The 57,671-nt window shown below is 55.1% G+C and carries 45 protein-coding genes, 2 tRNA genes and 2 pseudogenes (1 of these 49 running past the window's edge); 15 read left to right on the top strand and 34 right to left on the bottom strand.

Features of this window, described 5'->3' with window-relative positions; genetic code table 11:
• From ACTQ1S_RS02160 to ACTQ1S_RS02105, 12 genes are all read right to left on the bottom strand, one after another.
• Positions 1-1,687, bottom strand: the 5' portion of a protein-coding gene (locus ACTQ1S_RS02160) for a TIGR03960 family B12-binding radical SAM protein (RefSeq protein WP_441546963.1). The gene continues 191 nt to the left of window position 1, outside the view; 1,687 of the gene's 1,878 nt are visible here — the first part of the coding sequence; the start codon lies at positions 1,685-1,687; its stop codon lies beyond the left edge, outside the window.
• Between the two features lie 9 nt (positions 1,688-1,696).
• Positions 1,697-2,626, bottom strand: a complete 930-nt coding sequence (locus ACTQ1S_RS02155) for a YcjF family protein (RefSeq protein WP_441546962.1) — start codon at positions 2,624-2,626, stop codon at positions 1,697-1,699.
• Between the two features lie 18 nt (positions 2,627-2,644).
• Positions 2,645-3,871, bottom strand: coding sequence for an FtsW/RodA/SpoVE family cell cycle protein (locus ACTQ1S_RS02150; RefSeq protein WP_154516190.1), 1,227 nt, complete (start codon positions 3,869-3,871; stop codon positions 2,645-2,647).
• Positions 3,872-3,880: 9 nt separating this feature from the next.
• On the bottom strand, positions 3,881-5,950 hold the full coding sequence (gene mrdA, locus ACTQ1S_RS02145; protein WP_154516187.1) for a penicillin-binding protein 2: 2,070 nt from the start codon (positions 5,948-5,950) through the stop codon (positions 3,881-3,883).
• 13 nt (positions 5,951-5,963) lie between these two features.
• Complete coding sequence (locus ACTQ1S_RS02140; RefSeq protein WP_441546961.1) at positions 5,964-6,530, bottom strand: hypothetical protein; 567 nt, start codon at positions 6,528-6,530, stop codon at positions 5,964-5,966.
• A 12-nt stretch (positions 6,531-6,542) separates the two neighbouring features.
• The gene (gene mreC / locus ACTQ1S_RS02135) at positions 6,543-7,484 is read right to left on the bottom strand and encodes a rod shape-determining protein MreC (RefSeq protein WP_427794828.1); all 942 of its coding nucleotides are present in this window, start codon (positions 7,482-7,484) and stop codon (positions 6,543-6,545) included.
• 78 nt (positions 7,485-7,562) lie between these two features.
• Positions 7,563-8,594, bottom strand: coding sequence for a rod shape-determining protein (locus ACTQ1S_RS02130; RefSeq protein WP_006236061.1), 1,032 nt, complete (start codon positions 8,592-8,594; stop codon positions 7,563-7,565).
• A gap of 127 nt (positions 8,595-8,721) precedes the next feature.
• Complete coding sequence (locus ACTQ1S_RS02125; protein WP_427726917.1) at positions 8,722-10,026, bottom strand: tetratricopeptide repeat protein; 1,305 nt, start codon at positions 10,024-10,026, stop codon at positions 8,722-8,724.
• Between the two features lie 12 nt (positions 10,027-10,038).
• Positions 10,039-10,581 carry a peptidylprolyl isomerase gene (locus ACTQ1S_RS02120; protein WP_154516178.1) on the bottom strand — a complete coding sequence of 181 codons (543 nt, stop codon included), beginning with the start codon at positions 10,579-10,581 and terminating at the stop codon, positions 10,039-10,041.
• 105 nt (positions 10,582-10,686) lie between these two features.
• Positions 10,687-11,841 carry a double zinc ribbon domain-containing protein gene (locus ACTQ1S_RS02115; protein ID WP_441546960.1) on the bottom strand — a complete coding sequence of 385 codons (1,155 nt, stop codon included), beginning with the start codon at positions 11,839-11,841 and terminating at the stop codon, positions 10,687-10,689.
• Positions 11,842-12,056: 215 nt separating this feature from the next.
• Positions 12,057-14,774: an HAD-IC family P-type ATPase gene (locus ACTQ1S_RS02110; RefSeq protein WP_441546959.1), complete on the bottom strand. Its 2,718-nt coding sequence runs from the start codon at positions 14,772-14,774 to the stop codon at positions 12,057-12,059.
• A gap of 76 nt (positions 14,775-14,850) precedes the next feature.
• A tRNA-Arg gene (locus ACTQ1S_RS02105) sits at positions 14,851-14,927 on the bottom strand.
• Positions 14,928-15,130: 203 nt separating this feature from the next.
• On the opposite strand from ACTQ1S_RS02105, the gene aroF reads away from it, so the two are divergent.
• The 10 genes from aroF to ACTQ1S_RS02055 all read left to right on the top strand — a co-directional run bounded on the left by aroF (position 15,131) and on the right by ACTQ1S_RS02055 (position 25,298).
• On the top strand, positions 15,131-16,153 hold the full coding sequence (aroF, locus tag ACTQ1S_RS02100) for a 3-deoxy-7-phosphoheptulonate synthase (RefSeq protein WP_154516169.1): 1,023 nt from the start codon (positions 15,131-15,133) through the stop codon (positions 16,151-16,153).
• 3 nt (positions 16,154-16,156) lie between these two features.
• A complete protein-coding gene (locus ACTQ1S_RS02095; protein ID WP_441546958.1) occupies positions 16,157-17,071 on the top strand; it encodes a prephenate dehydrogenase in 915 nt (304 codons plus the stop codon).
• Positions 17,072-17,107: 36 nt separating this feature from the next.
• On the top strand, positions 17,108-18,214 hold the full coding sequence (gene aroB, locus ACTQ1S_RS02090; protein WP_441546957.1) for a 3-dehydroquinate synthase: 1,107 nt from the start codon (positions 17,108-17,110) through the stop codon (positions 18,212-18,214).
• Positions 18,208-19,527, top strand: coding sequence for a 3-phosphoshikimate 1-carboxyvinyltransferase (aroA, locus tag ACTQ1S_RS02085; RefSeq protein ID WP_441546956.1), 1,320 nt, complete (start codon positions 18,208-18,210; stop codon positions 19,525-19,527). Before aroB ends, aroA begins: the two co-directional genes overlap by 7 nt.
• Position 19,528: 1 nt before the next feature.
• Positions 19,529-20,626 carry a chorismate synthase gene (aroC, locus tag ACTQ1S_RS02080; RefSeq protein WP_441546955.1) on the top strand — a complete coding sequence of 366 codons (1,098 nt, stop codon included), beginning with the start codon at positions 19,529-19,531 and terminating at the stop codon, positions 20,624-20,626.
• Positions 20,627-20,795: 169 nt separating this feature from the next.
• Entirely contained in the window at positions 20,796-21,941 is a 1,146-nt protein-coding gene (pheA, locus tag ACTQ1S_RS02075) for a prephenate dehydratase (RefSeq protein ID WP_441546954.1), read from the top strand.
• The gene (locus tag ACTQ1S_RS02070) at positions 21,942-23,180 is read left to right on the top strand and encodes a shikimate kinase (protein WP_441546953.1); all 1,239 of its coding nucleotides are present in this window, start codon (positions 21,942-21,944) and stop codon (positions 23,178-23,180) included.
• A gap of 100 nt (positions 23,181-23,280) precedes the next feature.
• Complete coding sequence (gene aroQ / locus ACTQ1S_RS02065) at positions 23,281-23,718, top strand: type II 3-dehydroquinate dehydratase (protein WP_441546952.1); 438 nt, start codon at positions 23,281-23,283, stop codon at positions 23,716-23,718.
• A gap of 129 nt (positions 23,719-23,847) precedes the next feature.
• Complete coding sequence (locus ACTQ1S_RS02060; RefSeq protein WP_427748113.1) at positions 23,848-24,297, top strand: DUF4869 domain-containing protein; 450 nt, start codon at positions 23,848-23,850, stop codon at positions 24,295-24,297.
• Positions 24,297-25,298, top strand: coding sequence for a hypothetical protein (locus ACTQ1S_RS02055; protein WP_441546951.1), 1,002 nt, complete (start codon positions 24,297-24,299; stop codon positions 25,296-25,298). Before ACTQ1S_RS02060 ends, ACTQ1S_RS02055 begins: the two co-directional genes overlap by 1 nt.
• A 39-nt stretch (positions 25,299-25,337) precedes the next feature.
• Here ACTQ1S_RS02055 and ACTQ1S_RS02050 read toward each other — a convergent pair whose 3' ends face one another.
• The 4 genes from ACTQ1S_RS02050 to ACTQ1S_RS02035 all read right to left on the bottom strand — a co-directional run bounded on the left by ACTQ1S_RS02050 (position 25,338) and on the right by ACTQ1S_RS02035 (position 28,153).
• On the bottom strand, positions 25,338-26,324 hold the full coding sequence (locus tag ACTQ1S_RS02050; RefSeq protein WP_441546950.1) for an acyltransferase family protein: 987 nt from the start codon (positions 26,322-26,324) through the stop codon (positions 25,338-25,340).
• A 75-nt stretch (positions 26,325-26,399) separates the two neighbouring features.
• Positions 26,400-26,476, bottom strand: a tRNA-Arg gene (locus ACTQ1S_RS02045).
• A 52-nt stretch (positions 26,477-26,528) separates the two neighbouring features.
• Positions 26,529-27,296 (bottom strand): ABC transporter ATP-binding protein, encoded by a 768-nt coding sequence (locus ACTQ1S_RS02040; protein WP_006236046.1) that lies wholly within the window; start codon positions 27,294-27,296, stop codon positions 26,529-26,531.
• An 11-nt stretch (positions 27,297-27,307) separates the two neighbouring features.
• Positions 27,308-28,153 carry an ABC transporter permease gene (locus tag ACTQ1S_RS02035; RefSeq protein WP_441546949.1) on the bottom strand — a complete coding sequence of 282 codons (846 nt, stop codon included), beginning with the start codon at positions 28,151-28,153 and terminating at the stop codon, positions 27,308-27,310.
• A 160-nt stretch (positions 28,154-28,313) separates the two neighbouring features.
• Between ACTQ1S_RS02035 and ACTQ1S_RS02030 the strand changes: the two genes are divergently transcribed.
• A complete protein-coding gene (locus ACTQ1S_RS02030) occupies positions 28,314-29,285 on the top strand; it encodes a glycosyltransferase family 2 protein (protein WP_441546948.1) in 972 nt (323 codons plus the stop codon).
• Between the two features lie 102 nt (positions 29,286-29,387).
• Here ACTQ1S_RS02030 and ACTQ1S_RS02025 read toward each other — a convergent pair whose 3' ends face one another.
• The 5 genes from ACTQ1S_RS02025 to rfbA all read right to left on the bottom strand — a co-directional run bounded on the left by ACTQ1S_RS02025 (position 29,388) and on the right by rfbA (position 33,742).
• Positions 29,388-30,842: a sugar nucleotide-binding protein gene (locus ACTQ1S_RS02025; RefSeq protein ID WP_441546947.1), complete on the bottom strand. Its 1,455-nt coding sequence runs from the start codon at positions 30,840-30,842 to the stop codon at positions 29,388-29,390.
• Between the two features lie 123 nt (positions 30,843-30,965).
• Complete coding sequence (rfbB, locus tag ACTQ1S_RS02020) at positions 30,966-31,985, bottom strand: dTDP-glucose 4,6-dehydratase (protein WP_441546946.1); 1,020 nt, start codon at positions 31,983-31,985, stop codon at positions 30,966-30,968.
• Positions 31,986-32,002: 17 nt separating this feature from the next.
• A complete protein-coding gene (locus ACTQ1S_RS02015) occupies positions 32,003-32,599 on the bottom strand; it encodes a hypothetical protein (protein ID WP_441546945.1) in 597 nt (198 codons plus the stop codon).
• A 2-nt stretch (positions 32,600-32,601) separates the two neighbouring features.
• Positions 32,602-32,793: a hypothetical protein gene (locus tag ACTQ1S_RS02010; protein ID WP_441546944.1), complete on the bottom strand. Its 192-nt coding sequence runs from the start codon at positions 32,791-32,793 to the stop codon at positions 32,602-32,604.
• 49 nt (positions 32,794-32,842) lie between these two features.
• Positions 32,843-33,742, bottom strand: coding sequence for a glucose-1-phosphate thymidylyltransferase RfbA (gene rfbA / locus ACTQ1S_RS02005; protein ID WP_441546943.1), 900 nt, complete (start codon positions 33,740-33,742; stop codon positions 32,843-32,845).
• Positions 33,743-33,841: 99 nt separating this feature from the next.
• On the opposite strand from rfbA, the gene ACTQ1S_RS02000 reads away from it, so the two are divergent.
• A complete protein-coding gene (locus ACTQ1S_RS02000) occupies positions 33,842-35,281 on the top strand; it encodes a hypothetical protein (protein ID WP_441535777.1) in 1,440 nt (479 codons plus the stop codon).
• 41 nt (positions 35,282-35,322) lie between these two features.
• On the opposite strand, the gene ACTQ1S_RS01995 is transcribed toward ACTQ1S_RS02000, so the two are convergent.
• The 9 genes from ACTQ1S_RS01995 to ACTQ1S_RS01955 all read right to left on the bottom strand — a co-directional run bounded on the left by ACTQ1S_RS01995 (position 35,323) and on the right by ACTQ1S_RS01955 (position 49,242).
• Positions 35,323-37,707 (bottom strand): glycosyltransferase family 2 protein, encoded by a 2,385-nt coding sequence (locus ACTQ1S_RS01995; RefSeq protein ID WP_441546942.1) that lies wholly within the window; start codon positions 37,705-37,707, stop codon positions 35,323-35,325.
• Positions 37,708-38,348: 641 nt separating this feature from the next.
• On the bottom strand, positions 38,349-39,890 hold the full coding sequence (locus ACTQ1S_RS01990; protein ID WP_441535775.1) for a DUF2142 domain-containing protein: 1,542 nt from the start codon (positions 39,888-39,890) through the stop codon (positions 38,349-38,351).
• Between the two features lie 288 nt (positions 39,891-40,178).
• Positions 40,179-40,520, bottom strand: a complete 342-nt coding sequence (locus tag ACTQ1S_RS01985) for a DUF2304 domain-containing protein (protein ID WP_441535774.1) — start codon at positions 40,518-40,520, stop codon at positions 40,179-40,181.
• Positions 40,521-40,529: 9 nt separating this feature from the next.
• On the bottom strand, positions 40,530-41,225 hold the full coding sequence (locus ACTQ1S_RS01980; protein ID WP_441535773.1) for a glycosyltransferase family 2 protein: 696 nt from the start codon (positions 41,223-41,225) through the stop codon (positions 40,530-40,532).
• A 286-nt stretch (positions 41,226-41,511) separates the two neighbouring features.
• Positions 41,512-42,663, bottom strand: coding sequence for a glycosyltransferase family 4 protein (locus ACTQ1S_RS01975; RefSeq protein ID WP_441546941.1), 1,152 nt, complete (start codon positions 42,661-42,663; stop codon positions 41,512-41,514).
• Between the two features lies 1 nt (position 42,664).
• Positions 42,665-43,522: a LicD family protein gene (locus tag ACTQ1S_RS01970; protein ID WP_441535772.1), complete on the bottom strand. Its 858-nt coding sequence runs from the start codon at positions 43,520-43,522 to the stop codon at positions 42,665-42,667.
• A 19-nt stretch (positions 43,523-43,541) separates the two neighbouring features.
• Entirely contained in the window at positions 43,542-44,780 is a 1,239-nt protein-coding gene (locus tag ACTQ1S_RS01965) for an oligosaccharide flippase family protein (RefSeq protein ID WP_441546940.1), read from the bottom strand.
• Positions 44,781-44,958: 178 nt separating this feature from the next.
• Positions 44,959-47,028, bottom strand: a complete 2,070-nt coding sequence (locus ACTQ1S_RS01960; RefSeq protein ID WP_441535770.1) for a L,D-transpeptidase family protein — start codon at positions 47,026-47,028, stop codon at positions 44,959-44,961.
• Between the two features lie 42 nt (positions 47,029-47,070).
• Positions 47,071-49,242: an NlpC/P60 family protein gene (locus ACTQ1S_RS01955; protein WP_441535769.1), complete on the bottom strand. Its 2,172-nt coding sequence runs from the start codon at positions 49,240-49,242 to the stop codon at positions 47,071-47,073.
• Between the two features lie 165 nt (positions 49,243-49,407).
• On the opposite strand from ACTQ1S_RS01955, the gene ACTQ1S_RS01950 reads away from it, so the two are divergent.
• Positions 49,408-51,180: a phosphotransferase gene (locus ACTQ1S_RS01950; protein WP_441535768.1), complete on the top strand. Its 1,773-nt coding sequence runs from the start codon at positions 49,408-49,410 to the stop codon at positions 51,178-51,180.
• Positions 51,181-51,182: 2 nt separating this feature from the next.
• Positions 51,183-52,124 carry a DMT family transporter gene (locus ACTQ1S_RS01945; RefSeq protein ID WP_441535767.1) on the top strand — a complete coding sequence of 314 codons (942 nt, stop codon included), beginning with the start codon at positions 51,183-51,185 and terminating at the stop codon, positions 52,122-52,124.
• A 63-nt stretch (positions 52,125-52,187) separates the two neighbouring features.
• Here the strand turns inward: ACTQ1S_RS01945 and ACTQ1S_RS01940 are convergent, their stop codons facing one another.
• The 3 genes and pseudogenes from ACTQ1S_RS01940 to ACTQ1S_RS01930 all read right to left on the bottom strand — a co-directional run.
• Positions 52,188-54,263: a C39 family peptidase gene (locus ACTQ1S_RS01940; RefSeq protein ID WP_441546939.1), complete on the bottom strand. Its 2,076-nt coding sequence runs from the start codon at positions 54,261-54,263 to the stop codon at positions 52,188-52,190.
• Between the two features lie 168 nt (positions 54,264-54,431).
• The gene (locus ACTQ1S_RS01935; RefSeq protein ID WP_441547000.1) at positions 54,432-55,385 is read right to left on the bottom strand and encodes a hypothetical protein; all 954 of its coding nucleotides are present in this window, start codon (positions 55,383-55,385) and stop codon (positions 54,432-54,434) included.
• Between the two features lie 27 nt (positions 55,386-55,412).
• A pseudogene (locus ACTQ1S_RS01930) lies at positions 55,413-55,976 on the bottom strand (glycoside hydrolase family 25 protein); the annotation flags it as partial.
• A 386-nt stretch (positions 55,977-56,362) separates the two neighbouring features.
• On the opposite strand from ACTQ1S_RS01930, the gene ACTQ1S_RS01925 reads away from it, so the two are divergent.
• Complete coding sequence (locus ACTQ1S_RS01925; protein WP_441536307.1) at positions 56,363-57,376, top strand: acyltransferase family protein; 1,014 nt, start codon at positions 56,363-56,365, stop codon at positions 57,374-57,376.
• A gap of 89 nt (positions 57,377-57,465) precedes the next feature.
• On the opposite strand, the pseudogene ACTQ1S_RS01920 reads toward ACTQ1S_RS01925, so the two are convergent.
• Positions 57,466-57,671: pseudogene (locus ACTQ1S_RS01920) on the bottom strand (IS256 family transposase); the annotation flags it as partial.

The raw sequence follows: 57,671 nt of genomic DNA, 5'->3' as shown, positions 1-57,671 counted from the left end.
GCAGGTGCACGAGCTCGTTGAGGTCGATGCCGTTTTTGGCCGCGGCCTCCTTCCAGTTATCGAGCGAAAAATGCTCCACCCAGGCGTCAAAACGCGAACCGGCACGCCAGGCATCGATGATGACAGGCGTCATGTCGCGGCCTGCACGAGACAGCGCCGCCTCGATAAGCGAGGTCTCGGCATCGTGGTAGTGCACGCGGACCGCACGGTTGCGAACACTCGTAATGAGGAGCTTCTGGCGGCGTTTGACATCGTCGTAATCGAGCTGCGGGCACCACTGGAAAGGCGTGGCAGCCTTGGGGATAAACACCGACACCGAGATGGACACCGAGATGGAGCCGCGGCGCGCCTTGGGCACCACGGAGCGGCCGAGCTCGAGCACATGGTCGGCCAGGTTGGCGATGGCCACGATATCCTCATCGCGCTCGCCGGGAAGACCCATCATAAAGTAGAGCTTCATGCGGTTCCAGCCGGCCTCGAAGGCCGCCTTGGCCGCGCGGTCCACGTCCTCCTCGGTCACATTCTTGTTGATGATGTCGCGCATACGCTGGCTACCGGCCTCGGGGGCAAACGTCAGGCCACCCTTCTTTTCTCCGGCGACCGACTCGGCCATATCCACGCCAAACGAATCCAGGCGCTGCGAGGGAATGGACACGCGAATGCCCGTATCCTCCAAGCGGCGGTTGAGCCTGCCAAGCACGTCGCGGATGCAGGAGTGGTCGGTGGTCGAAAGCGAGGTAAGCGACACCTCGTCATAGCCGGTCTTCTGCAAACCCTGGATCACCGAGGACACAATCTGGTCTGCCGAACGCTCGCGCACCGGGCGATAGGTCATGCCGGCCTGGCAAAAACGGCAACCGCGAGCGCAGCCGCGCAGGATCTCGATAGACAGGCGATCGTGAACGAGCTGCGCATAGGGCACGCACGACTGCGACAATGGATTGGTAGCGCCAAAGTCCTCGACGACGCGCTTGTAGACCACCGGCGGCACGTCCTTACCCTCACGCGGCACGGTGTAGCCGTGCGGTGAGCAGGGTTCGTCATAGCGCACCTCGTACAGCGACGGCACGTAGGTACCGGAGACGGTCGCGAGCCGCTCGACAATCTGGGCGCGCGGGACGCCCTCGTCACGCAGGCGGCGATGCAACTGGCAGATCTCGAGCAGCGACTCCTCACCCTCGCCAATCAGGATGGCATCGAAGAAGGCCGCATACGGCTCGGGGTTATAAACCGAAGGTCCGCCGGCGACGACGATGGGATCGTCCTCGGTGCGGTCAGCAGCCAGCAGCGGAATGCCGGCGAGGTCGAGCGCCTCGAGAAAGTTTGTCACGGCCATCTCGTGCGGCACATGCATACCGACGATATCAAACGAGGCCACGGGCGCAGCGCCTTCGAGCGACAGCAGCGGGATACCGGCCTCGCGCATGGCATCGCCCATATCGGGCCACGGCACATAACCGCGCTCACAGGAGATGCCCTCGGCCTGGTTAAGGATGTTGTACAGGATGGCGATACCCTGGTTGGGCAGGCCGACCTCGTACACGTCCGGGTAAATCATGCAGCAACGATAGTCGGCATCGGCCTTGGAGAGCGTACCCCACTCGTGGTCGATATAGCGACTCGGCTTTTCGACCTTCGCGAGCAGCGGCTCGATCAAATGAAAACAGTCTTGGTATGGAACGCGCAAAAGAAACCCCTAAGCAGTGAGATCGGATGCATCCTCAAAAGGATTCATGGGACGGGTAGCGCCGGCAACCGTGGTCACCAGGTCGCGGACGCGCGAGAACGTGGCGGCAACCACCTCGTTGGCACGGCTGTAGTCGATATCGCGCTCGTAGAGAGACACGAGCGCACGACCCATGCCATAGGTGCCGAGGGCGGCGGAGAGTGCCTTGACGGCAAAGCCGATATGCGGCGTCTGCTTTACCAGGGCGCGAGTGACGGCGCGCATTACCAAGCCGCCGGCAAGCACGCCCGCGACCTCGTAGCCGCGCTCGGGCTTAATGCCGCGTCCAAAGATGGCCGCAAGCTCAAAGAGCATGCCAACCTGCGCCAGCGCCATAACGGGATAATCGGCCCCCGGCAAAAACACCAGCGCGCCCGTCGCCATATTGGTAAGCGCGCACGAGGTGATGATGCGGTTGGCGGCGGCGATGCGCATAAAGGCAAAGTTCGCCGCAAAGGCCGTCTCCTTTTCCGTACGGTCCAGGATCCAGCGGGCGAGTGTCTCGAGCAGATACGTCTTATCGGTGGCCGCTACCACGCCGAGCATGGGCGTGGACTCCTGGATAAAAGGCACCTCGACAGCGGACTCGGCCAGCACGCACACGGGCGCGCCGGCAATGACGAGCTCCTGTACAGCACTCTCAAGGCGCTCAGATCCGCACGAAAGCACCAGCACCACGTCGGTATCGGTCTTGGGGACGATACGCTCCTCCCCCAGACGCTCAACGCGGACAATACCCGAGGTCGTCTGCGGCACAAAGGCATCGCGCACCGTCTCGACCAAAAAACGCGAGGCGGTCGAATCCAGGTAGACCGAAACGCGCACCGGCGTATCGGAATCCCTCTTGGTGGTCGCGCCCATTTTAAAAGCGCGGGTCAGCTTTTCCACGGGAATCTTCATGGCAAACCCCTCCAGCGGTTACGCGGCGCCCGAACGATGCCGCCATATGGATTGTACGATACCCACCGTCAACAACTGAATCATCATCGACGACGAACCAAAGCTAATGAACGGCAGCGGAATACCGGTAATCGGCATCATGCCAATGCACATGCCGATGTTCTCGAACGTCTGAAATGCCCACATGCCGACAATACCCACGCATGACAAGCGTAGAAACAAAGACTCGCACTTAAAGGCGACGCGGATCGTCGAGAAGATGAGCAGCACGTACAGGCACAGCAACAAAAAGGAACCGCAGAAGCCGAACGTCTCTGACAAAAAGGCGAAGACGAAGTCGGTATGGAACTCGGGCAGGAAGCCGCCGGCCGACTGCGTCGCATGCCCCAGGCCCTTACCAAAGAAACCGCCCGAGCCGACCGCGATCAACGACTGCTGCAGGTTATACGCATCGTCCGAATCGGCGTTGTCGGGGTCGATAAAGACCGTCAGACGATTCATCTGGTACTGCTTAATGAGCACATCGTGGCCGAGCAGCGAATCGAAGACCGAATCGAGCGCCAGGACGAGCGCCACCAAACCCACGAGCAGAGCCAAAGTCGACAGCACCCATTCGCGGCGCGCACCGCTCATGCAGATGACGATGGCGCCCGACACCAGCACGACCAGACCCGAGCCCAAATCGCCCATGGCGACGACGGCCAAAAACGGAACGGACAGCATGCCGCAGAGCTTAATGTAGTCGCGAGCGGTATCGATGCGCCCGTTGTACTGCGAGCCAAGCGTGGCCATAAAGAAGATGGTGATGAGCTTGGCAAGCTCAACGGGCTGGAATGTTAAACCGATACCGGGAATCTTGATCCAACCCGTCATTCCCAAGCCGCCCGTATAGGACAGGCCCGGAATCTTAGGCGAGAAGATCACGATGAGATCGATGACGAGCAGGGCCGTCGAAAAGTTGGAAATGCCGCGCAGGTCGGTGCGCCAGACGAGCACCGCCAGCACCGCGCCAATACCGATACCCAGCAGGTGACGCGAGAACGAGGCATCGGCTTTAAACTGCGAGGCGGACCAGATAATAATGGCGCCATAGGTGACGAGCGCCACAGTCGCCAACAGCACGCCGACGTGCACCTTTTGGCGAAACGTTCCGCGCGATGCGGAAATCTGCTTGTTGACGCGGTCCAGGCTGCTGCGAGAGCCGGTTTTGGTTGAGCGGAACAGGTCCGCCGGCGAAAAGTCCATCGCAACCTCCTATCGAACCGAGGAATCGCCCGTGGCCGTCGACGTGTCGGGCTCGTCATAAATCGCACCGAGGACATCGCGCACAACGTGCAGCGCGGTATCGGAGCCGCCACCGCCCTGTTCCAAGACAGTGGCGATCACGTACTTGGGGTCATCGGCCGGCGCGTAGGCGCAAAACCACGCGTAATCGTCCTCGCCGCTCTTCTCGCCCGTGCCGGACTTGCCGTAGACCGTAGGGGTCAGGGAGTTAAAGTGCGCGGCGGTCGAAGTCGACGCCGAGTAAATCACATCGTGCATGCCGTTGCGGACCAGCGCAAGATCGGCATCGTTGTTAATTTGAGCCTCAAGGCGCTTCTTTTTGCCCTTGCCGTTGTACTTGTAGGCATCGCCGTCGCCATCACGCGAGACAGCAGACAAGAACACATGCGGCACATACTGTTTGCCGCCGTTGGCAATACCCATGTAGGCGCAGGCCATCTGCAGCGGTGTCACCAGAATGTCGCCCTGACCGATGGCGATGTTGGTCATATCGCCGGCATTCCACTTGCGGTCCTCGGCCGAGGCGTCGGTAAAGTACGACTCTTTCCACTCTGCATCGGGAATGCGGCCCGCACCCTCACTCGGCAGGTCGATGCCGCAGGTCTTGCCCAGGCCCCAACGGCGAAAGACCTCTTGCAGGCCTTCGGGATGCTGGTCGTTGTAGAAAAAGGCCTTGCCCATATCGTAGAACACGGGGTCGCAGGAGTTGGCGATACCGGACTGCAGCGTCATCGTGCCGTGGCCGGAGTGCAGCCAGCAGTACTTTCCCCAAGATTTGCCCAAGCCGGTCCAATATCCCGTGCAGTTGGTCGTTTGACTCGAAGTGTACGTGCCAAATTCGAGGCCAGCCAACGCCGAGAGGGGCTTGATGGTCGAGGCGGACATGTACTGGCCGCTAATGGCGCGGTTGAGCAGCGGATGCGAGCCCTCGTCATCGTTAAGCTCGGTCCACACGTCATTGGAAACGCCGCCGATAAAGACAGAAGGATCAAACTTGGGTTCGCTTGCCATGCCCAAGATCTCGCCGTTGTTGGGGTCGAGGCACACCACGGCTCCGTTGCCGGCATTGCTATGGCCCGTAGTCTTGGCAAGCTCAATGGCATTCGCCAGAGCCGTCTCGCAGGCCTGTTGAATCTTAAGATCGAGCGTAAGCTTAATGTCAGAACCGGCCTTGGCGGGAACGGCGCCGGCTTGACCGGTAACGTTACCCGAGGCGTCAACTTTCACGGTCTGCTCACCGCGAATGCCCTGCAGCAGATTTTCGTAGTAAATCTCTACGCCCGCCTGACCCACAATATCGCCCGATTGATACGAGATCTGGCCAGCCGCGCTTTCGTTGCCGTCCGACGACTTCTTGTTCTGCGCCTCGAGCTGCTCGGAGGTAATGGTGCCGGTATAGCCCAAAATATGGCAGGCGGTCTCGCCATACGGGTACTGGCGCTCGGTGCGCTCGGCGATCTTCACGCCGGGAAACTCACCGGCGTGCTCCTGAATGTAGGCGACGGTAGAGCGACGCACGTCAGTCGCGATCGTATGCAGGCTCTGCGCGCCCTCGGAATTGTCCTGGATGTTGCGCAGCACCGCGACATACGGCATGCCGAGCACGTTGGCAAGATGACGCACCAGCACCTTGTCGTCGGCAAGATCGCGATAGGCGACGACGGCGAGCGAGGGGCGGTTTTGCACCAGTGCGACGCCGTTGCGGTCCAAGATGCGGCCACGGACGGCCGGCGTGGTAACGGTACGGGTCTGATTGCTCTTGGCCTGCTTGTCGTAGTAGTCCGACGAGACCATCTGCATGCCCCACAGCTTAACGGCAAGCGCGGCAAACATGGCACCCACGCCCGTGGTGAGGATGGAAAAACGGCCCTTGAAGGCCGTGGCGGCCGTATTGCCCTCGCCCTCGGTGGCGCGCGGGGCCGTTCCGTGCTGTGTGTCGTAGGTAAAGCGGGAGTCGCCGCGGCGCATGATGACCAGCGCGACCACAATGGCCACGACCAGCGCGATACCGGCGACAACAACCGTCAACTGGGAAGACATCTTGAGGCCTCCCCTATTTGAGCTTACGGGTCTTGGGCTTAAAGCGCATGCCCGTCTGACGCCCACCGCGCGCGGAGAACCCATAGCCAGACTGCGGAGCGGCGCCGGACATCAAAAACGGAATGGCAATCAAGCCCGTCAGGATCGAGGACGGCAGAGCGTGCCCAAAGATGGCCACCACAAAGCTCGTCTCCAGACCCATAAACAGCAAGATGATGCTGTAGACCACGTTGATGGCAAGCGCAAAGGCGCCCACGGTAACGCCGCGCGCGCCCGGCGAGCCGCCCGTCTGACCAGCCGCGCTGTGCACCAAAGCAAAACTGCCCACGGTCAGCAGCAGCGACATAACGCCCACCGGCACGGCGGCGGAAAGGTCGTAAAACAGACCGCTGCAAAAGCCGCACACGACGGCACGCGCAGGGTCGCCCGAAAACACAGCCAGGCACACCAAAATAATCATAAAGTTGACGCGGCCGCCCGCGATGGAGATTTGCGGTGCCAGTCCCGCCTGCAGCAGCACGCAGACGATAGCGGCGATTGCAAAGGCGCGGGAGCCAGTCCCCTGCTCGTGTAGATCCATGGACATGCCTCCCTATTCGCTCGATCCAGAATCGGACGCTTCGGCCGTGTCGGAATCATCATCCGATTTCTCGTCCTTAGACTGAGTCGCGGCATCGCGCGACGTGCCCTGCGGGGCACTATTGGCCGAGCTCACGTCATCGTCCGAAGCCGACTGCTCGTCGGTGAGCGAGGTGATGACGAGCACTTCCTCGTTATTTTCGGCCGTGGTCTGCGCACGTACCACAATGGTGTAGTACACGTCGTTTGCGGATTTTTCCACCGAAGACACGGTGCCGAGCGGCAGTCCCTTGGGGAACACGCCACCGATGCCCGAGGTCACGATGATATCGCCAACCTTAACATCGGAGTCGACGCTCACGTACTCAAGACGCAGCGTGCCATCGGGCTGGCCCTGTAGCATGCCTTGTGCGCGCGTGTCCTGCACCATAGCGGACACACCAGAGTTCTCGTCGCCAATCAGGCGCACGGTCGATGTCTTGGCCGAAACCTCGATAATCTGGCCGATGACGCCGGCCGAGCTCGTCACGGGCATGTTGATGGTAAGCCCGTCGGCAGAACCCTTATCGATGGTGACGGTCGACGTCCAGGCGTCACCCGAGGCTCCGACAATACGAGCCGCAGTGGACTTGAGGTTATAGGTCGACTGCAGGCCCACAAGACCCTCAAGGCGCTCAGCGGTCTTTTGGGCCTCGGAAAGCTCCGCGACCTTGGAAGTGAGAACCTCGTTTTGCTTTTTAAGGTCGTCGAGCGACTCCTGCGAAGCGGTGAGGTTGGAGAAAACGTTGCCGATGGCATTGAATGGCGCCGCCACCGCCGAGCCAACAAAACGCACCGGAGAGGTGATTGTCGTGACGCCCGAACGCACGGCATGTATCGGCCCGGCCTCGCCCTCTCGAATGTAAAACGTGAGCAGCAACACAGAAATCAGGCTGAAAACAATCAACGGGCGCATACCCGTTGATTGTCGTTTGGTATTCAGATTTGAAGAGAAACCCGAAGATCGTGCCAAATGGAATCCACCTTTTGGAAATTAAGCATTGGTCTGGACGAAACCGCCGTCAAACGCGTTGGCCTCGAGCACGCGGGCACAACCGTTTACGACGTTGTCGAGCGCCGTGGGGCTCACGTTGACCGAAACGCCTGTCTCATCGCGCAAGCGGACGTCGAGGCCGCGCAGCAGCGCACCGCCGCCGGTCAACAGAATGCCGTAGTACATAAGGTCCGAGGCAAGATCGGGCGGCGTGGCGTCGAGTGCGTCCTTGACGGCCTTGGCCATCTCGTCGAGCGGCTTATTGAGCGCACGACGAATCTCCTCGCTCTCGATGCGCACGGTCTTGGGCAGGCCCGTGATCACGTCGCGGCCATTGACCTCGACGTCGAGCTCGTCCTTGAGCGGCACGGCAGAGCCGACCTTAATCTTAATGTCCTCGGCCGTACGCTCGCCGATGGCCAAATTGTAGGCATCGCGAACATGTGTGAGGATAGCCTGATCGAACTCGTCGCCGGCAATGCGGATGGACTGCGACACGACGATACCGCCCATGGCGATAACGGCAACCTCGGTGGTGCCGCCACCGATATCGATGACCATGGAGCCGGTCGGCTCCTCGACAGGCAAGTCAGCACCGATAGCCGCGGCCATAGGCTCCTCGATCAGATAGGCCTGGCGGGCACCTGCCTGAATCGTAGCCTCGAACACGGCGCGCTTCTCGACCGACGTGACACCGGAGGGAACGCATACGACGACGCGCGGACGAGGGGTCCACGGATAGCGCTTCTCGGAAGCCTTATCGATAAAGTAGCGAAGCATGGCCTCGGTGACATCGAAGTCGGCGATGACGCCATCCTTAAGAGGACGCACGGCCACAATGTTGCCGGGCGTACGGCCAAGCATACGCTTAGCCTCGATACCGACTGCAAGGATGCGCTCGTCGTTTTTGTCGATGGCGACGACGGAAGGCTCGCGAATGACGATGCCCTTGCCGCGCACGGAGACAAGCGTATTGGCGGTGCCGAGGTCGATGGCTAGATCGCCCGCATAGCTACCGAAGAACATGTCCATCAAAGAAAACAACGCAACTCCTGATGTGTTGGATGATTGCTGGAAAACTACTAGCCCATCATACTAGCGCAAGCCCGGCACCTCACTTGCGGTGAAGCACCGGGCAGCGCCAAATCTCATAAGGTCACTACTGGTTGTCAGCGGCCGAGAAATCAATGTCGAGCGAAGATACCGCCCAGCCGATATGGTTATCGGAGCGCACGAATTTGACGGTATATTCCTGCTCGCCGCCCTTGGACAGGGAAGCCTTCACCTTCGCGGTGGTCTCGGTCATGGACTGATCCATGCCCTCGATGGAGACGGTGGCGCCCTGCGGGATCGAGGAGATAATCATCGCCTTGGCGTCCTCGGACAAGCTGGAGGCCAGGCAGGACTCGGCCTTGGCGGTATCACCGTCGCCGGCAGCCTGGAACAGATCGGTGATGACGGACTCCTGCGAGGGGATACCCATGCCGCGCGTGTAGGCAAAGCCCAAACCGCCCGCGGCAAGAACAATCAGCAGAAGCAAAACCAAGAAGACCTTGAGGCCCGTATGGCGATGGCGACGACGGACCTTGGCCTGCTTGCGGTCCTGACGATCCTGCTGGACCATCTCGGACTCGGACAGCGTAAAGAAGCCCGTGTCGGACGGATCGGGCATAAACTGGCCAGTGGCACCCGTGGGATCGAGCGAATCGACAGCAGTCGTATCCATGGCGGGCGCCGGGGCCGTGGCCATGGCGGTCTGGGCCGAAAGCGCGGCAAGTGAATCGTGCACGCGGGCAAGCTCATCGGCCTGCTCGGGTGTGAGCTGATAGATGCCGTCGGCGGTGGCGGCATTAAAGGCATCGAGCGCCTCGGAAGGACGACCCGCGGCAGAAAGCGCCTCGCCCATACCCGCGTTAAGCGCACGCGTGTCATCGCGCGGACCGGCAAAGTCGATGGCCGTGCGATAGGTCTCCACGGCGTCCGCCGGTCGGCCAAGTTTGATGAAGCAGCGGCCGAGTTCGCCAAGGGCGGCCGCGGGGGCTGGATTGGCGCCATCGATGGCGGCCTGGCGGAAGGCAGTGCCTGCATTGGCGAAATCGCCCGACTGGAACAGCGCGTTGCCAAGACCCAGATAGGCCTTAAACGGCGTGGCATAGGAAGCATCCTGCGTTGCGGCGGAGAACGCCTGGGCTGCGGTCACATAGTCACCCACGGCAGCGAGCGCCTTGCCGCGGTTGGTGAGCAGCGCGCCGCGCTTTCCATAGGTGCCGTCGTTGAGAGCAGCCGCGTACGCCTCGGCAGCCTCGGCATACATACCCAGGTGCATCAGAGCGTTGCCACGCAGATGGTCGGCCTCGCCCATGATCTCGCTGGGGGTCTTTGCCGCACCGAGCATCTGAGCGGCTGCAGAAAAGTCGCCCGCACGATAAGCGGCTCGACCCTGTTGAATCAGCTGGCTATTCAAGGAAGTCCCCTTTTACTCGTGAACGATCTCGACATGGACGATCTCGTCGCCGGCACGCAGCTGCGAAATCACGTCGAGGCCCTCGACCGTGGTGCCAAAGACGGTGTAACCGGAATCCAGATTGTGCTGGGCACCCAGACAGAAGTAGAACTGGGAGCCCGCAGAGTCGGGGTCCATGGAACGTGCCATGGCAAGCGCACCGTCCACATGGCTGTTGCGCGGGTTGGTGGCAAACTCTCCCTTGATGCAGTAGCCGGGGCCACCGGTGCCGGGCATACCGTCGGGGCCCTCAAGGCCGGCGGCGACGTCAGCGCCGGACATATCGCGGGTATTGGGGTCGCCGCCCTGGATCACAAAGCCGGGCACATAGCGGTGAAACTTAAGGCCGTCATAAAAGCCCATGGTGGAAAGCTCGCAGAAGTTCGCCACATGGATGGGAGCGCCCTCGCCGTCAAATTTGACCTTGATCGTACCCTTCGACGTCTCGATGATCGCACACTCGTCACCAGCGAGCTGGTACTCGGGCGTATAAAGCTCTTTCTTAAAACCAAACATGCGGTTCCTTCCTCGTGCGTTTAAAGCATATTTGTACGAATTGTAGCAATAAGCACGGGCTTCCATCAATTGCGCACGCAGGTTATGCCGTCGGAGGGCAACAAATTACGAACGCGGCTGCGGCTTCCAGGCGCTCACATTGGCATCGTACTGGTTAAGGGCGCTGTTGCCGCCCTGCGCGATGGGCGCCAAGATCTCACTCTGGTGTGCGCTCAGCGACTCGCCATCGGGAATGGACAGCGAGATATCCCAGCTCTGGCAGATCATGTCGACGCGCTCGTACATCCACTCGGCAAGCTGCTTGAGGTGCTCGATATCCTCCGCGTAGACGGTATCGTCTTGCACCTTAAGGTTGTTGAGCTCGTCTTGGGTATTTTTGATCTGGTCGCGCAGGGCATAAGCGCTCTGCGACAGCTCCTGACGCGTGGAGAGCGGCGTGCGTAGGTACCCGCTGTTAAACGAGTCGACAACCTCGCCGATCTGATCATCGTCGCCATACGACACGATCGTCCGATACAGACCGTCGAGCTTGGTATAGAGCTGGTCGTCGGAAAGGACGGTCTCCTCCTGGACCACCTCGGCGGTATCGTCGGACTTAGTCTCTTCCTCGGTAGCCTCGCCCTTCTGGCGCGAGGGGAACGTCGTCTTGGCGGCCTGGCCAAACTGGTCGTAAAAGCCCGGCATAACGCCCATGGGGTCCGACGTCACAAACCAATAGGCACTGCCGCACACGGCAGCGAGCAACACGATGACGATGAGCGGCTTGGGAATACGGCGCTTGTGCTTGTGGTAGGCATCCTCGTCAGGATGTACCTTGCGCTTGGGTTTTTGATTTTTGGACTGAGCGTCGTCACGAAGGGACACCGGCAGCGGGATATCGACCTTGGGAATGCCAAAATCCTTGTCGAAAGCCGGCAGCACGCAGGTCTCATTGGGATCGGCGGCATCGGAAAGTACCGCGGCGGCAGAGGCCGGCGCATGGGGCACCTCGGTATCGATCTGCTCCTGCGTCAGGCGGGGAAAACCAGCCGTGCGCCCAGCAGCCAGGTCGGATGCTGCCGCATCCTCGGATAGAATGCCCGGGGCAGGGCGCCCGCACTTGGAACAGGTACGGTCATGAGGCGACAGACGGGCACCGCAGCCTTCGCAGAACACAAACTCGGTGTGCTCGGGGCCATCGCCCGGGCCAACATAGGTGTTGCAATAGGGGCAGAACGAGGAGCCGTCCTCTATGGTCTTGAGACAATGCGGGCAAATCACGGCATCCTCTTTTCGGAATCATTCGAACCATCGAGGTTAGAGCATAACATCGCTACGCCCCTAAAGGCACAGAGCACCAATTCAACATCGCAGGGTAGCTAATTTGGGACGGGGCTTTTTTAGCTGCCCTGGCCGCCAATCGGCCAAATAGATCGCGTCATCAGCCGGGTAGCTAAAAAAGCCCCGTCCCAAATTAGCTACCCTGTGAGGTGCGGTTACTTCTTCTTCTTGCTCGGCATCGAAACCTTAATGCCCTGCGCGGACTTGGTCACGCGCGAGCGCTTGGCGCCCGCGCCCTTCATTTTTTTGGGCTGGGTCTTTTCCACGCCCTCGAGCGCGCGGGCTTCGGCCTCACGTGTCGTACGCTCCTCGCGGCGCTGCGCCATGTCGGCGGCGACGCGCTTGGCAAAACGCTCGGCCGTCGAGCCCGTCGAGCTCACCTTGCCGCCACCGCGGCCCAAGCGAACGCGCACGCCGCGGCCAAAGCCAGTGGCGGCATGGCGGCGACGCGGCTTAAGCGAATCCATCATCGAGGCGAGTTTAAAGAACACGCTGCAAGTAAAGACCACAATCACCAGAAGGATAATTGCCTCGCCCATCGACAAGTTGGCGATAGACAGCAGCTCGGGGAATCCGATAACGCCCACCAAGATGCCGACGACGACAAATACAAAGAGCATCACGCGCAAGGGAGTGAGCGGCTGCGAGATACGCCAGATCAGGCTCACGCTTGCCGCGCACGACGTGAGAAGGCACATCGTCGACAGCGTGAGCTGGCTAAAGCCAAACACGCGCGCCACAAAGATGTCGAGCGCCGCGGCCAAAATGACTGCAACCGACGCCGGCAGCGCGCGCTTGAGCACATTGGTCAAGAATGAGCCCTTCACGCGGGCATTGTTGGGCTCAAGGCCCAGCACAAAGCCCGGCGCGCCGATGCAGAAGAAGTTAATGAGCGTCATCTGGATAGGCTCAAAGGGATACGGCGGCAGCGCGATGCACAGCGCCGCCAGGCCCATCGAAAACAGCGTCTTGGTCAGGAACAGCGAGGCCGAACGCTGCAGGTTGTTGATGGATCGACGGCCCTCGGCCACCACGGCGGGCATCGAAGCAAAGTCGTTATCGACCAGCACGATCTCGGCCACGTTGCGTGCGGCGTCGGAACCGGCGGCCATGGCCACGGAGCAGTCCGCCTCCTTGAGCGCCAGCACATCGTTGACGCCGTCGCCCGTCATGGCAACGGTATGGCCGCGACGCTTGAGCGCCTGCACGAGCTCGCGCTTCTGCTGCGGGGTCACGCGGCCAAAGACATGGTAGCGGTCCACCGCCGCATCAATCTTGGACGGCGTATCGAGCGTCGTGGCGTCCACATAAGCGTCCGCCCCCGGCACGCCCACCACGCGCGCGATCGACGACACCGTACGCGGGTCGTCGCCACTGATCACGTTAAGGGTCACGCCCTGCTCGTTAAAGTAGCCGATGGTCTCGGCGGCCGAAGTGCGAATCTCATCGCGAATGGTCACAAAGCCCACGGGCTCGGCCTCGCCCACCATATCGCCATCGGGCGTAAAGCCGTCCACACGGGCCACCACGAGCACGCGGCAGGTGCCGGCAAGCTCGGCCACACGATTTTCGACCTGCGCAAAGATACGCTCCGAAAGCACAAATTGCGCCGCACCCATCACATAGGAGCCCTGCGCAAACGAGGCGCCGCTCCACTTTTTGGAGGACGAAAACGGAATGACCGACAGCGGCTCGGACACCTCGACCGGGCGGTCGGCGTAGTAGTTGAGCAGCGCCTGGCAGGTCTCATTGGCATCAGCCGAGGTCGCGCGCGCGACATTGGCAAGCGCAAAATCGAGCACGGTAGTATCGACAGGGACAGGTGCCTCGTCCGGGGCCAAGCCCACACCCTCAACGGGCAACGGATAAGTGCCCTCGACCTCCATGCGACCCGACGTGATGGTGCCCGTCTTGTCCAGGCACAGCACGTCGACGCGCGCGAGCGTCTCGATGCAATAGAGCTGCTGCGCGAGTACCTTGCGGCGCGCTAGGCGCACCGTGGCGATGGCAAGCACTGACGAGGTCAGCAGCACCAGGCCCTGCGGAATCATGCCCAAAAGAGCGCCCACCGTGGACAGCAGCGCCGACGAAGGCACGCGACCGGCCAGCAGCTCGGAAAAGCACCACGAAAGCGCGCTATCGCCCGGGGTACCGGCGGCGTCCCACAACCCACTTACACTCGAGGCGAACAGAGCCAGACCGAGCGGAATCATGATGACGCTCGCAAAGCGCACGATGGCGTTGAGCGCGTTCATGATCTCGGAATTGACCTTTTTGACGTACTTGGCCTCGTTGTTGATCTTGGCCACATAGTTATCCGCACCAACATGGACCACGCGGGCACGCAACAGGCCCGAGTCGATAAAGCTGCCGCTCATGAGCTCGGAACCAGGTTGCTTCTTAATAAGGTCGCTCTCGCCCGTCAGCAGACTTTCGTTAACGAGCGCCTCGCCCGATACCACCACGGCGTCGGCAGGTATCTGGTCGCCGCGCCCCAGACGAATGATGTCGTCGAGCACGATCTGGTCCAAGTCGAGCTCCACCTCGGCGCCATCGCGCACCGCGATGGCCTTCTTAGAGGTCAGCAGTGTGAGCTTATCGACCATCTTCTTGGAGCGCATGGACTGGATAACGCCAATGGCGGTATTGAGGAACACCACGAACAGGAACGTCAGGTTCTTGAACGATCCGGTCATAATGACCAAAATCGCTAAAATCACGTTGATCAGATTGAACAGCGTGCAGAGATTTTCGATGATAAGCTCACGAACCGATTTGGTCTTGAGCTCCATGTTGCGGTTGATCTTGCCGGCGGCAATGCGCTCCTCGACCTCGGCGGTCGAAAGTCCGCGCTCGATATCCGTCGTTGCCATACCACGTCCTATCACGTCGCGTCGGTATAAGAAAAACCGCCCGGACCATGCGAGGTTCGGACGGTCTTACGTTCGATGGTGCCCCATGTTGGATTCGAACCAACGGCCTTCTGCTCCGGAGGCAGACGCTCTAATCCCCTGAGCTAATAGGGCCAACGGTTAGCATTATACCCAAGTGCGCCACGAGCTAACAACATAATAGAAAAAGCTCTGCAATTACGTGGGAGACGAAGCGCAACGGCTCACTTTAGGACGCAAAAGTGAAATAATTAGTATAAACTCTCATGCACCATATGATACGGCTCGCACTGCGGGCCGTTTTTGCAAGGGTTATCCATCGAGGTGAGAGGCACACCATGATTGCAATTTTAAAGCAGAGCGCCAGCGATGAGGCCATCGGCCACATCGTCAGCTGGATTGAGAAGAAGGGTCTCAAAACCGACGTGTCGCGGGGCGAGAACGAGACCATCATCGGCCTGGTGGGCGATACGACCAAGATCGACCCGTTCCTGCTCGAGTCCATGGACGTCGTCGAGCGTGTGCAGCGCGTCTCCGAGCCGTTCAAGCGTGCCAACCGCAAGTTTCACCCCGAGGACTCTGTCATCGACTGCGGCCACGGCATCAAGATCGGCGGCGACCAGTTCCAGGTCATCGCCGGACCCTGTTCCGTCGAGGGCGAAAACCTCATTCGCATCGCCCGTCGCGTAAAGGCCGCCGGCGCCACCATGCTGCGAGGCGGTGCCTACAAGCCCCGCACCTCCCCTTACGCCTACCAGGGCATGGGCCCCGCCGGCCTGGACCTGCTATGCGAGGCCTCGGCCGAACTCGACATGCCGATCGTCACCGAGATCATGGACCCGCGCGACGTGCAGGTCTTCTTGGATAAGAAGATTGACGTCATGCAGATTGGCGCCCGCAACGCGCAGAACTTCCCCCTGCTCAAGGAGGTCGGCAAGACCAAGACCCCGGTCCTGCTCAAGCGCGGCATGTCCGGCACCGTCGACGAGCTGCTCATGGCTGCCGAGTACATCATGAGCGAGGGCAACGACAACGTTATCCTGTGCGAGCGCGGTATCCGCACCTTCGAGACCCGTACCCGTAACACCTTCGACCTCAACGCCGTGCCGGTGCTGCACCACCTGTCGCACCTGCCCGTCGTGGCCGACCCCAGCCACGCCACCGGCTACACCCGCTACGTTGAACCCATGGCGCTCGCCGCGACCGCCTGCGGCGCCAATGGCCTGGAAATCGAGGTCCACGACGAGCCCAGCCGCGCGTGGTCCGACGGCGCCCAGGCCCTCACCCCCGACCAGTTCGACGACACCATGCGCCGTATCCGCGCCATCCGCGAGGTTGTCTGCCAAGAGACCATGGAGTAGCCCATGGGTACGGTAAGAAACGCACGCGTTAACCAGGGCGGCCCCAAATGCGCCGGCGTTGTGGGCCTGGGTCTGATCGGCGGTAGCTTTGCCCGCGGCTATGCGCAGGCGGGCGTCCGCGTGCTGGCCTGGGACCCCGACGATGACGTCATGACGGCCGCCAGCATGGGCACCGTCGCCGGCGAGCTCAACGACGAGACGCTCGGCGAGTGCGACATCATCGTGCTGGCCTGTTACCCCGAGGCCTGCATCGAATGGCTCGAGGCGCACGCCCAGGCACTCGCCGACGCCACCGATACCGAGGCCATCATGGGGCCCGTGGTGATTGACACCGTGGGCGTGAAGGGCATCGTGTGCGAGCGTGCCTTCGAACTCGCCCGCGAGTACGGGTTTTACTTTGTGGGCGCGCACCCCATGGCGGGCACCCAGTACTCGGGCTACGCTCACTCCCGTGCCGACCTGTTCCAGGGCGCGCCACTCGTGCTCGTGCCGCCTGCAGTGGACGATGCGCTCAAGCTGGAGCTTTTAGGCCAGGTGCGCGAGATGGTGCGCCCCTTGGGATTTGGCAAGTTCAGCGTGACCACCGCCGCCGAACACGACCGCGTGATCGCCTTTACGAGCCAGCTCGCGCACGTCGTCTCAAACGCCTACGTCAAAAGCCCGACTGCCCAGATTCACCACGGTTTTTCGGCCGGTAGCTACCGCGACCTTACCCGCGTGGCGCACCTCAACCCCCAGATGTGGTCCGAGCTCATGATCGACGACGCCGATGCGCTCGCCTTCGAGATCGACCATCTGATCGACTCGCTCGGCGCCTACAGCCGTGCGCTCAAGGACCGCGACCAGCGCTATCTTGAGAATCTCCTTGCCGAGGGCGACCGCATTAAGCGCGCGCTCGACGACGAGGCCACCCACTAGACCACCTACCACGCCAGGTCGAAAGGACCAAAGCTTATGGCGATTACCATCGATATCGACACCGCACGCCCCTACCAGGTGCACGTCGGCACGTTTTTGCTGGAGCAGGCGGGCCCGCTCGTGCGCGCCACCGCCGGCGGATCGCGCGCCGTCATTGTGACAGACACCAACGTGGGTCCGCTCTACCAAATGCCCGTTAAGCAGAGCCTGGAGGCTGCGGGCTATACGGTGAGTGTCTGCACCTTCGAGGCCGGCGAGGCCCACAAGCGCGCCGAGACCTACATCAACATCTTGGAGTTTGTGGCCGAGCACGAGCTTTCGCGCTCCGACGTGATCGTGGCACTCGGCGGCGGCGTCGTAGGCGACGTGGCCGGCTTTGTGGCCGCCACCTACATGCGCGGCTGCAAGTTTGTGCAGATCCCCACGAGCCTGCTCGCTATGGTCGATTCGTCGGTGGGCGGCAAGACGGCCATCGACCTAGCTGCCGGCAAAAACCTGGCCGGCGCCTTTTGGCAGCCGAGTGTTGTTATTGCCGACGTGGGGTGTCTCGCCACCCTCACGCCCGAGCAGTTCGCCGACGGCTGCGGAGAGGTCGTCAAACACGCCGTGATCGCCGACCCCGAGCTTTTCACCGAGTTGGAGAAGACCCCGCTCACGCTGGAGCTCCTCAACCGCGACGTTGCCCGTGTGGCGCTCATCATCGCCCGCAATATCGACATTAAACGCGCCGTGGTTGTCGCCGATGAGCGCGAGACCAACCAGCGCAAGCTGCTCAACTTTGGACACAGCGCTGGACACGCTGTCGAGGCCTGCGAGCACTTTGAGCTGGGACATGGCAACTGCGTGTCGATCGGCATGGGTATCATCACGCGCGCCGCAGCGCTTCATGGCATTTGCGACGCCGAGCTGCCCGGCCGCATCGAGGAGCTCTGCGCACGCCACGGCCTCAAGACCCGCTGCTCGCTTTCCGCCGACGCCGTCTTTGCCGAGGCGCTGCACGACAAAAAACGAGCCGGTGACACCATCGACTTGGTAATTCCGCACGACATTGGCCGCTGCAGCATCGACCGCACGCCGCTTTCCGCCTTTCATGATTTAATTGCCGAGGGCCTCGGCCAGAAGGGAGACGCTTCCGCATGCTAGCCCGCATCACTCCGTCCCCACTCAAGGGCACCGTCCCCGCCATCGCGTCCAAGTCGATGGCGCACCGCCTGATCATCTGCGCCGCCCTTGCCAACGGAGAGACGCATGTGACCTGCAACACCACCTGCGCCGATATCGAGGCCACGGTACGCTGCCTCACGGCACTCGGCGCCCGCATCGAGACCGTCGAGGATGGCTTCCAAGTCCATCCCACTATGAAAAGTATTGAGTTCGGCCTGCTCAAGGCACTTGCCGGCGGCACGCTCGACTGCGGCGAGAGCGGCTCCACGCTCCGCTTTATGCTGCCCGTCGCCTGCGCGCTGGGAGCAGAGGCCACGTTTGTGGGCCAGGGCCGTCTGGGCGCCCGCCCGCTCTCCCCGCTCTCGGACGAGATCATCGCCGCCGGCTGCGACCTGCAGGGCCTGGGCGGCTTTCCGCTCAAGACAAGTGGCCGCATGCGCCCGGGCACGTTTATCCTGCCGGGCAATGTGAGCTCACAGTACATCTCCGGTCTACTGTTGGCAGCCCCGCTGCTGGCCCAGCCCTCCTGCGTGCAGGTGACCGGCCTTATCGAAAGTCGCCCCTATATCAACCTGACGATCCAGGCCATGAAGGCCTTCGGCGTCGAGGTCAACGTCGATCGTATCCCCGCCAAAAACGGCAAGCCCGAGGTCACAAACTTCCGCGTGAGCAGCGGCTCGTACCGCACGCCTGGCAACGTGGCTGTCGAGGGCGACTGGTCCAACGCCGCCTTTTGGCTGTGCGCCGGCGCCATCGGCTCCGACCCCATCACCGTGGAGGGCGTGTCGCTGAGCTCCGCGCAGGGCGACCGCAACGTGCTCGCCGCGCTTTCGCGCTTTGGCGCCCGCATCGTGCGCTCCACCAACGCCGCCACCGTGCAGTCCGACAAGCTCGCCGGCTTCGAGATGAGCGCGCACGACATCCCCGACCTGGTACCCGTTATCTCGGCCGTGGCCTCGCTGGCACAAGGCCGCACCTTCATCCGCGATTGTGCCCGCCTGCGCATCAAAGAATCTGACCGCCTGGTCACTACCACCCGCGAGCTCACCGCGCTGGGCGCGCAGGTGCGCATTGCCGGCGACGATCTCATCATCAAGGGTGTCGATGCTTTTACCGGCGGCGAGGTCGATTCGCACAACGACCATCGTATCGCCATGATGGCCGCTATCGCCGCGAGCCGTGCCACCGGCGAAGTTGTGATCCACGGCGCCGAGGCCGTCAACAAGTCCTATCCCGATTTCTTTGACCACTACCGCCTGCTGGGCGGCAAGGTCACGCTCGAGGAGGAGTAGCATGTCCTCGACCTTTGGCAACGTATTGCACTTAAGCATCTTCGGCCAGTCGCACTCCTCCGCCATCGGCTGCTCGCTCGACGGCATTCCGGCAGGTATCGCCGTTGACCAGGAACAGCTTCAGGCCTTTTTGGACCGTCGCGCCCCCGGTCGCGACGAGACCGCGACCAAGCGCCGCGAGGCCGACGCCGCGCACATCATTGCCGGTGTGGTCGATGGGCACACCACCGGCGCGCCCATCGCTGCGATCATTGAGAACACCAACACGCGCTCCAAGGACTACTCCGAGCTGCGCCGCAAGCCACGTCCGGGCCATGCGGACTACCCCGCGCGCGTGAAGTACCACAACATGCACGATGTCGCTGGCGGCGGACATTTCTCCGGCCGCCTAACGGCCCCCCTATGCATCGCCGGCGGCATTGCGCTGCAGGCGCTCGAGGCCCGCGGCATCAAGGTGATGGCGCACGTGGCGCAGATCGGCGGCATATCCGACCTGCCCATGGACGACATGGTCTATCGCGAGGCCGACCGCAAGGCGATCCTTACGAACGACCTACCGTGCATCGACGCGGCAGCTGCCGGCCGTATGCGCGAGGAGATTCTCGCCGCACGCGACGAGCTTGATAGCATCGGTGGCATCGTGGAGTGCGGCATCTACGGACTTCCCGCGGGCATCGGCGACCCCATGTTCGACGGCATCGAGAACCGCATCGCGCACATCGCCTTTGGCATTCCCGCCGTAAAGGGCGTGGAGTTTGGTATGGGCTTTGCCGTGGCCGCCATGCGCGGCAGCGAGAACAACGATCCGTATCGCGTTGATGCCGAGACCGGCGAGGTTGCGGTCGAGTCCAACAACGCCGGCGGCATTCTGGGCGGCATTTCCACCGGCGCACCCGTCATGTGGCGGATGGCCGTAAAGCCGACGCCCTCCATCGGTCGCGAGCAGCAGACCGTGGACATGGACGCCATGGAAAATGCCGAGCTCTCGGTCCACGGCCGCCACGACCCCTGCATTGTCCCGCGCGCTGTCCCCGTAGCCGAGGCAGCCGCAGCGCTCGCCATCTGGGACGCCCTCCTGGAGGACGCTGCCCAACGCTAGCCCGCCCACCCCGAGGGTAGTTAATTTGGGACGGGGCTTTTTTAGCTACCCCCATATGCCAGTGAGTATTTGCCCCGGCACCCATCGATTCGCCACCAGTCAAAGGGTAGCTAAAAAAGCCCCGTCCCAAATTAACTACCCCAGGCAACGATTCACGAAAGGGGTCTCCATGGACCTTGCCGATATTCGCCAAGCCATCGACGGCATCGATACCACGCTCCTCAATAGCTTTGTCGAGCGCATGGACATTGCCACCGAGGTCGCCAAGTCAAAAATCGAGATGGGCAAGGCCGTCTTTGACCCCGCCCGCGAGCGCTCCAAACTCAACAACCTCGCCGGCCGCGCGCCCGAGCGCTACGAGGCCCAGACCATCACCCTGTTCCGCCTCCTCATGAGTATGAGCAAGGCCGAGCAGCAGCGCTACATCAACGAGCTCAAGGGCATCACCGTGTCGCAAAAGGCCCATGCCACGGCAGCAGCATTTGACACACCTTTCCCTCAAACGGCCTCCGTCGCCTGCCAGGGCGTTGAGGGCGCCTACAGCCAAATCGCCGCATGCAAGCTCTTCGACGTGCCCGATATCGCGTTCTTCGAGACCTTCGAGGGCGTCATGCGCGCCGTGCGCGACGGCTTTTGCGAGTTTGGCGTGCTGCCCATCGAAAACTCAACCGCCGGCTCGGTCAACGTCGTCTACGACCTGCTCGCCCAGTTCGACTTCCACATCGTGCGCTCGCTGCGCCTCAAGATCGATCACAACCTGCTCGTCAAGCCCGGCACCAAGCTCGCCGACGTGCGCGAAGTCTACAGTCATGGCCAGGCCATCGCCCAGTGTGCCGGCTTTATCGAGGCCCACGGCCTGCACGCCACCGAGTACCCCAACACCGCCATGTCGGCCGAGATGGTCGCCAACTCCGATCGCACCGACGTCGCCGCCATCGCCTCGCGCAGCTGCGCCGCGCTGTATGGCCTCGAGGTGCTGGAGCCCAACATTCAAGACTCGGACAATAACTACACGCGCTTTGTTGTCATCTGCCGCGAGCCGCGCGTCTATCCCGGTGCCAACCGTACCTCGCTTATGATCACCACGGCCAATGAGCCGGGCGCCCTCTACCGCGTACTCGAGCGCTTCTACGCGCTCAACATCAACCTCATCAAGCTCGAGAGCCGCCCCATCCCCGGGCACGACTTTGAGTTTATGTTCTACTTTGACCTGGACTGCCCCTTTGGCAGCAAGGCCCTCGACGACCTGCTCGACTCGATTGACGACGTGTGCGAGAGTTTCACCTATTTTGGCAGCTACACGGAGGTGCTCTAGATGACCGAAACCGCTGCAACCCGCCCCTACGGCGTGCTGGGCCGCGTGCTGGGCCACAGCTACACCCCGACCATCTACAAAGAGCTCGCGGGCCTGGAGTACGTGCGTTTTGAGCGCGAGCCCGAGGACCTCGAAGCCTTTATGACGGGCGACGAGTGGGAGGGCACCAACGTGACCATCCCCTACAAGCGCGCCGTCATGGAATACCTGGACGAGCTGAGTCCCCTGGCCGAGCGCATGGGCAACGTCAACACCATCACGCGCCTACCCGACGGCCGCCTGCGCGGCGACAACACCGACTACTTTGGTTTTCAGTGTCTAGTCGAGGAGTTGGGCGTAGAGGTTGCCGGCAAGAAGGTCCTCGTGCTCGGTGCCACCGGCGGTGCCGGCACCACGGCCAGCATGGTGCTCGGTGACCTGGGCGCCATCGTTGTGCCTGTCGGCCGCACGAGCGAGGTCAACTACGATAACATCGCACAGCAGTCCGACGCGGCGCTGCTCGTCAACTGCACGCCTGCTGGCATGTTTCCCCACTGCCCCGACGCGCCCTGCACGCTCGAAGGGCTCGATGCGCTCGAGGGTGTCGTCGACATTGTCTACAATCCCGCCCGCACGGGTCTGATGCTCGAGGCCGAGCGCCGCGGCATCCCCTGCATCGGCGGCCTGCTGATGCTCGTGGCCCAAGCGGCACAGGCCGTTGAGCGCTACACCGGCCAAGTCACCCCGCGCGAGCGCATCCTGGACGTAACGGAGCGCTTGTCTCGCCGCGAGCAGAACATCGCGCTCATCGGCATGCCGGGCTCGGGCAAGACCCGCGTGGGCGAGCAGATCGCCCAGCTCACGGGCCGCGAGCACATCGACTTGGACCGCGCGCTCGAGGAGCGTCTGGGCATGCCCTGTGCCGACTTTATCGTCGAGCGCGGCGAGGCGGCCTTCCGCGAGCAGGAGACGTCGGCACTGGCCGACATCTCCAAGCGCAGTGGCCTGGTGCTCTCCACCGGCGGCGGCGTGGTCACGCGCGACGAGAACTATCCGCTGTTGCACCAGAACAGTCAGATTGTGATGCTCAACCGCAAGCTCGAGGAGCTCGCCCACAAGGGTCGCCCCATCACCGCCCGCGACGGCATCGACAAGCTCGCCGAGCAGCGCATGCCGCGCTACCGCGCCTGGGCCGACTACATCATCGACTCACGCGACTGCGCCGCCAACACCGCCCGCGCCGTCCTCGACACCCTCTAAAACCTGCCAAAAAGGGACAGGTTTATTTTGGCAGGTTTTATCTGGGCAAACGCCGCAGACAGCAAGCTCCGCCACCAACCAGACCACAAAGGAAGCAACCATGAAAGCACTCGTCATCAACGGCCCCAACCTCAACATGCTCGGCATTCGCGAGCCGGGTATCTACGGCAGCGACAACTACGACCGCCTGGTCCAGATCTGCCAGGAGGCAGGCGCCGCACAGGGCTTTGACGAGGTCGAGGTCTTCCAGTCCAACCACGAGGGTAGCATCGTCGACAAGATCCAAGAGGCCTACGGCAAGGTCGACGGCATCGTCATCAACCCGGCTGCCTACACGCACACCAGCGTAGCCATCCTGGACGCCCTCAAGGCCGTCGCCATCCCCGCCGTTGAGGTCCACATTAGCGCCGTAGAGACGCGCGAAGACTTCCGCCAGGTGAGCTATGCGCGCCTGGCTTGCTTCGCCACCATCACCGGCGAAGGCCTCCAGGGCTACGCTCACGCGCTGGAGCTGCTGAAGGAGCATCTCGAAGAGTAGCGTCGCGAGCAAATCCATCAACACGACTACGCGCTAATAAAGCCAGCGCCGGCAGTAGCGACCTCGCTGCTGCCGGCATTTTATTACTGGCATATAATCGTTGCAGTCACACTACGTCTGGAGACCCACATGCTGAGCATTCACCTGGGGGATTACCCCGGTTCCATCTACGATACCGAAACCTATTTTAGGAACTCATACTTGGACTCATGGTTCGAAGACCCCATGGCCGCACAGATTATTAAACGCGTGGACGGATCAGAGCTCATCGGTCCCCACAACATCGTAAGCAAGCAGCTGGGCTCAATCACTCCACTCGAACTGTCCGGCGGCGTTAAGACGCTGCTGCTGGTGCGCAATCTCCCAAATATGGTGTTTAACGCATCCACCTGCGGAGACAACTGTGCCCGCTGGCTACTCAAGATCGGCAAAGAACAGGATGTGCTGGTGACCCTTTACCACATCATGAAATTCCCCTGGAAGAACTTTGAAATCCGCATTGAAAACGATGGCCGCATCGTCAGGAACATGCAGGAGTTTGTCGGTGCCACGAATGACTTTTTGGATGTTGATGAATAATGAGGGGAACGCACACCGTTGTCGTAGAGCGTGCAAAGGTCAAATACACGCTCACGTTTAAACGAAATATTTCCTTCATACGCGGCAACAGCGGCACGGGCAAAACGACGCTCATCTCGATGATTCGCGACTACAACGACCGAGGACCGGAAAGCGGCGTTGCACTCAGCTGCGACGTACCTTGCGAAACGCTTTCTGGCAGACGCTGGGAGCGCGAGCTGTCGATCATCGAAGATTCAATCGTCTTTCTAGATGAGGGTAACGAGTTTATCTACTCAAAGGACTTCGCCAAAGCCGTCAACGGCTCGTCCAACTATTTTGTTCTGATATCTCGTCGCGACGCCAACGAGCTCCCCTACAGCGTCGACGAGATCCTAAAACTGGTCAACACCACAAGCAAGACGATCAATGGCCGCAAGAGCGACAGGCGCTTCTACTCGGTGACCAAGCCGCTATATGACCACACGGCAAGTATGCTGTATCAGGACCTTAACGTAGGTTTCGACAATCCCGATGCCGCAATTGTCGAGGATAGCAAGTCTGGTTATCAATTCTACAGCGCCCTTTGCAACCGACTGGGAATCCCCTGCTACACCGCTACCGGCGTAGCAAACCTAAAACGAACGATTCACGAATGCCCCGAGCAAAACATTCTTGCCATTGGAGACGGAGCAGCGTTTGGTCCCTACATCGAAAAGGTGCTGGGACAGCGCGTTTACAAAAACGTTCGCTTGTTCCTCCCGGAATCATTTGAGTGGACGCTTCTGCAATCCGGCCTCATCCCCAACAACGACATTCCAAAAATCCTCAAGGATCCTTCGAGCTATATCGAAAGCCGCAAGTACCTAAGTTGGGAGCGGTTCTTCACCGACGTATTGATCAAGTACTCGGCAGACACTCGCTATGCCTACAAAAAGGCAAAGCTCAATGAGCAATACCTGAAGCCGCAAGCAATAGATGCAGTAGCAAACGTCTTGCCCGAGTGTTTAAAAGCAGAATAGATACGGCGGGGAGGACCAAGTTGGTTCTCCCCACTGTCGTTACGCCTTCTTGATCACATAAGCCAATCCAATATCGCAGGCGCAGCGCACGATTGATGCGAAGAGCCACGATGCCGACAGTGACATAAGCAGAGGCATGGTCTGCCAAGGGATAAACCAATCAACCGCATGGATTGCGAAGATGGCAAGGCTGGCCTGCCCGCAAAACACGAGTCCTAGCTCAAAGGACCCCAAAAACGGCACGTCTTTCAGCTTCTCCAACGCCATCGAAACCCAGCACACGCAGTAGCTGCCGGCAAGAGCGGCAACTGTCGCAACCAAAAACCCATCCACGCGGCGACTCGAAAGCTCAAGCCCACTCAGCGCGGCAAGGATAAGCCAAGCGACACCGGCTCCAATAAACAGCAGAGGCTTGCACACGCTCGGCTCCAGCCCCCTCTGGCGCGCCGTATACCCAACCCACATCAGCAAGACAATGTAGCAGCTCAGATCCAAATCGAGTGGCAGGTAAACACCAAAATAGCGAGAGACGCTCAAACCGCAAAAGGCAATCGCGGCACAGACAACGCCCTGCCAAACAACCCCAATCCCGCGGCGGTCAAACAATCGCACGAGCGCATTAAACAGCAGGCGCGACGTAAACAGCGCCGCTAGAAACCATGCCATGCCAACGGCAGCAACGCCAAGCCCGGGCACATCAACGCCCGAGGCAAACACAAGCGTCTCGAACCCGCCTGCAAGTGTACCTCCCGTCAACGGAGCGCCGCTCATCAAGAACGTCGGCACCTGCCACGCCAGTGCAAGAACCACATACGGCACCAGCAGGCGCGACACCGAACCACTCAGCAGCTCACGCCACGGCTTCGGCCTAAACGTATACCCGGCAAGAATAAAGAACACCGGCATGTGAAACGAGAAGATCGCGTGCCTCAAGGGAGAGGGATTTGGGACGGTGTGCCCCACAATGACCAGAATAATTGCAATCCCCTTTGCAATATCGATCCAGTCGAGCCTTTTGCTTCCCATAGCGAACCCTTCAAAACCGCAGCACACAAGACGAAAAAAGCCCAGACCACCAAGCGGCCCGGGCTCAATAAACGATGGTGCTCCATGGCGGATTCGAACCGTCGACCTTGGGATTAGAAGTCCCCTGCTCTATCCAACTGAGCTAATGGAGCAAATAACCGCACGCTCAACCAAATAAATCAGCCAAGCGGCTGTAATTATAACCTAGTTGAACTGCTCGCGATACGCCTTGCAGACCTCATCAACCGGGCCGTCCATGCGAAGGTCACCCTTCTCAATCCAAACGGCACGCTGGCAAATACGCTCAACCTGCTCCATGGAATGCGAAACGAATAGAACCGTCACGTCACCGCTCTGGATAAAGTGTTGGATGCGCGCCTCGCACTTCTGCTGGAAGAAGACATCACCGACGGACAGCGTCTCGTCAACGATCAGGATATCGGGCTCGGTGATCGTCGCGATTGCAAAGGCGATGCGCGCCACCATGCCCGAGGAGAAGTTCTTAAGCGGCATATCGACAAAGTTCTGCAGCTCAGCGAACTCAATAATGCCGTCAAAGTTGGCATCGATGAACTCCTTGGTATATCCGAGCAGAGCGCCGTTCAGATAGATGTTCTCACGGGCTGTCAGCTCGGGGTCAAAGCCGGCACCAAGCTCAATCAACGGCGCGATGTTACCGTGCACCTTAACGCTGCCCTCACTGGGCTCGAGCACGCCGGCGATAATCTTGAGCATCGTGGATTTGCCGGAGCCGTTGGTGCCGACCAGACCCACAACCTCGCCACGATGAATATCGAACGAAATGTGCTTAAGTGCCCGAAACTCCTCAAAGAACAGCTCGTGCTTTGCAAGCTTGATAAAGTACTCCTTGAGGTTGGTCAGCGACTCGGACGCCATGTTAAAGATCATGGTGACGTCGTCGACCTCGACAGCCAGAGGCTGCTCGCTGTAATCAACAACAGATTCAGTCATCACAGCACTCCTTAGATGTAGAGGATAAATTTGCGCTCGGACTTATGGAACACGGTGTAGCCAATAACAAGCGCAAGGGCAGCCCAAGCGACGCACATACCAAACGTCATAAGCGAGGGCGTAGTCTGGAACAGGAAGATATCACGCATAAACTGCAGATAGTTGTACATGGGGTTCGCGTAAACCAAAATACGAACAAGATGAGGCATCTGAACGATAAAGTCGGTAGTCCAGAAGATAGGCGTGATATAGGTCCAAGCCGTGATGACAACACTCCACAGATGCATGACATCGCGGAAAAAGACCGTAAGGGCAGAGAGCATCATGCCCAGACCCATGCAGAAGCACATAAGCAGCAGCAGGCAGACGGGCAGCAGAATGAGGTGCCAAGAAGGCATAGCGTGGAACCACAACATGACAATCGCGACGGCGACCAGGGAGAAGGCAAAGTTCACCAGCGAGAAAAGCACCTTCTGCACCGGGAAGACCCAGCGGTGCACTTTAACCTTCTTGAGCAGCGGAGCCGCACCTACGATGGACGTCAGTGCCTGGTTCGTGGACTCGGACATCACGGCAAAGGTAACGTTACCCACAATCAAATACAGCGGGTACATCTCGGGCGTAATCGAACCATTGCGGCCCTGGGCAAAAATCGTCGAGAACACGATGGCCATGACGATCATCATCAGCAGTGGGTTGAGCACCGACCATGCGACGCCCAGAACGCTACGGCGATACTTGATCTTAAAATCCTTGGTAACCAGCTGACGAAGGATAAACGCATCCTTCTCAAATTCGTTCTTAGCAAACGTCGCAGGCAGACTGCGAGTTTCTTGTTGCTTTGTCTGATCCGACACGGACGCAACTCCCTTACTCGTAATCGTTGATAAATGAACAGTATAGACCCGACGGCCATGCAAAAGATTCGCGCAGCAAAACTGGAGAACTAACCCACATCTAAGGATGTCAGACGCAAAGGGCTATACTTTCTGGGATTGAATGTATAAGGAGTATTGAGTGAATTCTGAATCCATCGCCGTCATCATCCCTTGCTACAACGAAGCGCTCACGATCGGTAAGGTCATCGACGACTTTCACCGCGAGCTTCCGCAGGCGACGGTCTATGTTTATGACAACAACTCGTCGGACGATACCTCACGCATCGCCACCGAGCACGGCGCCACGGTCCGCTTTGAGCCCCGTCAGGGAAAAGGCAACGTCTGCCGTCAGATGTTTCGCGATATCGATGCCGATTGTTACCTGATGGTCGACGGGGACGACACCTACCCCGCCGAGGCGGCTAAGGCCCTCTGCGAGCCCATCCTTAACGGCACGGCAGACATGACCGTAGGCGACCGCCTTTCCAACGGCACCTATGCCGAGGAAAACAAGCGCGCCTTCCATGGTTTTGGCAACAACCTAGTTCGCGCCATGATCAAGTGGATCTATGGCTACAGCTTCGATGACGTCATGACGGGCTATCGCGCAATGAGCCGTCCCCTTGTTAAAACGTTCCCCGTGCTTTCCGAGGGCTTCCAAATCGAAACTGAGCTCTCGATCCACGCTGTCGACCACCGCTGGCGCATCAAAGATGTGCCCATTGAGTACCGCGACCGTCCAGAAGGCTCCGAATCCAAGCTCAACACCGTCAGCGATGGCATTAAAGTCGTCGCGATGATCGGTACGCTGTTCAAGGACTACCGCCCGCTGAAGTTCTTCAGCCTCGTCGCGCTTCTATTCGCGATTATCGGCCTGGCTTTGGGCATTCCTATCTTTGTTGAGTACTTTCAGACCGGCCTGGTCCCGCGCTTCCCCACCGCCATACTCGCCGCCTCGTTTATGTTCCTGTGCGGCCTGAGTCTTGCGACCGGATTCATCCTGGATTCTGTAGCAAAGGTCGAAAAAAAGCAGTGGGAGGTCAACGTGTACAGCAAGTACGCCTACGACGACCAGCCCGGCAGGTCCGCGACCACGCCAAGCGAGAGGTAGATCTTCCGCAGAATACTATTGGCACCACTGTGCAGATAGCCACCAACAAGAAAAGCCGCCGTTAACAAGCGGCGGCTTTTGCTCTCGCAAATTAAATAGAGACTAGAGCGTCTTGAGGCACTCCCCCAGCTCCTCCTCCCAGTCGGGCATGTGGAAGCCAACCGACTCGAGCTTGGAAAGGTCGAGCGCGGAGTGGACCGGGCGCGGTGCGACGGGGCCCTCGGCGCCGGCGTAGTAGTCGTCGGTCGAAACCGGCACGACCCTGTCCCCGTTGCCGTTGGCGGCCTCGAAGACGGCGCGGGCGATGTCGGCCCAGGACTTGACGGCGCCGGAGCCGGTGCAGTTATAGGTGCCATAGGGGGCGTGCGAGCCCAGCACGTGGAAGATGGCCTCGGCCATGTCGCGCGTGAAGGTCAGGCGTCCCAGCTGGTCGTCCACGACGGTGACCTGCGTGAGCTTGTCCTCGGGGTCGGCGACGCGGTCGGAGAGGCCCTTCATCGTCTTCACGAAGTTGTGGCCCTCGCCGATGACCCAGCTGGAGCGCATGATGTAGTGGCGCGGGCACCCGGCCACGGCGATGTCGCCGGCGGCCTTGGTCTGGCCGTAGACGGACAGCGGGCTGAACGGCTCGTCCTCGGTGTGGACCCCGGCCATACCGTCGAAGACGTAGTCGGAGGACACGTGGACCAGGGTGATCCCGTGCTCGGCGCAGGTGCGGGCGAGCAGCGCCGGCCCCGTCGCGTTGGCCTTCCAGGCGGTCACGCGGCCCTCGGGGGTCTCGGCCCTGTCGACCGCCGTGTAGGCGCCGCAGTTGATCACGGTGCCGTAGAGCGACCAGTCGTATTGTGAATAGGCGTCCGAGTCGGACATGTCGAAGGTGTCGATGTCGCAGAAGTCGAAGTCCTTGGCGACGCCGCGCTCCTCGGCCAGCGCGCGGACCGCACGGCCCAGCTGGCCGTTGCAGCCGGTGACGAGGGTGCGCTTCGGCGCCATGGGGACGACGTCCTTAAGGTACGGGTGGTTGAGGTCCGCCTCGGATACGGTGGCCTGGTCCAGCGGGATCGGCCACTCGATGGCGAGCTCGGGGTCGGCGAGGTTCACGAACGTGTAGGTCTTCTTCAATTCAAGGGACCAGTGGGCGTCCACCAGGTAGGTGTAGGCGGTGCCGTCCTCCAGCGCCTGGAAGGAGTTGCCCACGCCGCGCGGGACGTAGATGGCCCTGCTCGGGTCCAGGGTGCAGGTGAACACCTTGCCGTAGGTGGCGCTGCCCTCGCGCAGGTCCACCCAGGCGCCGAAGACCGAGCCGCGGGCGACGGAGATGAACTTGTCCCAGGGCTCGGCGTGGATGCCGCGGGTGACGCCGCGGCTGTCGTTGTAGGAGACGTTGTTCTGGACGACGCGGATGTCGGGGATGCCCAGGGCGGTCATCTTGGCGCGCTGCCAGTTCTCCTTGAACCAGCCGCGCGAGTCGCCGTGGACGGCGAGGTCGACGACCTTGAGGCCCCCGATGCCCGTCTCGGTGACGGAGAGGTCCTTCTCGAATGCGATGTCTGCCATGTGGGAAAAGCTCCTATCGAAGAGGTTGGGTAACCGGGGGGCGCCCGCGCGGGGACGCAGGATCATCCCCATGCCCTGCGGCCCCGCGCGGGCGCCCCGCGGTGCGGTCCGCCGGGGTTCAGCCTATTGGCCCTGCGCCCTGTAGCGGGCCTCGGTGGCCTCCTTGGCCGGGCGCCACCAGGACTCGTTCTCGACGTACCAGTCGATGGTGGCCTTGAGGCCCTCGGCGAAGTCGGTGTGGGCCGGCCTCCAGCCGAGCTCGCGCTGGAGCTTGGTGGAGTCGATGGCGTAGCGGCGGTCGTGACCGGGGCGGTCGGCGACCCAGTCGAAGTCCTCGGGGTCCTTTCCCATCGCCTCCAGGATCATGCGCAGGACGGTGATGTTGTTCTTCTCCCCGTCGGCGCCGATGAGGTAGGTCTCCCCCATGCGGCCCTTGGTGAGGATGTCCCAGACGGCCGAGGAGTGGTCCTCGGTGTGAATCCAGTCGCGGACGTTCTCGCCCTTCCCGTAGAGCTTGGGGCGCACGCCGTCGATGATGTTCGTGATCTGCCTGGGGATGAACTTCTCCACGTGCTGGTAGGGACCGTAGTTGTTGGAGCAGTTGGAGATGGTCGTGCGCAGGCCGTAGGTGCGGGTCCAGGCGCGCACGAGCATGTCGGAGGACGCCTTGGTGCTCGAGTACGGCGAGGACGGGTGATACGGCGTCTCCTCGGTGAACTTCGCCGGGTCGTCGAGCGCCAGGTCGCCGTAGACCTCGTCGGTGGAGACGTGGTGGTAGCGGACGCCGTATTTCCTAACGGCCTCCAGCAGGCGGAAGGTGCCCTCGACGTTGGTGCGCAGGAAGGGCTCCGGGTCGGCGATGGAGTTGTCGTTGTGGCTCTCGGCGGCGTAGTGCACGATGGCGTCGTGGCCCGGCACCAGCCTGTCCAGTAGCTCCGCGTCGCAGATGTCGCCCACGACGAGCTCCACGCGGTCGGAGGGCAGCTCTGCGATGTTCTCGGGGTTGCCGGCGTAGGTCAGCTTGTCCAGGACGGTGACGTGCACCCCGGGGTGGTTGTTGACCACGTAGTGCACGAAGTTGCTGCCGATGAAGCCGCAGCCGCCTGTGACGATGATATTCTTGGGTTCAAAAATCTCAGACATAATGCTCCAAATTAAATCTACCCGTTTGGATGAACGTACTTAAACATCTGAACAAATGAGGCACTGTCAGAAGAAACGTCCTCGCAATTCTCGCGGTTACCGTACTTCTTAAAGCCCAGATTAGTATAAAAGGTCAACAGGCTTCGAGCATCAACAGCGTCAAGAACGACAAATCTACCGCCGGCAAGACGATGAACCTCGCGCACAGAATCCTCTGCAAGAGACATTAACTGCTCGCCACTCACGAGATCGGCATAACGGTCATTTTTGCCAAATTGGGCAAGCAGCACAACAGGGAGCTCAATAGAATCAGAAGCCGGGTCGTACTCACCGAAATATTCGAATTTCTTTCGGAACGACCGACTCACATTGACCGCGGGAATACTTGCAACTTTTAGCGCAAGTGCATAAAAACCAACAAACGAGGCGCTGTCGACATCAAATACCAAATATGAAGATGCAGCCCCGCGCTTGTTAAATTCAAGAGCCTTACAACGCACGAAAAGCTCAATGTCAGAATTCCGCTTGCACGAAAAGGAGGAGAGGACCAATTCGATCTTCTCCTCCGATTGAACTTCGCAAAGATCAAATAATGAGTATGCGACCAGAGCCATGTCTAAATTCCCATTTTGGCGAACAATTTATCGATTGCTTTTTGCTTCTCAACTGATACGCGCCCATTGGCTAAACGCTTCGGGGATTTAATCGAGGCATCCATTGCTAATCCTTTTTCATATGCTTCGCATAAGGCCCTGGCGCCCTCAACAGAGGTAACCCGAATAGGCGCTTTAATACTAGATGTAGCCATTGATAACTCCCTTCTCCATAACGTTTAGGCAGATTCTACCCAATATACCCTAGTACTCGCGCGGGCTGTTGACGATCTCGCCGGCGGCGACCTTCTTGAGGTGCCGGCCGTAGACCGACTTGCCGTAGGCCTCCGCGGCCCCCTTGAGCCCCTCGGTCGTGATCCAGCCGTTCTCCCAGGCGATCTCCTCGGGCACGGACACGGGCAGGTCCTGGGAGTGCTCGACGGCGCGGACGAACTCCGCCGCCTCGTGCAGGCTCTCCATGGTGCCGGTGTCCAGCCACGCGTATCCGCGGCCGAGGGTGACGACGGAGAGCGTCCCCTCCTCCAGGTACATCTGGTTGAGCGTGGTGATCTCCAGCTCCCCGCGGGCGGAAGGCTGAACCTTGTGGGCCTTGGCGGCGACGTCGCCCGGGTAGAAGTACAGACCGGTGACGGCGTAGGAGCTCTTGGGCTCGGCGGGCTTCTCCTCGATGGAGACGGCCCTCCCCTGTGCATCGAACTCGACGACGCCGAAGCGCTCGGGGTCGTCCACGTGGTAGCCGAAGACCGTGGCCCGGCCCGACTCGGCGTTCTGGACGGCGCGCGTCAGGTGGCGCGACAGGCCGTTGCCGTAGAAGATGTTGTCGCCGAGCACCAGGGCGCACGGCTCGCCGGCGATGAAGTCCTCGCCGATCGTGAAGGCCTGGGCCAGGCCGTCGGGGCTCGGCTGCTCGGCGTAGGAGAGGTTGACGCCGTAGCGCGAGCCGTCGCCGAGCAGGCGCTCGAAGTTGGGGAGGTCCGTCGGCGTGGAGATGACAAGGATGTCCCGGATTCCCGCCAGCATGAGGGTGCTAAGCGGGTAGTAGATCATGGGCTTGTCGTAGACCGGCAGCAGCTGCTTGGAGGTCACGAGCGTGAGCGGGTACAGGCGGGTGCCGGACCCGCCGGCGAGGATAATGCCTTTCATATCAAAATCTCCTTCTAAGGAAAAAACAAAAGTTGAGAAGGCTAAAGTAATTCTATATTAATTTGACTGTCATTATTCCTTTCGGAAGAGGAACAACACATGCCAACGGCTCTGCTTACCAACCTGAACATCAACTCCCGTACTGGCTCAGAGCTTCACACTCTTGAGTTCGCCAAACAACTGCAAAATAGAGGCTACGTTGTCACCTGCTTTTGCTTATGCGCCGCTTACCCTTTACTTAAAGAATTTGAAGAAGAAGGCATCGAAGTATTGACCCTAGGAGACGAGACCAGACTCGAGAATCAGTATGATTTATTTATTGCACAACACCGAGTAGTAAGTGAATACATATATTCACTTCAAAGAATTACGTTCTCATCCATTTTTATTTCAGTACTCGGGCTCTCAGATGAACATGAAGGCTTGCCCTTTTTCACAAATCTGTCAGACGGAATCATCGCCGTCAGCCATGAAGTTAAAGGTCATATAGAAAACAGTGCTCAGGCGCATAATATTCAGCTCCCCCCCGTCCACGTCTTTCCAAACTACTGCACGAAATCTTTTTACGATTATCATTACCAGGGAAATAATGGACTGAAAAGCATCTGCTGCATATCTAATCATCCCGCCCCAGAATGCCTCGAAGCATTTGATTTATTAAAAAAAGACGGAATAAGGGCCGATGTCTTTGGCTATCAATCTCAAAGTGTCAAAGTGACGCCGGAATTACTTTCTCAATATGATGCTGTAGTTTCCATCGGAAGAACCGCACAGGAATGTATGTCCATGGGAATTCCCTTCTATTGCTATGACCACTTCGGGGGACCTGGCTATATCACTCCTGATAACATCGAACATAATGCCCTTTTCAATTTTTCTGGACGACCAGAGAAACGAAAGAGCTCGGCGCAACAACTCTATAGTGATTTAGTCAATAGCTATGCAGAAGCCCAAAGGATGCAAAGCCAAATAAAGGATTTATGCATAAACAGATTCCAGCTAGAAAATCTATTCGAACAAGTCATGAGCTTTATTAATGCCAATAAAAACAAAAAGCCTTTCGCGCAGAATCCTATTTCTGATGAAGCAAAAGAACTCTACAGACTTAAGGCGATAAATTATTCAACAAGCTATGAAAACGCTTGCATTGGCCAAGGCGAGCTCTTTTATGACAAAGAATCTGAATCCAACCCACAAGCCCAGCAGTGCAATAGCTATCGGTTTAAATATAGGTACTCAACTGAAGTCGAAATAGAGCTCCCCGAGCAAATAGGAAGCGGGCTTATTATCATTAGATTCGATCCCGATAATAAGCCGTGCAAGTGCACTCTTAGTAATTACAAGCCCACTTCAAATAACTGTTTTTTTTCGAATGCAACACAAGAGACATTTCTGACATTCGACCCCCAATATCAGTTATCAGGGGCAAAAAGTATCCACTTCATCGCAAATAAACTGGACCTCTCGGATGTTATATGTATCTGCAATCAAATAAACAAAAAGCAGACTAGTATATTTGGAAAACTGTTTCACAAGTAAAGGCCTGGCGACGTATTATGTCGCCAGGCCTTTACTTTAATCTACAAAGTACTCATCGGACCGTGATACGGGTCGCCATTGACATAGTACTCCGCCCAAGCAGTGCGCAATTTACCCTGTTCGCGCATAAATCGAACTTTCTTCTCACCGGTCTCATAGCCGCGACTAAAAGATTCATAATGATACAGAAGCGCATCTGCGTCGAAAACAACTAATTTATTGAGTGAACGAACCCTCAGGCAGAAATCAACGTCATTAAACGCGACTTCGAAGTCTTCGTTAAACCCATTAAGCTCTTCAAATACGGAGCGCTTTGTCATCATGCACGCAGCGGTAACGGCGCTTAAGTCTTGTGAAATAACAGCACGGCGCATATAGCCCGGATCATCCCGGTCAAGATTGTTGAATACGTGAATGGGGCCGCCCATTTCGCCTTCATTTCTACAACATATCATCATTACGCCTGCATGCTGCACCGTATCATCTGGATACAGCAGCTTTGCACCGACCGCTCCAACATCATCACGCTGACAGAAAGACAGCATTGAAGAAAGCCAGCCGCTCTCAATAACCTCGGTGTCATTATTCAAGAACAGCAGGTATTTGCCGTATGTCAGTCCAACGCCATAATTATTGATAGCGGAGTAATTAAACGGACCATCCCATGTTGCAATGCGAACGTTCTCATATTGCTCGGAAACGGTACGGTAATACTCAAATGTCGCGTCCTCTGTACTGTTATTTTCAACAACCAGAATCTCGAAGTTGCGGTAATCAGTTTTTTCCTCAATAGAGTCAATGCAGCGGCGTAAGACCTCAACACTATCTTTATTGGGGATAACGATACTGGCCAAGGGCTCTTCATTAAGAGCGTAGGCAATGTGATAGAAACAGGCAGAATCAGTTAACTCCGCAGTTCCGTTCAGACCGCAGCGATCCAAATGCTCTTGCAGCGCCCTTCTGCCAGCATCGTCGGCATAGTTCTTATTTCCCGCACTCTTCGCAGTTGACGTATCGCTAATTCTCCAATGATAGAGAACCTCAGGGACATGATAGATATTCTGAGTTCTCTCTACTAAACGCAACAGAAAATCATAGTCTTGAGCTCCATCGAACTCTTTCCGTAGCATCAGTTCTTTAGCGAACGAGGCACGAACGCAAAGCAGATGAGTTATGTAGTTATGAACGCGAAGCAGATCTAGATTGAAATCAGACTTGAAATGAGGGGCCACATACTCACCGGCCTCATTTAAGAAGTCCTCATCGCAATACAGTGCATCAGTATCAGGACAGTCCTGAATTCGCTCTGCGTATCTATAAAGAGCAAATGGATCGAGTGTATCGTCGTGATCGAAAAACACGACAAAGTCGCCCTTTGCTTCGGTAATACCATAGTTAGTGTTCCCCGAAATACCCTTATTCGAATCAAGCGTGATTACCCTAATGCGTTCATCCGCCAATTGATCCAAAGCTGCGCACAACTCAACGCACTCAGGTGTAGAGTTGACCAAAATAAGTTCCCAATTTTGATAGATCTGATTGACAACGGAGTCAACCATCTCATGAAGAAACTTAAGGGGAGTCCTGTACAGCGGCACAACGATACTGAATTTCAGCGAGCAGCTTATGTCAAAATCACACGAATCCAGCATAGCCAAATAGTCTTGCCGCTTTGCACGCAGTTCAGAATACCGGCCCGGTGAGGATGCCCTATAAAAGTGCGGAGAACATACACCTGAATAAAACTCTACGGAAGCGGAGTCAAAACAAAGAAAACCAATTCGCGTCCGCTCACCACCATCAACAACCAGGCAATAAGTCTTACCATCCCTAGGAATACGTAAGGTAAAATCCGTTTCGACGCGTTTAAGACCCCCTACAAACTTATTAATGGATCTGCCGCTAATAATGGACACATTATCTGCTTGTTGCCCTAAGCCCGATATAACCTTAACCGATAAAGCACAACCAGCGGGAGAGCAGATAATGCCTTTAGAAATCCAAGCCGAGCCGTCAGAAGAACTAACCAACAGGGTAGGCCTAACATGAATCTGGCGAGAATATGTCTGACGGTCGATGTCCCTACATGCAAAGGCAAGGTCAGCATTAAACTTATAGCTCAGACGCGATAGCCATTTTATAGCGGTCCAACTAAATTTTTTCTGAAATACCATCTCCGATTTATCGTTCATGCACAAAGCTATATCAACGGAAACGACACCTTTATCCATAAGAGGAAAACCGACAACCATCAGCTCAGTACCTTTAAAGGTTAGGTCATATAAAGCAGACGGAAGGCACTCATTTGACCCGCAATCAACAGAAACGTCAAAGGACCCTCCATATTGATCGAGGATAGAGGGCTTAGAAAGACAGAGGTAAACGGTTCCCAGCCCACGACAAACTGATTTGAGCCTTATTTTCAACTCTGTCTCCTATCAAAATCACTTAGAAAATCGCATCAAAGCGAGATTACATTATAAACATAGTAGCCGTCGACTTCTTTTACCAGCTCCAAACAGCAAGGCCGAAGCATAATTATCGCTTGCATAGATATCGGGGGTCGTGCTATGAGCCTTGAAATGCCGAAATCTAAAAGACTGTCATTGGAAGTCTCAACTGTTATATGGTTAAACTCATACTCGCTAAAGCGAATATTGACAAAATTATCTCGGCTGGCGCCCGGCGAACGTCCTATAATCCACTCGAAATGCGGCGTGTACTAACGATACCGGGTTGGATATCGATATGCGAGAAAAACGGCCAGGTCACGAGCAGGTCTGCTAAGGAGTACTGTCCCGAAATAACGCCGAAATCGAGGGCTTCTATGGCATGCTCAAGAGGTAGTATCCCACCGACGGGACTAGTCCGATGCGCGCGCCCAAACTCCGAGCGAGGGGGGGGAGCGAGGCCAGGCGAGTTCCAAATATCGCAGGAAATAACCGCATTCAAGCAGACCGACAGATTTTTTGCAGCCCCATACATAACTTTGGAACAGATAACTCTAAAGTAACCCTAACCTTTAGTCGGAGACGAAATAACCTAAACAATTTTACGCACAATAACCCTAAATACAGGTTGCGACACTAATAAAACGAATGATATAAAGACAGTTCATAACACACATGCCGAGAATAATACAGACGATTGAAGATAAGTTGAATCTAAACGATCGAGTTCTCAATCCAAACAAAAAAACCGGTAGGGCAGGAAGAAAATATCGCCCTTGGACACCCTGAATAACATTTTCGAAATTGAAGGTCCAGCCTAACCACATTGACGCGATGGATCCAAGCATAGCCAAAGCGAAAGCAATAACGAATAAAATAGAACAAGAAGGACTGAGGAATGAAGGCTCATCTTCAGAATCAAGACAGCAGATAAAGCCAAACAACAAATACGGAATCATATAGAAGATTGGAAAACGCAGGTTTTCCTGAAACCATCCAAGGGAATAGCCCAAAGTTGTTTCCCAATAAAAATCTCCTAATGAATCTAAGGTCCTAAAGAAAACCAGAAAACTATTTCTCGGATGCAAAATAATATCGTCGAGAGTGTAATATTGCGCGGCCTCCATGCCACGGGTAACACCCGAGGGCTGAGAGACCAATCTGCTCATTGATGCTATGCGAAGCGCAGAGACGGAAACTACGACAGCAAATACTAATAATAATTTGCTATAACGTCCGATTCTCTCATCTTGGAATTTCGAAAGGGGCACGAACAATCCAAGCAATACCAGCCCGGAATATATAACCTTACACGGAGCCAAAAAAGCAGAGATGACCAAATAGAAGAATATTTCTTTATATCCTACCGATCGCTGTTCTCCGAAAAACCCACGCATCAAACAAGCGAATAGTATGAGCGAATATGCAATAATTCCCGAATCATAGGAGTATGAAGCAGCCAGATGAAGCGTCATAGGTAGCAACGATACAAACACTATGACCGACTTGCCCCTAGGTGCAATCCGATATGCAAAGAAGGCGCAGAAGCAAAAAAATAGAGCAGAGCCAATTCGACCCATATAAAACGCAGGAAAAGCACCAAGCCCGAGGAACAGCCCAATCTGTAACCCAATGACTGAACCGATTTTTGCAATAACGTTCTCACTACCAACGCTAAAGGAAAATTCACTGAAAGGTATCAGTTTCCCGTTCCCATATAACGAGAAGTTCTGAAGAATCGAGCTGAATGAAGCGGAGTTAATCGTAGAAGAAGTCAACGGACCCTTGTATAGAGAGAGGTCGATATCTCGTACCAAGAAAGTGTTGCTATCTATTACTCGGCCATTGAATGGAAGACTATCGACCAACCAATAAGTTGAAAAGAAATGATGTCCCTCATCCGGAACAGTGAAGGGGGGGAATATAAAGCAAAAAATAATTGAGAATGATAGAAGTAGAGCGAGGAATACCCAATCACTTTTAAGCCGGTCACTTTCACGAGCAAATACGCTGCCGAGTGTAAGAATTAAAATTACGGATATCGCAATCGTAAGCAGAACAAGTAATCTAGGATTATTCAGGTACCAGAAAACTGAATAGACAGCGAAAAAAAAAGCGAACACAATGAATGCAGGCTTATATCTTACAGAACTTGTCATGGGAATCCTTTGAAATCAAAATCTATATTGCGAAATAGAAGTGGCTAAAATAGGTCTTAAAAAGCAAACAGGAGACTGCCATTCAAAAAAAATAGTTAAATTTGCGGCATCTCGGCTCCGAAGATGACCGTCCATACCGCAATCTCACATTCGTTAGTCTCTAAGCAGCAGGGCCCAGATGGTGAAAAATAAGTCTGATTCTGAACCGACCGTTCAGCAAATCCACAACACGACAGAACGTCGGGCCTCTATAGAGACAATCCCTAATCCCCTGCACAGATACAAAAACTACCTGGAACTGCTATTTTTTTCAAGCAAAGCTATTTTTTGAGTCAGATTTTTAATCGCAAGCGCCTGTCTACTAACGGTCACAGACAAGGACAGCAGGATTAAAATCACGAAAATAAAACCAGCGACGAAAATAAAATTAGAGGACGTAACAAAGCCAAAAAAGGAAGAAAGCCAACATACCGGGATAGGGAAAAAACTACAAATCAAAAGAGTGACAGCCAGAGCTAACCATAAAAGGGAGTAGCGTAATTGAAGCTTATCGGTCAATACGAGGCGAATGACATAAAGAGCCAATAGCAAGCAAGCGACTATTATGGTAATCCGTATTGATACAGACATTATCGACTCCTATTTTGAGAAAGCGGATATAAAAATAGCTAAAGTAACCTTGATCATGTAGTAGACGCTAGATAAACCAGAAATAGAAGAAGTGCCTCCCTGGCGTTCCCTCATGACAACGGAAACCTCTGTTACGTCTAATCCCTGAGCGAGTGCATAGACAATAGAATCAGGCTCGGGATAGTCAGAAGGATACTTATTGCAAAAAAGCTCAATCGCCTTTTTATTGCAAGCCCTAAAACCTGAAGTCGGGTCTGTAATTCTCCGTCGAGAAACCAATCTGATTACATTTGAAAACCAAGTTATGCCAATTCGCCTTAAAAAAGAGGACTGAAATCCGGCTGTCGGTATTAAAAATCTAGACCCGACAACAATATCGGAGCCGGCTTGAATCTCTTCAATAAGAGTGCCGATGTATTTTGGATCGTGTTGACCATCGCCATCCACTTGAACGTCGATATCATAGCTAAACTGTCGAGCATATTTATGACCAGCCTGAACTGCACCACCAATGCCCAGATTCTGAGGCAAATCAAGCACATTAAGGTGGTTCTCTATGCATATCTGGAGAGTCTTATCCGTAGACCCGTCATTGACCACAAGATAGTCATAGCCAAATCGCATCACTGACTGAACCGTGCGAAGTATATTAGCCTCTTCGTTATAAGCTGGAATTATAACCAAAACGCTAGGGCTATTATTCATAACAATCCTTAACAGAAGTTTAGTAATCGAAGTTACACTCAAAGTATAGGCTTGGATATTATAATCTTTAAACACTATAGGTTTATAGATAGAGATTACCGAACTATGAATCAATACAGCTGAGGCGTAGCATGTAGATCTTCAAATGCATCTATAATACAATTGACGAGAATCTCAGCAGAGCCCACGCCGAACTTCATCGAGGACCCGCTCGCCGCAAGGTCAATATCCCACAACCGACTCGATGCGAGAGACGTCGTAGGCACACAAAAAGGTAGCAAAACGGCTAGTCTTTAGCCTTGGCGAAAGCAGAGCAGAGCTTTTCTGCTGAATTAGCCCATGCATGCCCAAGCTCAACCAATTCCTGAATTGATTTTGATTGTTTGCATAATACTGACCGCTGAGAGGCCATCAAATACACAGCCGCCTCAACAGTTGTAGCACTCATCGATTCAATAATTGTCCCATATTCGCTATTCGGAATAAGCTCCCGCGCTCCCCCAACGTCAGTAACGACGGCAGGACATCCGCATGCAGCAGCTTCCAGCAGTATTGTTGAAAAACCCTCGGAACGAGTCGGAAGACAAAGCAAATTGGACTGCTGAAGAAGCGCGGAGACATCAGATGCAGACAGGCGTCCCACCCAGTGAAGCGACCCTCCCTGGGCGAGCTCAACCGCAGAAGACATTGGCCCATCACCCGCCAAGACGAAATGAACCCCAAGATCAATAAGTCGCTGGCTTTTCGAGGCGTCAATGATTGACTTGATACCTTTTTCCGGAATAAACCGACCGACATAAGAAACTAAAAGCTGGTCTTCACTTAATCCAAGCTCATCTCTAAAATCGCGACCTGAAGCCATATCACGATATCTCTTAGCATCGATTGCATTAGGGATAACGCCTTTGGCAGTAATCCTAAAATGACGAAGCCATTCAGCGCTTTTTTCAGATACACCATAGTATGCCGGTTTATATCTTTTTCCCCATAAAGTAATAGCATGCTCATAAATACGCACGAAAGGGTCGAGAAACGAACTGCTAAATGAAAGATGAGCCGACCCGTGATCGAGAACGATGGGCGTCAAACCTTTCCTTCGCGCATATTTCATACCCATAATTGAATGTAGATAAAACCGCGCATTTATCAAAACACCGTCAACATCTTGGGCTTCAAGCCAATTCCATAAATTGCGATTTTTCTTATTATGCTTGGCGACTGGAAAGCGACCATCAACAAATGGAAAACAAAATAAGCGAAGGACCCTAACATGAGAATCGCCTTCGATGCCCGGTCCAATTGAATTGGTATCATTCGTAACAACGATTACCGATGCGCCTTTTCCCGCAAGCGCAAATGCCATATTACGCGTAAAGCTCTCAATCCCGCCCATATGGGGCGGATATTGAGCCGAAAAAATCACATACGTATACGCCATCTTAATTGCCAGACTCCCAAATATGACCATCACCAAAATCAATTAATAGAGGTAAGTGCGTATGGCGATCCTCGGGTGCCGGGATACTCCTCCAGTCACCATACATTGTCGTAAGGTATATCTCCGTGGATTTCGGAACGGGGTACGATCTGCCTTCAAACTTTGCCCGCGAAGTCGGAAGAATATCATCAACTGAAATGGGAGCCATATTAGGCCACGCAAGCGTCAGGCACTCATCACTAATCTGTCCAACGTTATCATCGCCAACTGCACTATCGAATTTATTCTGATATCGACGAGGGTCCTTGCAACGCATCCTTTCAATACCATGAAGCAAGGCACAGCCAACCTTTTCTATTTCACCAAGCATGCCCCTATGTGGAACAGAGATACTACCGGAATGGTATAGATAGGAATGCCGTTGAGCGGAGGAAGCGGTTTTTATCTGTCGGGCACGCAATTTAGCATCAACATACAAATTATCGTAAGGGAATATATCCACGAAAATACCCATCGCAGACCCGGCATCTCGTCCTTCTTGATTTTCAAACCTAGTTCCGTCCATGTAAACTTTCGAAAACATAGCCGCATAAGAGTCTGTATTTTGTGAGTTATGAAGGGAAAAACCAGACTGAAGCTCCCTGGGCGCAAGTTCACAAAAACGCTCATAATCGGAACGCATCATGCCGATATCAATGTCATCATCCCAAGGAATAAAGCCGCCATGTCGCATAGCCCCAAGGCAGGATCCCCCGTCGAGCCACCAATTAATATTGAATTTGAAGCATAATGACGCAATGGCATCCAAAATTTTAAGTTCAGCCGCCTGTAAGTGCAACAATGCCTCGGAATCATTCATCTTAGAAAACCCATTCCAACTAATCATCTTGAGTGTCAGCAGTGCTCTTGCGAATAGATCTATAGAGAAAGCCAAGTAAGATTGTACAGGTCACAAAATAGCTAATAATAACTACATAGCTGGCACCATTTAATCCCGTTTGCGGAATCAAAACCCAAGACAAAGGGAACGAGACCAAACAACCGATGGTATTTCCAATAAAGCAACCAGACATATCACGAATACTAATTAGAAGGTCACTTAAAAATGCTACTAATGCTGTAAAAGCAGAGCTAAATAGGCCTGCATAAATTAAATAATCATAGCGAGAGATTGTGCCTCCGAAAACCATGCGGAGCAAATCCTTCCCAAAGAAAACGAAAACGCCAGCACACACCGCAAACAAGGCAAACATAGACAAAGCAACGGTAAAAACAAGACGGAAAAACCCCGAAGCGTCTTTAGCCTCAAATCGTTCAGCAAAAGACCCCAAAAGAGGGGCATAAACATAGGAAGCACAAGCTTGAATGATCACGATCGGCGTACAAACAGTCGCATAAATGCCAAGCGATGAGGAACCGTAACACTCCCCCAAGAACTGACGGGAATAGGTAACGACCACCGAACAGAGAGACATGCCAACGACGGCGGGCAGGCATGAGAGAAATAAATGTTTACTAGTCGAAAGATTAAAAGAAGGCCTAACGTCCGTAAATCGAGATGAAATTTCATAGTCATAGATAATCACAGGATAGGTGGCGATCACCATGCCAAACAATGAAATTTCTAGGCTATCGAAGTATCCCAATCCAATGATAAAGGCAACGAGAAATAGAGTAGCTCGAATAATCATCGAGATACCACAGTAGTCCATCCTTTGATGCTGTTGATCAACCCCGTGCAAGACGTCAATAAAAACGTCTCCGGCTCGAAAGACAAGGTAGAGCGATATAGCAATATAACTATCTCTTGAACAAGTGAAGCACATATATATTAATGTAATTATAAGGCCCAAGGCGATGGTAACAATTCTAAAACCAACATATTGCCTTGCCGACACCTTTTCATGAATGTCAGACACTTGGTATGATCTAATTCTAAATAGCCCAATTTGCGAAAAAATATTTGACACCGACATTGCCACTGCAAGCACTCCGGCAGCTCCGTAGGTACTAGAAAGCCTCGCTACAGCAACGGTTATAAGCCATTGGCAAGCTGAATAGTATAAAGAACCGATAGAGTTCCATAGCATGTTTGACCTAAGTGACTTTTCTTTCAAGTGATCCTCTTACCCAAATTAACAACGTGCACCATTGAGACACATTGTATTTACTCTAGACAAAATAATATCTATAGTCCAAAGCAACAAACAATCGCGTAAATGCCGCGTATCAAATGTAACATTAGTTACCCTATCGACATGAATACCCTTTTATCAATCTAATTAATACTCTTTGTTAATACGTAACAACCTTTGTTCCATAAGGAATGTTATCGTAAATCCATTTTGCATTCTGAATCTCAAGGCGTACGCATCCAGCAGAGGATGGAACGCCCATCGTGGGATCCATCACGCGGTTGCTGTTGACGTAGTAGGGTGAGGAATGGAATAAGTAATCACCATAGAACTGCGTGTAGTAATAGCAAGTATATCCATGCCCAAAGGAGTATCCCTTACCGTAGACTTGATACTCCCCTATCACCGTAGGCGTGCTAGCTTTTCCCGTCGAACATACATATCGACGGTTTAAGGACCAGTTATTCCAGGATCCAGTGTAAATACTCGTAACGCAACGTGACGTATCGACAAGTATCAGCCAATTTGTATTGCTTGAATAACTTTGAGCCTTAGCATCCATATAGTCTGACACCCACGCGCCGTTAGCCATAAAGAAATTCCAGGATCCGTCCACAACGCGCCAGCCAGTAGCCATAGCTCCACTAGCATCAAGCCAATACCAGGCGCCGCCCAGATTGAGCCATCCTGTCTGCATATAACCAGACGAATTCAAGTAATACCAAGATCCGTTAACGGCAACCCAACCGGTTTTCATAGCATAAGTGGACGGATCTAAATAGAACCAGGAGCCATCCTTGTACAGCCAGCCAGATCGTGCATAGCCAGCGGTCTCATCAAAAAAGTACCATTTTCCGTTAACGTTCTTCCATCCAGCGCAGGGGGAGCCATCGGTTGAATCAGCATAGAACTTACAGCCTCCAAGCATCACAAACCCGTGAGCTTCGGCCAATTCGCCATCGCCGTTTGATGTAAACAGTTTTCCATTACGCAATGCTCCACACAATGAGCAATCAGAACCAGCAAAAGCCTTAGATGGCTCATCCTGAACCGAGTCCTGGACATCTACCCATTCACGACAAGCAACAGCGCCTGAAGCTTTTGCATAATAGCTTTTCCCATTTACAGAAAAATGACCAAGAAGCATTTTACCGTCGGCGGCAGGATCGAGATAATAGTATTGACCACCGTCCTTCAGCCATTCAGTCTTTATAAAGCCCGACGCTTGAGAAGGCTCAGCGTAATACCAGTCTCCATCGCTCATAAACCAGCCAAGTGACAACGCTCCCGTTGAAGAAAAATGATACCGGTTGGATCCGATGACATAAAAGCCGGTAGCCATTCTATTGTCATTTGCGACATCGAGCCAATACCAAACGCCATTCACCAAACGCCAGCCCGATGCAAGTGCGCCGGAACCGTCAGCGTAATACCAGTCCGTCCCATCAAACGCCCAACCAACAGCCATTGCGCCGGAATCCGATAAATAGTAACGAGACGAACCGACAGAAACGATTCCTCTAGACATAACACCATCATTGGCGGGATCAAGCCAATACCAGTTATTGCCAGTTTGAAGCCAGCCGGTTAAGACTTCACCATTGCTACCCCAATACCATAAACCGTTATCAAGGCACCATCCATTAATCAGTCCATAGGTTCCAAGAAGATAAGGGTGCCCATCAATAACACGTCGACCAGTAGCCATAGAACAGCTGTTAAGGGAGTCAAACCAGTACCATTGGTCTCCAATAAACTGCCAGCCACTTGCCAAAGCGCCTGACGGACCCGCGTAATACCACTTATTTTCAGTAAAAATCCAGCCGCAGCTCATTGCGCCGTCACGAGCGGGGTCCAAGTAGTACAGCGAGTCGTCAATATTCTGAATTCCGGTCAAACGACAGCCATCTAGATAGTAATACCAGGACAAACCGTTCCATTGCCATCCAGATAGTTGTTCTGTAGTCGACGGGTCATGGCTTTCGACAACCTGTAGGCTCGAATCTTCCGTTGTTTTGCCGGCACAATCGCTGGAGTCTTGAGAGCAACCGCCACCGACCAATGCTCCCGGCCCTCCTGTCGAGTCGCGCTCTACGACACCGTTATCCGCCCCCTCTTCCACGGCATAAGCAGTGCAAGAAAATGCGGGGGCTGTAACTGAGAGTAAGGCGGAAAATAGCATCAAGCCAATTACTCGCCAGCAAATTCGATGATCAATCCGAGCATTCATTTCAAGCCCCCAACCGGTACCGACTGTCTTGCAGGGAATCTATTAAATAAACGGACGAGCTGCGCCGATTACATTTCCCCTTGCGCTAATAGGATGAATTCCGACACCTTGATGAGGCCAGGAATCAATCATCAAGCCGCCGCCAAGTGCAATTGCAATATGACCGCGGTAATAAATCACATCGCCGCGTTGAATCGAGCTCGTGCTCACGGGCATAAAGATATTGCTTCGATACCAATTCATGGAATTGTAGGTTTGGCTTGGATCCCAGCGATGGTTATAAGGGTTGTAAACACCCATATCCATGCCAGTAGCATAAAGGCACTGCAAGACAAAACCAGAGCAATCAACAGCTCCACCGGGAGCGGTAGACCAAGGCTCAATATATTGCGTACCGATATACTCATAGGCGCGCTGGATAAAGGCGTTCACGCAATCTTCCCGCGTTGCTTCGACAGAAATGCGAGAAGGGGTCACATAGGTAAAGTATCCGGTGCAATAGCTAGGCAGCTGAACAGTCCAAGAACTGACCTGAGGATACTGGGATGGATTTTGCCAGCCAACTTTGTCGCACTGGCCATCGCTCCAGAAAATTCGGCGAACACCGTCGATGGTCCTTGCGCCCGTTGCCATAGCGCCGCTGCCGTCTAACCAATACCACTTACCCGAATCTTTAAGCCAGCCAACATGCATGCTTCCATTGGACTCAAGGTAATACCATGTTCCATTCAGGCATTTCCAACCAGTTGCCATTTTCCCGTCGGCGTTCAGGTAATACCATGCACCGCCAGCAAAAACCCATCCGGTCTTCATCACGCCAGAATCAGCATCAAGCCAATACCAATCGTCGTCAATCTGCAGCCATCCACGATGAATGACGCCCGTTCCGGGCTCAGCGTAAAACCTTAGATTTGCGACATTAACCCAGCCGGACGCAACCTGCCAACCATCGGCTTCGGCTATTTTCAGGATGGTGCCGTTTTCGCGAATCGCATCCTTGCAAAGGTATCCATTACCATCGGCATATCTTTCAACGCCTTCATTAACGGTAACCCAGCTTGAAATCACAAGCCTACCGCTCTGGTTTGCAAAACAATCGTTGCCGCCCACCTCAAATAAGCCCGTTTTCATGAGATGGCCAACAGGGTCCAAGTAATACCAGCTCGCGCCTTCTTTATACCAGCCAGAAATAAGTGCGCCAGATTGGGAAGCGAAATACCAACCGTCCTCGGACTGAGCCCAACCAACAGCCATAGCCCCATTGGGGTTCAAATAATATGCCGCGTTACCAAGGTCTAAATACCCAACGAACATTTTGCCGTCGGAAGCTGGGTCGAGATAATACCAAGCACCGTTAACGAGTTTCCAGCCAGTAGCCGCAATACCGTTGGAGCAGTAATACCAATCTGCTCCATCCTTGTACCATCCATTTGCAAGGCCATAGTCACCAAAAATGTAGGTACAGCCATCAATCTTTTGACGGCCCTTGAGCATGATGAGCGTCTGTGGGTCAAAATAATAGCGAGTCCCACCTATCGTCTGCCATGACGAAGCAAGGGCACCCGATGAATAAGCCCAGTACCAATTCCCGTCAACGAGAATCCAGCCGGTTTTCATAGCGCCCGAGGCATCTAAATAGTATTTCTCGCTCCCGAGGTCGACAAAACCAACCTGCATTACATGGGTGGTAGGATCCAGGTAATACCATGTGCCATCTTGATAAAACCAACCAGCAGCTAAATCGCCTCCAGCATTGGCATAAAACCAATTTCCATCTGAGTTACGTAGCCAGCAGTTCTGATATAGCGCGCCAAAAGGCGTTGCGGCATTACCGTCATTCGCATAAAACGAAGCAGTCAAACCGCCATCATCGGTCACATTGAAATAACCTGTCTGCATTGCACCATCATTGGCTGGATCAAGCCAATACCAATAGCCCCCGCTTTGCAGCCAGCCGGTTTGGTGTTTACCGTTTTTTCCGTAATACCAAACTCCAGACGGCTCGTCTCGTTGCCAGCCATCTTTTATGACGGAAGAATTATCAGGTTGCAAATCATCGGAAACCACAGAAGAAAAATCCACTTTTGACTCAATACTCTGAGCCTCAACGGAATCCTGTGCAAACGCGACATTCGCACTCAGGGGCAAGCAGCAAGCAGTAATTAATGACGCAGCAGCACAAACAAGCGTGGCCTTCTTTTCGAATCGATACATAAGCGACCCTCCCAGATATCTCCTTTATTTATTTTAATCCACATTCCAGGATTGATTTTCGTTACTGTCTGTTCAGTCTATGTAGATAAATATATTAAATTGAACACAACGTTCAATCATTCTATTCTTTCCCTAAGCAATGAACATCTTAATTGGAGGCCTGCAGTGGAACTGACCAAGCGCAACTTTACAGTTCTGTACGAGTACTTAAAGAACCCATATGCCAGCCAGCGAGAAGTTGCCGAGCGTACTGGTCTTTCACTTGGATCAGTAAACGCAGCAAATAAAGAGCTTACGAATGAGGGCCTTCTCGAATCGGACAGCCTAACCGACAGCGGTTACGAAGCACTTCACCCCTATAAAGTTGAAAACGCAGTGATATTGGCTGCGGGGCTTTCGAGCCGCTTTGCCCCCATTTCGTATGAAAAGCCCAAAGGCCTTTTAAAGGTACGTGGTGAGATTCTCATCGAGCGTCAGATTAGGCAGCTGCAAGACGCGGGTATCAGCAATATCACCGTCGTTGTCGGCTATAAAAAAGAGTATTTCTTCTATCTTGAAAGCAAGTTTGGCGTTTCGATTGTCGTCAACAACGAATACGCATCCAAAAATAACCACGCATCGCTTATGTGCGTAAAAGAGCGACTTGGCAACACCTACATTTGCTCAAGCGATGATTACCTTCTAAACAATCCGTTTGAAGCATACGTTTGGAAAGCATTTTATTCTGCTCAATATGCTGAAGGCGCCACCAAAGAATGGTGCATTCAAACGGGCGCAATGGATAGAATCACCAATGTTACAATCGGTGGCTCCAATGCATGGTATATGCTCGGACATGTCTACTTTGATAAAGCCTTCTCGCTTGCGTTTAAGCAGATTCTTGAAACGGAATATAACAAGCCCGAAACAACGGACAAGCTTTGGGAAGATCTATATATCGAGCACATCAAGGAGCTCGATATGGTGATCAAGAAGTATCCTGAGGGCGAGATCAATGAATTCGATTCTCTTGATGAGCTGCGTGCCTTTGATCCGCATTTTATCGAAAACGTTGACTCCGATATTTTCGATAACATCGAGCAAGTGCTCGGCTGCTCCAAATCAGAGATCCACGACGTCTATCCCCTTAAACAAGGTCTTACGAACCTATCGTGCCACTTTAGAACCAATGATGGAGAGTACGTTTACCGCCATCCGGGAGTCGGGACCGAACTGCTTATTAACAGAAATGGAGAAGTAGCAGCACTAAAAAAGGCCAAGGAACTTGGCCTTGACGATACATTCATTCACGAGGACCCAAAGCGCGGTTGGAAAATATCGAAGTTTGTACCCAACGCAAAGCAGCCTGATCCGCATGATGCTGCCCAAATGAATCGAATGATGCAGATGTGTCGCTCGCTTCACGAGAGCGGTGCTGATGTCGAAACCGAATTTGATTTCTACCTCGAAGCAAAGCGCTACGAATCGCTTCTTCTGGAAAAAGGTCCCATCGACATTCCAGGCTACAGGGAAATGGCCGCCGAGATCGATGAATTGGAGCGCTTTGTTCAGGCCGATAATGCGCCAAAATGCCTTTGTCACAATGACTTCTTTTACCTCAACTTCCTTATCGATGAAAACGACAAGTACTATCTCATTGACTGGGAATATGCTGGCATGAGCGATTACGCGAACGATTTTGGAACGTGCAGTGTCTGCTGCGAGCTTTCCGAAGATGAAGTCGACCGCGCGCTTGATGCATATTTTGGACGCAAGGCAACAAACAACGAAGTTGCGCATAACTATGCGCACATTGCCCTTGCAGGATGGTGCTGGTACCTCTGGTCTCTTCTGAAAGAAGCCGAAGGTGACTTCGTGGGCGAATGGCTCTATATCTACTTCAATTACGGTGCCAAATACCTTAAAAAGGCACTGGAGATCTATCGAAAAGGTGAGTAACCATGCAATTCGGCTTTTTTAGCGGCCTTCTCTGGGGCCTCGATACGGTTATTCTTGGAATCGGTTTGGCGCTCGCACCCTATATTGGATCGGCGGAAGCGCTTGCATGTGCCTCCATTGCGGGGTCTTTTCTCCATGATGCCTTCTGTGCAATTTGGCTCTTTGGGTACATGGGAGTTCGAGGCAGATTAAAAGACACGCTCGCTGCACTTAAAACTCGTTCGGGCAAGGTCGTCATTGCCGGCGCTCTGCTTGGTGGGCCTATCGGAATGACCGGATACGTATTGGCGATTAATAATATCGGAGCAGCCTACACGGCAATTATCTCCGCCTTCTATCCCGCAGTCGGAGCATTCCTTTCGTTCGTGCTGCTGAAGGAGAAAATGGGCAAAGGTCAGATTCTTTCCCTTCTTGTTGCTCTTTGCGGCGTAATGACGATGGGCTATCTATCGGCAGGATCGAGCGAGATTGCAAATGCCCCTCTCGGCTTACTCGGCGCGGTTCTTGCCGTTATTGGATGGGGATCCGAAGCGGTGTTGTGCGCATGGGGAATGAAAGATGATGCTGTTGATGACGAAACGGCTTTGCAAATCCGTGAAACTACAAGTGCGCTTGTTTATGGAGTGCTCGTGCTCCCCCTCTTCGGAGCATGGCATTTCACGCTGGGTGCTATCCCGAGCATACCCACATTGATTATTGCACTCGCCGGACTCGCAGGAACTGCATCCTATCTGTTTTATTACAAGGGCATTGCGGCAATCGGAGCAGCGCGTGCGATGGCTTTGAATATCTCCTATTCGGCATGGTCGGTGGTCTTTGGCCTGATCTTGCTTGGAACAATTCCCGACATGGCTTCCGTAATCTGCTGCATTGTAATTGTATGCGGAACAGTTTTGGCAGCCAGTAACTGGGACGAACTATTTGGACGTAATAAGACGGCGTAGCTTGATTAACAATGCAGTAAAAAAGGGAGAGCTCGTCGAGCTCTCCTTTTTTTAGCATTATGGCTATTCAATTACCACGGCCTGGCTATCCATCTGTTGCCACGTGCCGAAGAACACCTGGGCATTTCGCGTAACATTGCCGTTAATCGAATCCGAAAGAAAGACAATTCCCCGCTCGTCATCATAGCCTTTAAGGACTACGGCATGATTACCGCCCCACAGACCATAGGAATGCCCGTTATACCAACGAGCAGCATAGCGGCCTCCTGGCCAACTTCCCCACTCGGTATTCCACATCTCAACAGGTTGACCACAGGTCAGTCTGTTCTTAATGGAAGAAATTGACGAGAAAGAGACGTCTTTTGCCTGCTTGCCACTTCCAGCAGCACGCAGAAAATTATTTCCAGCAATAGTAATCGCAGGGGCGACGCATCCCATGAGACCCCCGCTGCTACGCCTCGGGTTGCCATCAAAAGCGGTAACAAAGTTGCCGTTGCTTCCCTTGGGCAAGTAATAATCCGCAATAATCGTCTTACCTAAACCGAAACCATAGTAGTTAAGCAAGTTTGTAAGGGCAACCGACTCACAGCCAGTAGGAAGTTCAGGGTACTGCGAATAGCACGGGACATCGACCCAAGCGCCAACCATTGCGCCGGATGAACTGAACTTGTAGTCAGTAGAGCCGATCCAATACCAACCGTTGCTCAACATTACTCCCCCACGTGCGACATCAAGGTAATACCATGTGCCCCCAAGGGAAAGCCATCCCGTTTTCATTGTGCCGGAAGCGGAATCTAGCCAGTACCAGTTACCGCCATCGTTAAGCCAGCCGGTCGCCATTCGACCATCCGAGTTAAAGTAATACCAAGACCCAGCTATTTGCTGCCATCCAGTCAGAATTACCCCATTAGCAGAACAATAATATCGAGAACCCTGACTCTCAATCCAGCCCGTTTTAACATTCCCGTCATCGTCAATCAGCTGGATTCCCGAATCGGTCATGATACCTTTAAGGTCAATTGCACCGCTGGATGAAGAATGATACATCCAGGACCCATCACCGTTTGACCAGCAATTAACCATCATCTTGCCGGAACTATTAAATATGTATTCACCTGATCCAATAGTTTGAACACCCGTAGCCATGATGTGCGTCGAGGGGTCGAGCCAGTACCAGGTGCCGCTTAGGTTGAGCCAACCGGAGGCGAGGGCGCCGGAGCCTGTCGCGTAGTACCAGGTACCGCCGTCGAGCACCCAGCCGGTCGCCATGGCGCCGGAGGCGTTGAACCAGTACGCGGCGTCGTTGCACACATGGAGGCCCGTCGCCATGGCACCGTCCGCCTCGGGATCGAGCCAGTACCAGGAACCGCCGGTGTAAAGCCAGCCGGTCGAGGCGATACCGTCAGAGAACCAGTACCAGGAGCCGTCGACGAGGCCCCAGCCGTTAAGGGAGCCGCAGCTGCCGAAGTAGCGGCGGACGCCCTGCGCGTCCGTCTGGTAGCCCGTCAGCATGGCCCCCGTCCGGGCATCGAAGCAGTAGGGCACGCCGCCGACGGATACGGGGCCGCGCGCCAGCGCGCCGGACCCCGTCGCGTAGTACCAAGTACCCCCGTCGAGGACCCACCCGGTCGCCATCGCGCCGGAGGAGCTGAACCAGTACATGGAGCCGCCGCACTCGTGCAGGCCCGTCGCCATGGCGTGCGTCGAAGGGTCGAGCCAGTACCAGGAGCCGCTTAGGTTGAGCCAGCCGGAGGCGAGGGCGCCGGAGCCAGTCGCGTAGTACCAGGCACCCCCGTCGAGGACCCATCCGGTCGCCATCGCGCCGGAGGCGTTGAACCAGTACGCTGAGCCGTTGCATGCGTGAAGGCCCGTCACCATGGCGCCGCCCGCCTCGTGATCGAGCCAGTACCAGGAACCTCCGGCGTTAAGCCAGCCGGAACGCAATGCAACAGGATTGGTCGAATCCGCGTAAAACCACTTACCGTCAACCGAATTCCAGCCCTGCTTCCATTTAATGGATCCTTGAGCAGCGACCCCCTCGATCGAATCGGATGAAATGGCGGCCGAAGAGAAGGCTTGCCGTTCGGAAATAGAAGGCTCGGAAGAGTCTACAGAAACCTCATTCTCGGCACCAGCCACACTTGGACCAGTGAGTAATATCGCGGACAGAACAAATAGAGTTAATATTGTCAGCTTATTTCTTACCATGCACGGCCCCCAGAGCATACCAATCGTACATAAACATAGTCTACAAATGGACTAGCTCGCGCAATATGTAATTAGAAAAAAGCAATTAAAGAAGAGCTGTTAGCCGAGCCAAACGCCGTTACTCGAAAAAGAATACTGTGACCCGTTGATTTGTTGAGTGCCAGTGACCATCGCGTGAGTCGATGGATCCAGCCAGTACCACGCACCGCCGACGTAGGCCCATCCCGAAGCGAGGGCGCCGGAGCCAGTCGCGTAGTACCAGGTGCCGCCGTCGAGGACCCAGCCGGTCGCCATCGCGCCGGAGGAGTTGAACCAGTACAGGGAGCCGCCGTACTCGTGCAGGCCCGTCGCCATGGCGTGCGTCGAGGGGTCGAGCCAGTACCAGGTGCCGCTTAGGTTGAGCCAACCGGAGGCGAGGGCGCCGGAGCCTGTCGCGTAGTACCAGGTACCGCCGTCGAGCACCCAGCCGGTCGCCATGGCGCCGGAGGCGTTGAACCAGTACGCGGCGTCGTTGCACACATGGAGGCCCGTCGCCATGGCACCGTCCGCCTCGGGATCGAGCCAGTACCAGGAACCGCCGGTGTAAAGCCAGCCGGTCGAGGCGATACCGTCAGAGAACCAGTACCAGGAGCCGTCGACGAGGCCCCAGCCGTTAAGGGAGCCGCAGCTGCCGAAGTAGCGGCGGACGCCCTGCGCGTCCGTCTGGTAGCCCGTCAGCATGGCCCCCGTCCGGGCATCGAAGCAGTAGGGCACGCCGCCGACGGATACGGGGCCGCGCGCCAGCGCGCCGGACCCCGTCGCGTAGTACCAAGTACCCCCGTCGAGGACCCACCCGGTCGCCATCGCGCCGGAGGAGCTGAACCAGTACATGGAGCCGCCGCACTCGTGCAGGCCGGTGGCCATGGCACCGCCCGCGTCGGGCTCGAGCCAGTACCACGTGCCGCCCTGAAACAACCATCCGGCATACGCCTTACCGTTGGAGGCTGCATAATACCAGGTGCTGTCAATTAGTTGCCAATGATAAAGAGAGACGTCAACATATGCGTAGTTCATATCAACGTTGCCGTTGATTCCAGGGACTTTTCCATTGCTCTTATACTGCCAAAAACTGTAATTACCGGTATAGTCACATTGCGAGTTATATTGAGCAATCCAATGATCCCAAGAACCACTCTTAAATACAGAGTCAGTCAAAATGTTGTTAAACCAATTTAAATTTGCATAAATACCAGGCTCATATCCTGCGGCAGAAATCCTATTACAAAAAACCTGCGCCCTCGATGCAATTCCGGTTTGACGTCCATTTGCAATTATCGAGCTATCCTCAAGATCGTAATACACCGGCAATCTTGGATTATGCCCAGAAAGGCAATTGATCACCATTGATGCCTCATCAGCTGCCTGCTGATTATCAAAAGCATATGAATAGATATAGACGCCGTAGGGAATTCCGAGTCGCTCGCACTCAGAAATATTTCGATTAAATTGATAGTCAACTCGACCGCCGAAGGACGGAGCGCCAAATCCAACGCGCAGAATAGCGAAATCGATGCCAGAAGCTTTAACTGCATCCCAGTCAATTCGTCCTTGATGCTCGCTGACATCGATGCCCTGCGCTGCAGCCCCATCAGGAAGAATGTCCATTGACAATAAGGCTATTCCACCTTCTTCGGAAAAAGCATCCTCATCGACCAATTGTCCATCCTCATAACGCCAAGAATTCTCGACTGGGAACTGAGCAGCTTCCGCATTTGACGGGAATAGAAGCATTGAATTGGGCGTTAGCATCAGCAACGTTAATGCCAGTAGGAACATTTTAATATGTTTCACCATGTCAACTCTACTTTCGAGTAAATCATTGTTAGCCTACAGCATATATCAAGTATGTTCCCATGGGTTACCAAATGGTCTTGGTCAAAATAACGTGAAAGCAATCCACGCGCTTCGTTGTCTATACACACTTACTCATAGACAACGCTTATGCTAGTACTATTATCGGGGCACCTGAAGTAACTAAGGAAAGCAAATATATGACAAAGCCAAAACAACGTGTATACGGCATCGATATTGCTCGACTGACCTCAATGTTTATGGTTGTGCTGCTACACAACCTTGGACGAGGGGGAGTCCTTGACTGGACGCTAGATTCCATTAGAGACTTAGCATATATGGCAATTGAGAATTATGCGATTGTCGCTGTAAACGTATTTGCATTAATGTCAGGTTATTTATCCGCCGGCAGACCGATTAAGGGACGTTCCATTTTCTCGATTTGGGCAACAGCATGTTTTTGGTCCACAGCATCCGCACTAACGGGATTCGCGCTTGGACAAATCAGTAAAATCGAATTGTTTGCTTCGCCATTTCCGGTTTCCACTGCAGAATATTGGTATCTAAATAGCTTTCTTCTTCTGCAGCTAATGGTGCCATTCCTTAATTGCGCAATCGAATCATTGACATCATTTCAGTTGGGCTTAACATCTTCAGCGTTGCTAATTGCCTCAACTCTATTTGAATCAACAGGGTTAAATGAAGGCTATTCTACGATGTGGCTTGCCGTACTCTGGCTTGCCGGTGCATCGATTAAAAGAAATAAAGAAACTATAGACAAGGTCGTGAGTACAAAACGGCTGTTCTTTGTATATTTATTGCTGCCACTTGTCGTTTTATATCACCAGTGGAACGACGTTCATGTGCTACAGATGAATCCCCTTCGATGGCTCGCCTATTCCAACCCCTACGTTGCAACGAGTTCTATTTGTCTCTTCATCCTCGCAACAAGAATTAACGTCAGTTCAGAAAAACTGCAACAGCTACTAAAGCAAGCTTCACCGTTGGCCTTTGCAGTCTACACAATAGATAATAGCAATTGGTTTTACAGCATCTGGCTCAACGGAAGACTCAGCTGGCTGCTAGACAGAACCACTTTAATTGGTGTGCCCCTTCTGATATTAATAAGCCTTGCCTTTTTCGTGGCCTTTTTAACTCTTGAGCTATTTCGAAAAAAGGCAGTGAGCCTGTTCAGCTCCGTAAAGCCTAATTGATCTAGCAGGTAGTGTCGAGAAAGTTGGTGTAGTGCCCGATCCGAAGCGAGTCGGCCCGGCGTCCCAGAATCTGGAATACGGTTGATATCCTATGCCGCCTCGACCCTGTCCGCAAGCTCGAGGCCGGACTCGAGCATCTTCCTTGCCTCCGCCTCGAGCCGCGCCCAATCGACGGGACCGTCGGTCCCCCGGGTGCGACCGTCGTCGTAGAGCTCGTTCATCCTCGCCTCCGAGAAGTACCTGGACTCCTGCCATATCTCGTCCTGCTCGCACATGACCGCGCCCGCGAGCCGCA

The organism is Collinsella sp. LCP21S3_D3 (genome assembly GCF_052118305.1).
Classification (GTDB): Bacteria; Actinomycetota; Coriobacteriia; order Coriobacteriales; family Coriobacteriaceae; genus Collinsella.
This window is presented reverse-complemented; position numbering and strand designations above follow the sequence as displayed.

What these genes read in the sequence shown, in the direction of transcription:
- ACTQ1S_RS02155 (WP_441546962.1), bottom strand. Translation starts at nt 2,626, where the DNA reads ATGAAGATTCCCGTGGAAAAGCTGACCCGCGCTTTTAAAATGGGCGCG.
- ACTQ1S_RS02150 (WP_154516190.1), bottom strand. Translation starts at nt 3,871, where the DNA reads ATGGACTTTTCGCCGGCGGACCTGTTCCGCTCAACCAAAACCGGCTCT.
- mrdA (WP_154516187.1), bottom strand. Translation starts at nt 5,950, where the DNA reads ATGTCTTCCCAGTTGACGGTTGTTGTCGCCGGTATCGCGCTGGTCGTG.
- ACTQ1S_RS02140 (WP_441546961.1), bottom strand. Translation starts at nt 6,530, where the DNA reads ATGGATCTACACGAGCAGGGGACTGGCTCCCGCGCCTTTGCAATCGCC.
- mreC (WP_427794828.1), bottom strand. Translation starts at nt 7,484, where the DNA reads ATGCGCCCGTTGATTGTTTTCAGCCTGATTTCTGTGTTGCTGCTCACG.
- ACTQ1S_RS02130 (WP_006236061.1), bottom strand. Translation starts at nt 8,594, where the DNA reads ATGGACATGTTCTTCGGTAGCTATGCGGGCGATCTAGCCATCGACCTC.
- ACTQ1S_RS02120 (WP_154516178.1), bottom strand. Translation starts at nt 10,581, where the DNA reads ATGTTTGGTTTTAAGAAAGAGCTTTATACGCCCGAGTACCAGCTCGCT.
- ACTQ1S_RS02110 (WP_441546959.1), bottom strand. Translation starts at nt 14,774, where the DNA reads ATGGCAACGACGGATATCGAGCGCGGACTTTCGACCGCCGAGGTCGAG.
- aroF (WP_154516169.1), top strand. Translation starts at nt 15,131, where the DNA reads ATGATTGCAATTTTAAAGCAGAGCGCCAGCGATGAGGCCATCGGCCAC.
- ACTQ1S_RS02095 (WP_441546958.1), top strand. Translation starts at nt 16,157, where the DNA reads ATGGGTACGGTAAGAAACGCACGCGTTAACCAGGGCGGCCCCAAATGC.
- aroB (WP_441546957.1), top strand. Translation starts at nt 17,108, where the DNA reads ATGGCGATTACCATCGATATCGACACCGCACGCCCCTACCAGGTGCAC.
- aroA (WP_441546956.1), top strand. Translation starts at nt 18,208, where the DNA reads ATGCTAGCCCGCATCACTCCGTCCCCACTCAAGGGCACCGTCCCCGCC.
- aroC (WP_441546955.1), top strand. Translation starts at nt 19,529, where the DNA reads ATGTCCTCGACCTTTGGCAACGTATTGCACTTAAGCATCTTCGGCCAG.
- pheA (WP_441546954.1), top strand. Translation starts at nt 20,796, where the DNA reads ATGGACCTTGCCGATATTCGCCAAGCCATCGACGGCATCGATACCACG.
- ACTQ1S_RS02070 (WP_441546953.1), top strand. Translation starts at nt 21,942, where the DNA reads ATGACCGAAACCGCTGCAACCCGCCCCTACGGCGTGCTGGGCCGCGTG.
- aroQ (WP_441546952.1), top strand. Translation starts at nt 23,281, where the DNA reads ATGAAAGCACTCGTCATCAACGGCCCCAACCTCAACATGCTCGGCATT.
- ACTQ1S_RS02060 (WP_427748113.1), top strand. Translation starts at nt 23,848, where the DNA reads ATGCTGAGCATTCACCTGGGGGATTACCCCGGTTCCATCTACGATACC.
- ACTQ1S_RS02055 (WP_441546951.1), top strand. Translation starts at nt 24,297, where the DNA reads ATGAGGGGAACGCACACCGTTGTCGTAGAGCGTGCAAAGGTCAAATAC.
- ACTQ1S_RS02050 (WP_441546950.1), bottom strand. Translation starts at nt 26,324, where the DNA reads ATGGGAAGCAAAAGGCTCGACTGGATCGATATTGCAAAGGGGATTGCA.
- ACTQ1S_RS02040 (WP_006236046.1), bottom strand. Translation starts at nt 27,296, where the DNA reads ATGACTGAATCTGTTGTTGATTACAGCGAGCAGCCTCTGGCTGTCGAG.
- ACTQ1S_RS02025 (WP_441546947.1), bottom strand. Translation starts at nt 30,842, where the DNA reads ATGGCAGACATCGCATTCGAGAAGGACCTCTCCGTCACCGAGACGGGC.
- rfbB (WP_441546946.1), bottom strand. Translation starts at nt 31,985, where the DNA reads ATGTCTGAGATTTTTGAACCCAAGAATATCATCGTCACAGGCGGCTGC.
- ACTQ1S_RS02015 (WP_441546945.1), bottom strand. Translation starts at nt 32,599, where the DNA reads ATGGCTCTGGTCGCATACTCATTATTTGATCTTTGCGAAGTTCAATCG.
- ACTQ1S_RS02010 (WP_441546944.1), bottom strand. Translation starts at nt 32,793, where the DNA reads ATGGCTACATCTAGTATTAAAGCGCCTATTCGGGTTACCTCTGTTGAG.
- rfbA (WP_441546943.1), bottom strand. Translation starts at nt 33,742, where the DNA reads ATGAAAGGCATTATCCTCGCCGGCGGGTCCGGCACCCGCCTGTACCCG.
- ACTQ1S_RS02000 (WP_441535777.1), top strand. Translation starts at nt 33,842, where the DNA reads ATGCCAACGGCTCTGCTTACCAACCTGAACATCAACTCCCGTACTGGC.
- ACTQ1S_RS01990 (WP_441535775.1), bottom strand. Translation starts at nt 39,890, where the DNA reads ATGACAAGTTCTGTAAGATATAAGCCTGCATTCATTGTGTTCGCTTTT.
- ACTQ1S_RS01985 (WP_441535774.1), bottom strand. Translation starts at nt 40,520, where the DNA reads ATGTCTGTATCAATACGGATTACCATAATAGTCGCTTGCTTGCTATTG.
- ACTQ1S_RS01980 (WP_441535773.1), bottom strand. Translation starts at nt 41,225, where the DNA reads ATGAATAATAGCCCTAGCGTTTTGGTTATAATTCCAGCTTATAACGAA.
- ACTQ1S_RS01975 (WP_441546941.1), bottom strand. Translation starts at nt 42,663, where the DNA reads ATGGCGTATACGTATGTGATTTTTTCGGCTCAATATCCGCCCCATATG.
- ACTQ1S_RS01970 (WP_441535772.1), bottom strand. Translation starts at nt 43,522, where the DNA reads ATGAATGATTCCGAGGCATTGTTGCACTTACAGGCGGCTGAACTTAAA.
- ACTQ1S_RS01960 (WP_441535770.1), bottom strand. Translation starts at nt 47,028, where the DNA reads ATGAATGCTCGGATTGATCATCGAATTTGCTGGCGAGTAATTGGCTTG.
- ACTQ1S_RS01955 (WP_441535769.1), bottom strand. Translation starts at nt 49,242, where the DNA reads ATGTATCGATTCGAAAAGAAGGCCACGCTTGTTTGTGCTGCTGCGTCA.
- ACTQ1S_RS01945 (WP_441535767.1), top strand. Translation starts at nt 51,183, where the DNA reads ATGCAATTCGGCTTTTTTAGCGGCCTTCTCTGGGGCCTCGATACGGTT.
- ACTQ1S_RS01935 (WP_441547000.1), bottom strand. Translation starts at nt 55,385, where the DNA reads ATGAACTACGCATATGTTGACGTCTCTCTTTATCATTGGCAACTAATT.
- ACTQ1S_RS01925 (WP_441536307.1), top strand. Translation starts at nt 56,363, where the DNA reads ATGACAAAGCCAAAACAACGTGTATACGGCATCGATATTGCTCGACTG.